The organism is Arthrobacter sp. NPDC055585 (genome assembly GCF_053619115.1).
Genome location: NZ_JBSHIT010000010.1, coordinates 113940 through 158538, shown reverse-complemented (window position 1 = coordinate 158538; position 44599 = coordinate 113940). Strand labels below are relative to the sequence as shown.

Here is a 44599-nt window from a genome sequence, read left to right as displayed (position 1 = left end):
TGGTTATGAACTGCCGGCCGGCACCCGTGGCGGGTGCCGGCCTCCTGTGTGGACCTGGTGCGAAACGGGTCCTTACTTGCCGAACCAGATTCCGATTTCGCGTTCTGCGGACTCGGGGGAATCCGAGCCGTGGACGAGGTTCTGCTGGACCTTGGTGCCCCAGTCACGGCCAAAGTCGCCGCGGATGGTTCCCGGAGCCGCGGTGGTGGGCTCGGTTGCTCCGGCCAGGGACCGGAAGCCCTCAATGACACGCTGGCCCTCGAAGACGGCGGCAACAATGGGGCCGCTGAGCATGAACTCAACAAGCGGCTCATAGAACGGCTTGCCGACGTGCTCTGCGTAGTGCTCCTCGAGCAGCTCGCGGGAGGCATCCATCTTCTTGAGTTCAGCCAGGGTGTAACCCTTGGCTTCAATGCGGGCCAGGATGGCGCCGGTCAGGTTCCGCTTGACGCCGTCGGGCTTGATCAGGACGAGTGTGCGCTCGGTGCTCACGCTTGGTTTCTCCTTGGAGGTTGGTGTGATGCGAAATCAGCTGCTCATAAGCCTAGCTGGTGGCTTCACCGGATTCGGTACCGGCCGGATGGGCAGCGTCCCACTCCGCCTGTTCCTTGTCCCGCTGGCGGTTTTCCTTATCCAGGCGCGCTCCGGCGCGCAGACCGTACCACCAGGTTCCGGCGAAGAGCGCTCCTACCAGGAACATCATCGGTTCCAGGAAACCGGTGGCGATGATGGCCAGCTGCAGCACCCAGCCGATCCACGGACCGGCCGGCTTGGACAGGAAGGCGCACGCGGCCACGAGGGCAGCAGCCAGGACAATACCGCCGGCCAGAATGGCGACGGGTGCCACGCGGTCCCGCTGCAGGCCAAAGACCGCCAGGGTTCCGAAGAGCACCACAAAGGCTTCCAGGCTCAGGACGGTGGATGCGAACATCACGCGGATGGACCGGCGCTTCTTGGGCATGCCCGGGCGCCACTCGCGCTGGGCCTTGGTCATTCGTGCCATGTGCTTACTTTCCTAGAAGGGTGCGCGCTTCCGCGACCACCGTGATGGAGCCAATCACCAGGACGCCGCCGGCGAGGTCATTGTTTTCCTCTGCCTTGGCCACGGCCCACTCGATGGCGTCATCGAGGGCCGGTTCAACCTGGATGTCCTCGTCTGCGAATCCGGCGTCCACCGCGTCCTGGACCAGTTCGTCCGCCGGAATGGCGCGCGGTGAGCTGGATTGGGTGAGGCAGATGCCGGAGACAGTATCGCCAAGCACTTCGCGCAGTTCGGTCAGGATGCCCACGGCGTCCTTCTCGCCGAGGATGCCCACCACCAGCACCAGGGAGGAGAGGTTGAAGGATTCAAGCACGGCCTGGGCGCTTGCCTTCGCGCCGGCCGGGTTGTGCGCGGCATCCACGATGATTGTCGGGGCCGTGCGGACCACTTCCAGCCGTCCCGGCGAGGTGACGGTCTGGAAACCGGTGCGCAGCAGTTCCACGTCCAGTTCCTTGGCGCCGCCGCCGATGAAGGCTTCCAGGGCCGCGACGGCGACGGCTGCGTTCTGTGCCTGGTGCTCGCCGTGCAGCGGAACCAGCAGGTCCTCGTAGCGGCCGGCGAGTCCGTTCACCGTCACCATTTGGCCGCCGACGGCCATGGTGCGGGACTCCACGCCGAATTCGATGCCTTCGAAGCGGAACGGCACCCCGGCCTCGTTGGCTTTCTCCAGCAGTACCTGCGCGGCTTCCACCGGCTGTGCGGCGCTGACCAGGAACCCGTTTTCCTTGATGATTCCGGCTTTCTCCAGGGCGATGTCTGCGACGTCGTCCCCCAGCAGCTCGGTGTGGTCCAGGGAAATCGGGGTCACCACGGAGACGGTTCCGTCCCCAACGTTGGTGGCGTCGGTAATCCCGCCCAGCCCCACTTCGATCACGGCAACGTCCACCGGCTCGTCGGCGAAGACCGCAAAGGCGAGGATCGTCACGCACTCGAAGTAGGTCAGGCGCGGCTCGCCCGCGGCGTCCAGTTCGGCGTCGACCATTGCCAGGTAGGGGCGGATTTCGTCCCAGATCCGTACAAAGGTCTCATCCGCGACCGGTTCGCCGTCGATGCTGATCCGCTCGGTCACCTTGCTCAGGTGCGGGCTGGTGTAACGGCCGGTGCGCAGCCCGTAGGCGCGCAGGCCGCCCTCGATCAGCCGCGCCGTCGAGGTTTTGCCGTTGGTGCCGGTGATGTGGATGATCGGGAACGCCTTGTTGGGCTCGCCCAGGATCTCCATGGCCCGGAACAGCGGAGCCATGCGTGGTTCCATCTTGTTTTCCGGGGCGCGGCTGAGCAGTTCGGCGTACACGCTCTCGACTGAGAAGCCGTCGATGGAGCCTGAGGGGCTGTCTTGGGTGGACATCAGATCTTCTCCACGGTCACGGTGAATGAGTCGTTCTTGTCTCCGGAGCCCTCGACCACCAGCTCCCCGGTCAGGGTTTCGGCCTTGACCAGGTCTGCGTTGGCTTCCAGCGCTGCTGCGCTCTCCGACGCGGTAACCACCGTGGTGCGGATGCGGTCACTGATGTGCAGGTCGGCGTCGCGGCGGGCCTGCTGGATGGCGCGGATGGCATCGCGTGCGGTACCTTCTGCCGCCAGTTCCGGAGTGACCTCGGTGTTCAGGACCAGGAAGCCGCCGCCGGGCAGGACTGCCACGGCCTTGGAGGACTCTCCTTCACCGGACTCAACCACGGTCTCCAGGGTGTATTCGTGCGGCTCCAGGGCCAGGCCGCCGGCAGTAACCGTTCCGTCTTCAGCCACGGACCAGTCCCCCGACTTTGAGGCCTTGATGGCAGTCTGCACGTTCTTGCCAAGGCGCGGACCGGCTGCCCGGGCGTTGACGACGAGCTTCTGCGTGATCCCGAACTCGGCGGGATCGGCGGAACCGGCGTCCACGAGGCGGACGGACTTCAGGTTCAGCTCATCGGCAATGATCGCCGCGAAGTGGCCTTCGAGCGCCTCGGCGTCCGGTGCCACCACCGTCATCTCGGACAGCGGCAGGCGCACGCGGAGATTGGCGGCCTTGCGCAGCGAGGAACCCACGGACGCAATCTTCCGGGTCAGGTCCATGCGGGCCACCAGGTCCGGGTCCCGCGGGAACGCACCGGCTTCGGGCCAGTCGGTCAGGTGCACGGACCGTCCGCCGGTGAGGCCGCGCCAGATTTCTTCGCTGACCAGGGGCAGCAGCGGGGCTGCGACCCGGCAGAGCGCCTCGAGGCAGGTGTAAAGCACGTCGAAGGCCTGGGTGTCTTCGTCAAAGAACCGGGTGCGGCTGCGGCGGACGTACCAGTTGGTCAGCGTGTCCATGTAGGCGCGCAGCATCTCGCAGGCGACAGAGACGTCGTAGGTGTCCAGCGCCGTCGTCATGTTCCTGATGAGGTCGCCGGTGGCGGCCAGCATGTAGGTGTCCAGCGGCTCGGTGGACTCGTGGCGCAGGGTTGCCTCGTAGCCGGCGCCGTTGTTGGCGGCGTTGGTGTAGAGGGTAAAGAAGTGCCACACGTTCCACAGCGGCAGGATGACCTGCCGGACGCCGTCGCGGATGCCCTGTTCGGTGACGATCAGGTTGCCGCCGCGCAGGATCGGCGAGGCCATCAGGAACCAGCGCATGGCGTCGGAGCCGTCGCGGTCCAGGACCTCGGAGACGTCCGGGTAGTTCTGCAGCGACTTGGACATCTTCTGCCCGTCGGAACCGAGCACGATTCCGTGGCTGATCACGTTGCGGAACGCCGGCCGGTCAAAGAGTGCCGTGGCCAGGATGTGCAGCGTGTAGAACCAGCCGCGGGTCTGGCCGATGTACTCCACGATGAAGTCGCCCGGGTTGTGGTGCTCGAACCAGTCGGCGTTCTCATGCGGGTAGTGCACCTGGGCGTAGGGCATCGAGCCGGAATCGAACCAGACATCCAGCACGTCCTCCACGCGGCGCATGGTGGACTTGCCGGTGGGATCATCCGGGTTGGGGCGGGTCAGCTCATCGATGAACGGACGGTGCAGGTCCGGCTGGCCTTCCTTGTTCAGCGGCAGGCGGCCGAAGTCCGCTTCCAGTTCCGCCAGGGAACCGTAGACGTCGGTGCGCGGGTAGTTGGGATCGTCCGAAACCCAAACCGGGATGGGGCTGCCCCAGTACCGGTTGCGGCTGATCGACCAGTCGCGGGCGTTTTCGAGCCACTTGCCGAACTGCCCGTCCTTGACGTTCTCCGGGATCCAGTTGATCTCCTGGTTCAGTTCGATCATGCGGTCCTTGATCTTGGTGACCTCCACGAACCAGGAGGAGACCGCCTTGTAGATCAGCGGGTTCCGGCAGCGCCAGCAGTGCGGGTAGGAGTGCTCGTAGCTGGCCTGGCGCAGCAGTCGGCCCTCTGCCTTCAGCTCGCGGGTGATCGGCTTGTTCGCGTCGAAGACCTGCAGTCCGGCGATTTCGGACAGCGGTCCCTCACCGAACATGGGCAGGAACTTGCCGCCCTCGTCCACGGAGAGGATCACCGGGATGCCGTTGGCTTCGCAGACCTTCTGGTCATCTTCGCCGTAGGCCGGTGCCTGGTGCACAATGCCGGTGCCGTCGGTGGTGGTGACGTAGTCGGCCACAACGAAGCGCCAGGCGTTTTCGGTGCCCCACTTCTCGGCGTCGGCGTAGTAGTCCCAGAGCGGAACGTAGCGCAGGCCCTCGAGTTCCTTGCCGGAATGCACGGAGGTGATAGCAGCGCGCGCGGCGTCGGCGTCGTCGTAGCCCAGGTCCTTGGCGTAGGAGGCAACCAGGTCCTCGGCCAGCAGGAAGCGGTCTCCCCCGGCAGTTCCCTGATCCAGCGCAGTGCCGTTCGGGCCGGCAGGCACGACGGCGTAGCGGACCTCAGGCCCGACGGCGAGGGCCATGTTGGTGGGCAGGGTCCACGGCGTGGTGGTCCAGGCGATGGCCTGAACGCCTTCGAGTTCGGCGGAGAGTACGTTGTCTCCGGCGATGATCGGGAAGGTCACGGTGACCGTCTGGTCCTGGCGCATCTTGTAGACGTCGTCGTCCATGCGCAGCTCGTGGTTGGAGAGCGGGGTTTCGTCCTTCCAGCAGTACGGGAGCACCCGGAAGCCGCTGTAGGTCAGGCCCTTTTCGTGCAGGGTCTTGAAGGCCCAGATGACCGACTCCATGTACTCGACGTTCAGAGTCTTGTAGTCGTTTTCGAAGTCCACCCAGCGGGCCTGGCGGGTGACGTAGTCCTGCCACTCGCCGGCGTACTTCATGACCGAGGCACGGCAGGCATCGTTGAACTTGTCGATGCCCATCTTCTCGATCTGGACCTTGTCGCTCATGCCCAGCTGCTTCATGGCCTCAAGTTCGGCGGGCAGACCGTGGGTGTCCCAGCCGAAGCGGCGCTCGACGCGGTGTCCGCGCTGGGTCTGGTAGCGCGCAACCAGGTCCTTGACGTAGCCGGTGAGGAGGTGGCCGTAGTGCGGCAGGCCGTTGGCGAAGGGCGGGCCGTCGTAGAAGACGAACTCGTTGGAGCCGTCCTGCCCAGCGGGCCGAGCGTCGATGGAGGCCTGGAAGGTGCCGTCCTGGTCCCAGTACTTCAGGACCCGTTCTTCGATTTCGGGGAACCTGGGTGAGGACGCTGCAGCTTCGGCGGCATCGCCGGTGGAGGCCTTGGGGTAGATCTGTGGCATATTCGTCATCCTGATAGCGGCAAGTGAATCTGGCTGTAAAAACAGGATGCAAGGGCGAACTTACCCGCCCGGCGCGAACGCCGGGGGTGAAGCCGCGGTACCACCTCGCTTGCCGCCGTCGTGCGCCCAATCCTGCTGGATGCGCGCCGGCTGCCGCTCATTGACTGCTGTGACGGGCTTACCCGTCCGGTTCTACTGGGCGCCTGTGTCCTGGCGGTGCAGGGGCGCTGTTCTTCCGGAAGCTCACCGGTGATGGCCGGGTCAAAGCTGCTTGGGCCAGTTTAGGCCACGGCCGGGGCGGATGTCGAAGCCCCGGCCGGCGGGTGCCCGGCTGTTGCTGCTGTTCAGGGTAAATCAACCTGATCTGCCACAGATTTCGCGCACTCCGGCCACCGCGGCCGCTATTGGGCCTACTTGCTGCCATTGAGCCTACTTTTGATACAGCGGGCCAGAGCTGATCCAGTCCCGCAGTTCCGGGTTCATCCGGGGGCCTCGAGGATGTGCCGGCCCTAGAGCGGTTCGATTGTTTGCGGACGTGATCGCTACCGTCGTGCAGCGCTACAAGGCTGCGGGCATGGTGGTGGTGGGTATGACCAACGCGCCGGAGTTCGGCAAAACCACCACCACCGAGCCGCTCCTGTACGGCCCGTGCCACAACCCCTGGAACACCGAGTACTCCACGGGCGGATCCAGCGGCGGTTCAGCGGCGTCCGTGGCCTCGGGCATGGTTCCGGCGGCGCACGGCACGGACGGCGGCGGGTCCATCCGGATTCCTTCCGCCATGTGCGGGCTGGTAGGCCTCAAGCCGAGCCGGGGCCGGGTACCGGCGTGGCCGAATCCCATCGCGCTGGCCTCACCCGTGACGTACCACCACGCGCTGACGACGACTGTTCGTGACAGCGCCGCCCTGCTCGACGCCGTCGCCGTCGCCGTCCACCATCCGGGCGATTCCTTCGGCGCGCCCACTCCGCCGCGCCCGTTCCTGGAGGAGGTGGGCGCTGACGCCGGCCTGTGGATCGGGCTGATCCGGATCGCACCGGGCCCGTTCCCCACCGACGCCGCCTGCACGGCCGCCGCCGACCATGCCGCCGCACGGCTTGGGGACCTGGGGCACGATGTGCGCGAGGTCGAGCTGGGCCTGGCGCAGATCAACGACCGCCTCGCCGCGCTGGGGCCCTGGCCGAGGACGACATCGAGCCGTGGACCCGGGCGATCTTGGACAGCGCAGGGATCAACAAAGCCTCCGACCTCGCCAAGGCTCTGCACACGGCACAGCGCACCGGCTGGCGGGTCGCCGAGCAGTTCGGGCCCGGCGGCAGCTGATGGCCGACCTTGCGCGTGAGGATCTCCTGCTGCGGCTGGCCGGCCAGCTCGAGGCGGCGGCGCCGTGGCAGCGGGTAGCCACCGGTTACCAGGGCTGGTGACACAGCCCTGGTAACCGGCCTCTTCCGGGCGGCTTTCTAGCGGCGGATCACTTTGTGCTGCGCGGCCTGCGCCACGGGGCGGATGACGACCTGGTCCAGGTTGACGTGGTGCGGGGCGTTCAGGGCGTAGGCCATAACGTCCGCCACGTCGTCGGCGGTGAGCGGCTTTTCGACGCCGGCGTAGATCTTCTCCGCAGCCGCCGCGTCCCCGAGCCGGTTCAGGGAGAACTCCTCCGTCTTGACCATGCCCGGCAGGATCTCGATGACCCGCACGTTGTGTTCAGCTTCTTCGAGGCGCAGCGCCTGGGTCATGGCTTCCTCGCCGGCCTTCGCGGCGCAGTAGCCGGCTCCGCCTTCGTACGCTGCGAGCGCCGCAGTGGAGGTCAGCATCAGGATGGACCCCTCACCGTTTTCCCGCAGTGCCGGCAAAAAGGCCTGCGTGACGTTGAGCGCTCCGAGCACGTTGACGTTGTACATCCGTACCCAGTCTTCGGGGTTTCCGGTTGCCACCGGGTCCATGCCGAACGCGCCGCCGGCGTTGTTCACGATGGCGTCCACTCCTCCGTCGGCCAGCACCTCGCGGGCCATGGCCTCCACGGACCGGCGGTCGGTGACGTCGCAGGCAATGATCCGGGCCCCGGTTTCCTCCGCGAGCGCGCGGAGCCGGTCTTCCCGGCGGGCTACGGCGACTACGTCCCAGCCTGTCTTCCGCAGGGCGCGGACTGCTGCCGCACCGATTCCCGAGCTTGCTCCGGTCACAACTACGCGCTTGTTCGTCATGACCGCTACCCTAGCGAACTGCTCCCCGGTTGGCCCGGCTGCGCGTCGTGCTGTGTCGCTGCTTGTCGTGCAGTGTCGCTGCTTGAGGTTGTCGGGAGGGTTGCGGACTGCCGGCTGGACGTGTGGTGTGCACAGTTTCCCAGCCCCCGTGTCTCATGTGGTGGTTGGGGTCCCATCTGTTGCCATCCGCAACAGCGGCTGGGAATCCGCGCGTCGCTCGAGGCAGTTTCAGCCTTCAGCGAGTGCAACACGAACAAGACGGATGAATTCTTGCGGGTTGCGCAGGACAAGTTCGGCGGTGATGCGCAGGGTTATGAAGCCCAGGGCAATGGCCCGGTTCCATCGGCCTCTGTCGTTTCGGTACTGTGCCCTGCTGCTGTGGAACTCATATCCGTCGATTTCCACGATGAGTCTGTCTGCGACCAGAAAGTCAACGCGCCCCACCCCCTCCACCAACACCTCCCTCTGAGCTGGAAGCCCCGCAGACCACAGATGGTAACGGGCACACACTTCGAGCGGGGACGCTGTCTTCCGGCTCATTCCTTCCAGTAGTGCGCGGACTCGCCAATCCTGCGGCCGGGTGAAGGTTCGGATAGGGGCCTGCTTGGAGACGGCGTTGCGGACAAGTGCCGACTCGGCAATCACCAGAGCCTCCAGCTGCGGCAGACATCGGAATGCATCCAGGACTATGGCCGACGGCGAACTCACCAGTTTCGCCGCTGATCGTTTACCCCGGTGCAGGCGTACTCCAGGAACGCAAAGCGGTTTATCTGCCCGCACATGGAGGATGTCGGATGGAGTCAAGACCCACCAACCCTGCAGCGCTGCAGCGGATACGCACGTAAGGGAGGCTCCCACTGCAGCAGCAGACACGAGTTCGGCCGGTGCATCTTCAAGCCGGTAATACCCCCGCCCGCTGCGCTGCAGAACTCCGCCCCGCTCAGCAGCTGCAACTTTCGTGCGGCCGAACCCATTGGCTGCGAGCGCCCCGGTGCTGATCACTCCGTAATGGGCCCGGCAGACCGCCTCAATTGCGTGCATCGTCCCAGTTTCGATGGCGGTGCTGGCGCATGTGTTGTCCGCAGCCGCATCAGTGGAAGCCTGAGCCGCTCGGGACCGCGGTGCCGAGCTGTGCAGGGACGGATGACGCAGGCACCCGGCGTCCTGCGCACGGATTCCCACCGCTCGTTATCCATGTGCACCAGTGGGACCACATGCGTCCCACCAGTAACGACGGGAGGGAAACTGTGCACGCCAGCGCTTATCCCGCGCAGTTTGCCCCACGGACCAGCCCACAGGTGTCCTCCCGGCCGGACGTTATGCAAAGCTTGAGGCATGCCGCGCGCCGACCGAATCCCAGCATGGGTCCGCCGTACCGGCATTGAGGTGGCAGGCTGGACCCTCATCGTGCTTGGAGCTGCCGCCCTGGTGCTGCCCGGCCCCGGTCTGCTGATGCTCGTTGCCGGACTGGCGATCCTCTCCCTGCGCTACGCGTGGGCCGACCGCTGGCTTCATCCGGTAAAGGTCCAGGCCTACCGCGCCGCCGAGCAGGGTGTGCAGTCATGGATCCGGATCGCCATCGCGCTCACCAGCGCCCTGACCCTGATTGCCGCCGGCATCACCTGGGGCCTGTGGCGCACGGTTCCGGCGTGGTGGCCGTTCGAAAAGGACTGGTGGCTTCCGGGCGGATGGACCACCGGCAGCGCGCTTATCCTCTCCGGCTGCATAGCCATCGCCCTGATCTGCTACAGCTACGTGAGGTTCCGGCCCAGCAGGTAATCCCGCAGCACTACTGCCTCGTTCTCCTGCTCGTTGCGGGCGCCGAAAAGAAGCACAGTGTCCGGCCGGGCAGCGCACTGGGCAGCGAAATCAGTCACGGCCCCGTTGTCTTCCAGCTCGTGGACGTAGCGCTCGGTGAAGCCTTCCCAGCGCTCCGGCCGGTGCCCGAACCACTCGCGCAGCTCGGTACTGGGTGCTGCTTCCTTGAACCATTCGTCCAGCTCAGCACGCGCTTTGGACACCCCGCGGGGCCAGAGCCTGTCCACCAGCACCCGGAAGCCGCCGTCGGGCGCTTCGTAGATTCGCCGAACACGGATCTGGGACGCATCGATTCCAGCCATGTACCGGATGGTAGGCGCCGGCGGACGCGCCTGGAAGGGACCGGCTTCAAGTGGCGTTCCCCGGCCGCGACACAGATGACGGCGGCACCGGCACCCGTGGGAGAATGGCATCATGGCTGACAATATCCCGGGCACAGACACGCCCGCTGCGACCGTTTCCGTTCCTGACAAACCTGCCCTCGAAGGGCTGGAAGAGACCCTAAGCCGCCGCTGGCGCGAAGAAGGCACGTACGCCTTCAATCCCGACACGGTCCGGGACGAGGTCTACTCGATCGACACTCCCCCGCCGACCGCTTCGGGCTCCCTGCACGTTGGACACATGTTCTCCTACACGCAGACCGACGTCCTGGCCCGCTACCAGCGCATGAAGGGCAAGAACGTCTTCTACCCCATGGGCTGGGATGACAACGGTCTGCCCACCGAACGCCGCGTGCAGAACTACTACGGTGTCCGCTGCGACCCCACCAAGCCGTATGACCCGGACTACCGCCCGCCGGCAACGGCCCCGAAGAACCAGCGCGACTTTGACGTCATTTCCCGCCGCAACTTCATTGAGCTCTGCGAAGAGCTGGCAGTTGAAGATGAGAAGGTCTTCGAGAACCTCTTCAGCACCCTTGGCCTGTCCGTCGACTGGACCCGCACTTACCGGACCATTGATGACCATTCCCGCGCCGTCAGCCAGCGCGCATTCCTGGAGAACCTGAAGGCCGGCGACGCTTACATGGCCGAAGCTCCCACCCTGTGGGACGTCACCTTCCGCACCGCCGTGGCCCAGGCCGAACTTGAAGACCGCGAGCAGCCCGGTGCCTACCACCGGATCAGCTTCCACGCTCCCGACGGCGAGAAGATCTTCATCGAGACCACCCGCCCGGAACTCCTTCCGGCCTGCGTGGCGCTGGTGGCGCACCCCGACGACGAGCGCTACCAGCGCCTGTTCGGCACCACGGTGAAGTCCCCGCTCTTCGACGTCGAGGTTGAGGTCAAGGCGCATCCGCTGGCCAAGCCGGACAAGGGCTCGGGCATCGCGATGATCTGTACCTTCGGCGACCTCACCGACGTCACCTGGTGGCGCGAGCTGAACCTGCCCACCCGCGCCGTGATCGGCCGCGACGGCCGCATCCTCACGGACACCCCGGAATGGATCACGACGCCGGGCGCGCAGGAAAACTACGCCGCCGTTGCCGGGAAGACCGTCTTCAGCGCCAAGGAAGCCGTCGTCGAACTGCTCCGCGCAAGCGGCGACCTGGACGGCGATCCGAAGAAGATCACCCACCCGGTGAACTTCTTCGAAAAGGGCGACAAGCCGCTTGAGGTTGTCACCAGCCGCCAGTGGTACATCCGCAACGGCGGCCGTGACGCCGAACGCCGCGAACGCCTGATCGCCCGCGGCAAGGAAATCGACTTCCACCCGGCGTTTATGCGCTCCCGCTACGAGAACTGGATCGAAGGCCTCAACGGTGACTGGCTGGTCTCCCGCCAGCGCTTCTTCGGCGTTCCGGTTCCGGTCTGGTACCCGCTGGACGCTTCCGGCAACCCGGACTACGACAACCCGATCCTGCCGTCGTTCGAATCACTGCCGGCAGATCCAGCCGCCGACCCGGCTCCGGGCTACGACGAGTCCCAGCGCAACGCGCCCGGCGGCTTCATTGGCGACGCCGATGTGCTGGACACCTGGGCCACCTCCTCCCTGACCCCGCAGATCGTCGGCGGCTGGGGCGTGGATGAAGACATGTTCTCCAAGGTCTTCCCGTTTGATCTGCGCCCGCAGGGCCATGACATCATCCGGACCTGGCTGTTCTCCTCAGTTGTCCGCGCCGACGCACTGCAGCACGCAGCCCCGTGGAAGCACGCAGCCATCTCCGGCTGGATCCTGGACCCGGACCGGAAGAAGATGTCCAAGTCCAAGGGCAACGTAGTGGTCCCCACCGATGTGCTGAACGAGTACGGTTCCGACGCCGTCCGCTACTGGGCTGCCTCGGCACGCCTGGGCGCGGACACGGCTTACGAGATCGCGCAGATGAAGATTGGCCGCCGCCTGGCGATCAAGCTGCTCAACGCGTCGAAGTTCGTCCTGAACCTGGGCGCCACCGAAGCCAACGTTGTCAGCACGGACACCTCGGCGATCACCAATCCGCTGGACCAGTCGCTCCTGGTACAGCTGGTGGACGTGGTTAACAACGCCACGAAGGCGTTCGAGAGCTACGACTACGCCCGGGCACTGCAGATCACCGAGTCCTTCTTCTGGTCCTTCACGGATGACTACGTGGAGCTGATCAAGGACCGCGCCTACGGTGCTGCCGGCGACGCCGAGCAGGCTTCGGTGCTGGCCACCCTGGCCACCACCCTGGATTCACTGCTTCGCCTGTTCGCCCCGTTCCTGCCCTTCGCCACCGAAGAGGTCTGGAGCTGGTGGCGTGCCGGATCCGTCCACCGCGCTTCCTGGCCCACCGCCGACGGCCTGGCCGCCGGCGTCTCCGGTGCTGACGCGGCGATCCTTGGAACCGTTGCCCAGGCACTGGGCGGCATCCGCAAGGCCAAGTCCGAGGCGAAGGTCAAGCAGCGCACCGAGGTGCTCAATGCTGCCGTCACCGCCCCTGCGGCCCAGGTGGAGCGCCTGCGTGCCGGCCTGCCGGATCTGCTGGCAGCGGGCAACGTGCGGAACCTTGAGCTGGTGGCCGGCGACGGCGAGCTGACCGTCAGCGGCGTCGAACTGGCTCCCGCGGAGTAACCAGCACAAGACAAAAGTGCCCGGCCGGATTTATCCGGCCGGGCACTTTTTTGTTGCCTGTTCTTAGTCGAACTGAGGGTTTTCGGTACGGCTGCGCTTAATCTCGAAGAAGTACGGGTTCGAAGCCAGCGCGAGGGCGCCGTCGAACATCTTGCCGGCTTCCTCGCCGCGCGGAATCCGCGTGAGCACCGGACCGAAGAAAGCGGTGCCGTTGAAAGCAACTACGGGAGTTCCGACGTCGTCTCCCACCTTGTCGATCGCTTCCTGGTGCGAGGCCCGCAGCTGAGCATCAAACTTGTCGGTACCGGCGACGTCGGCCAGTTCCGCCGGCAGGCCAACCTCGGCGAGGGACTCGGCGATGACGGCGTCGTAATCCTTGATGCCCTGGACATGGATCCGGGTGCCCATGGCGTCGTAGAGCTTCTTGATGTTCTCCGGGCCGTGCAGTTCAGCTGCGGCGATGATCACGCGGACCGGGCCCCAGGCCTTATCGATCCGGGCGCGGTAGTCCTCGGGGAGGTCGCGGCCTTCGTTCAGGACGGCAAGGCTCATGACGTGCCATTCGGTGCGGACGTCCCGGACCTGCTCCACCTCACCCATCCAGCGCGAGGTGACCCAGGCGAACGGGCAGGTGGGATCGAACCAGAAATCGGCAACAGCAGTATTTTCGGGCACAGGCTTACTCCTCGTTAAGAATTCGTGCGGACGGGATCACATCCCACTTGCGCCAGCGCGCAATCAGGCGGACTTATTCCGCCGCTTCGCAATCACGTCGTGGGAAATGAGGGTCGGTTCGGCCTTCTCGGTGACGGCCTCACGGGTGATCACCACGCGGGCAATGTCCTCGCGGCTGGGCAGGTCGAACATCACCGGCAGCAGCACTTCCTCGAGGATCGCGCGCAGGCCGCGGGCACCGGTGCCGCGTCCCAATGCCTGGTCGGCGATCGCTTCCAGCGCCTCCGGTTCAAAGACCAGTTCGACGCCGTCAAGCTGGAACATCTTCTGGAACTGCTTGACCAGTGCGTTCTTCGGCTCGGTGAGGATCTGAATAAGTGCCTTGCGGTCCAGGTTGGACACCGTGGTAATGACGGGCAGGCGGCCGATGAACTCGGGGATCAGACCGAACTTCAGCAGGTCCTCGGGCATAACGTCCGCGTAGGAATCGGTGTCCTTGCTGGTCTCGTTCAGCGGGGCGCCGAAGCCGATGCCCTTGCGGCCCGAACGTGAGCCGATGATTTCCTCGAGCCCGGCGAACGCGCCGGCCACTATGAACAGCACGTTTGTGGTGTCGATCTGGATGAATTCCTGGTGCGGATGTTTCCGCCCGCCCTGCGGGGGCACGGAGGCAACGGTGCCTTCCAGGATCTTCAGCAGGGCCTGCTGCACGCCCTCGCCCGAGACGTCCCGGGTGATCGAGGGGTTTTCGCTCTTGCGGGAGATCTTGTCGATCTCGTCAATGTAGATGATGCCCTGTTCGGCCTTCTTGACGTCATAGTCAGCGGCCTGGATCAGCTTGAGGAGGATGTTCTCCACGTCCTCGCCCACGTAGCCGGCTTCGGTCAGGGCGGTTGCGTCCGCTACGGCGAACGGAACGTTCAGGCGCCGGGCCAGGGTCTGCGCGAGGTAGGTCTTGCCGCAGCCGGTGGGGCCAATCAGCAGGATGTTGGACTTGCCGATCTCCACGTCCTCGGTGCCGACGGCGTCGCTCAGGTTGGCGGTTCCGCGGGAGGCATGGCCGGACTGGATGCGCTTGTAATGGTTGTAGACGGCGACGGCGAGGGAACGCTTGGCGGGTTCCTGGCCAATGACATATTCCTGCAGCGAATCGAAGATCTCGCGCGGCTTGGGCAGGACGAAGGAATCACCTTCGGTGGTCTCCGAGAGCTCTTCCTCGATGATCTCGTTGCAGAGCTCGATGCACTCGTCGCAGATGTAGACGCCGGGACCGGCGATCAGCTTGCGCACCTGCTTCTGGCTCTTTCCACAGAAAGAGCACTTAAGCAGATCTGTGCTCTCACCAATGCGAGCCATAATTCAGTCCCCTTTAGATGGTCCTCGCCAGGCGGGTGCCGTGCCGAAGAAAAAACGTGCCGTAAGGAAAACCATGCCAGTCAACCATGTTCCACTCTAGGACACTTGGCAGAGGTAATCAGCAATTCCGGGCCCGTGGTGCGCCTTTTTACGTGCCTGCGGGGACCGGACCGGACCAGACAGCAGCGGCCGCCCCTGCCCGTGGAGGGGCAGGGACGGCCGCAGTAGCTGGTGCTAGCTCTTGTTGATGGCCGGAGTCTTGATCTTGCGGGAATCAAGGACCTGGTCAATCAGGCCATATTCCAGTGCCGAAGCAGCAGTCAGGATCTTGTCCCGCTCGATGTCCCGGTTCACTTCCTCGGACGTCTTGTTCGAGTGCAGGGCCAGGGTGTCTTCGAGCCAGGTGCGCATGCGCATAACCTCGGCGGCCTGGATTTCCAGGTCGGAAGCCTGTCCGCGTTCCCCGCCGCCAAGCGCGGGCTGGTGGATCAGCACGCGGGCGTTGGGCAGTGCCAGCCGCTTGCCGGGGGTACCGGCAGCCAGCAGGACAGCGGCAGCGCTGGCTGCCTGGCCCAGGCAGACAGTCTGGATCTCGGGGCGGATGTACTGCATGGTGTCGTAAATGGCCGTCATAGCCGTGAACGAGCCGCCCGGGGAGTTGATGTACAGCGTGATGTCGCGGTCCGGGTCAGTGGATTCAAGGACCAGGAGCTGGGCCATGATGTCATCTGCGGAGGCATCGTCAACCTGCACACCGAGGAAGATGATGCGGTCCTCGAAGAGCTTGGTGTAGGGGTCCTGGCGCTTGAAGCCGTACGGCGTGCGCTCTTCGAACTGCGGCAGTACGTAGCGGCTGGACGGCATCTGGGATGCCGTGCTGCCCGGGGTTCCAAAATTGTGGTTCATTGCTTTACTCCTGAAGTCTGTGGTGCGCTGGCCGGCCGGAGGCAGGACTATTCCTGCTCGCCGTCCTGGTCCTGGTTGGTTCCGCCGCCGCCGGTGACGCCGCCGGCGTGAGCGGAGATCTTGTCGAAGAAGCCGTAGGCGAGCCCTTCTTCTGCGGTGAACCACTTGTCGCGGTCGTTGTCCTTCAGGATCTGCTCCACGGTCTGTCCGGTCTGCTCAGCAGTGAGCTCGGCCATGACCTGCTTCATGTGCAGGATCAGTTCAGCCTGGATCCGGATGTCCGACGCGGTGCCGCCGATTCCGCCGGAAGGCTGGTGCATCAGGATGCGTGCGTGCGGGGTTGCGTAGCGCTTGCCCTTGGTGCCGGAGGACAGCAGGAACTGGCCCATGGAAGCGGCCAGGCCGGTGGCTACCGTGACGACGTCGTTCGGGATGAACTGCATGGTGTCATAGATCGCCATGCCGGCGGTCACGGAGCCGCCGGGAGAGTTGATGTACAGGAAGATGTCCTTCTCCGGGTCTTCGGCGGAGAGGAGCAGGAGCTGGGAGCAGATTGCGTTGGCGTTGTCGTCCCGGACTTCCGAGCCGAGCCAGATGATCCGTTCCTTCAGCAGCCGGTTGTAGATGTAGTCATCCCGGCTGGCCGGGTCCACAGTAGCCATAGTGGGTGTGCTGGGTGCATTTGCCATACTGAGTGACCTCTCGCTCTGGCGGAAAACCTGGCTGGATGCGTCTGTGTGCTCCCAAAGCCGGCTGCCGCCGTTTATCTCTTCTTGGACACTAACCGTTCCTGCAGTCCTTTTGCTCCCGTTACGCGCGCTGTTCGCTGACGGCGCACGTTGGGCGCGTGCCGGACGCCGCCGCGGGAATCCGGCCCCGACCGGGGCTTAAACAAGAGGAAGCACCGCAGCGGACTGCAGTGCTTCCTCTTGCCGCCGCACCGGAAGGATCCGGGGCGGCTAAGGACTAAGCCTTTTCTTCGCCGGCTTCTTCAGCGGCCTCGGCGGCTGCTTCTTCGCCTTCCGGGCGAACGAAAGCGGACAGGTCAACCTCGGCACCGGTGGTGTCGGTGACCTTGGCCAGCTCCAGGACCTTGGCAAGTGCCTTGCGGCGGCGGACTTCGCCAACCATCATCGGGACCTGGCCGCCCTGGTCGATCAGCTGGGCGAACTGGTTCGGGTCCATGCCGTACTGGCCGGCCATGGAAACGATGTAATCGATGAGCTCGTTCTGGTTGACGCCGACTTCTTCCTTGTCAGCGACAGCGTCCAGGATGATCTCATTCTTGAACGCCTGTTCGGTGTTCTCACGGATTTCTGCGCGGTGCTCTTCGGTGTCGTGGTCCTCGCCGGCGGTGTGTGCCGACTCGGAGTTGAAGTGCTGGTCCAGCTGCTCTTCGATGACGGATTCCGGAACCGGAACCTCGATCATTTCGAGGAGCTTCTCAAGGACCTTGTCGCGGGCTTCGACGCCCTGCTCCATGACCTTGGCTTCAGCAGCGCGCTTGGTGAGGTCTTGGCGCAGTTCAGCGATGGTGTCGAATTCGCTGGCCAGCTGTGCGAAGTCATCGTTGGCCTCGGGAAGCTCGCGCTCCTTGACGGCCTTCACGGTGACGGTGACCTCGGCGTCGGCGCCTGCGTGCTCGCCGCCGGCCAGCTTCGTGGTGAAGGTGGCGGACTCGTCAGCGGACAGGCCGGTAACGGCTTCATCCATGCCTTCGAGCATGGTTCCTGCGCCCACCTGGTAGGACAGGTCGGAGGCGGAATCGACTTCTTCGCCGTCAACCTTGGCAACCAGGTCCATGGTCAGGAAGTCGTTGTCGGCAGCGGGACGGTCAACGCTCTTCAGCGTGCCGAAACGGCCGCGCAGTTCGTCCAGGGCCTTCTCGATGTCTGCGTCGCCGGCTTCGGCGGGCTCAACGGTGACCTCGATGCCGGCGTAGTCCGGCAGCTCGATCTCGGGGCGGATGTCCAGCTCAACGTTGAAAACCAGCTGGCCTTCGTCAGAGGTCGGGTCCGGAACTTCGCTGATCTCAACCTCGGGACGGCTCAGCGGACGGATGCCCGTTTCCTGGACTGCTGCCTGGTAGAAGCCGTTCAGGCCTTCGTTGATGGCAGTTTCGAGGACGTAGCCGCGGCCAACGCGCTGATCGATGAGCTTGTTGGGGACCTTGCCCTTGCGGAAGCCCGGGACCTGCACCTGAGTGGCGATGGTCTTGTAGGCCTCGTCGATGCTCGGCTTCAATTCCTCAAGCGGAACTTCTACGTTGAGCTTTACCCGCGTGGGTGTGAGGTTTTCTACAGCGCTCTTCACAGCGTTAGTTCTCCTGAGGGTTCTGGGGTTGGTCTGCACCGTCGTTTATACAGAGTCGGGGTGACAGGATTTGAACCTGCGACTTCCTGCTCCCAAAGCAGGCGCTCTTCCAAGCTGAGCTACACCCCGTCAGTGCACCTGACAGCCTACCGGCATTGACTTCCACATGCACAATTCCGGAGCGCCGAGTTCCTTCCAAGCTCCTTGTGAGGGAAGTGAAGCCGCCGATTATTCATCCGCCGAATTAGCGTGCTAAGGTAAAACCTGCCTTACGGCGCCGGGGATGTAGCTCAATGGTAGAGCCTCAGTCTTCCAAACTGATTACGCGGGTTCGATTCCCGTCATCCCCTCCAAGGAATTATTCCAAAGAAGACCCCTGGTCCACCAGCATGAAACTTCGGTTTCGGCGATGGACCGGGGGCTTTTTTGTGCTCCGCTATCCGTCCTGGCAGGACGGGCACCAGTACAGTTTCCGGGCGGCCATCTCGGTGAGTGCGATTTCGGTGCCGCAGATCCGGCATGGAAGACCCTGCCGTTTGTAGACATAGTGCGCTTCGGAAGCGGGTACCGGTTCGGTGTGCACAGAACGGTGTTCCGGCCGCGTCGTTACGATGCGGCCCTCGGCAACGCCGTCTGCCATCACGCAGACAACGTCGTTCCAGAGCGCCCTTGCCTGTTCCGGCCGCAGCGTCCTGCCCGTCTGCCACGGCGAAATCCGTTCGCGGAAGAGCACCTCGGCCCGATAGACGTTGCCTACCCCTGCGAGTACTTCCTGGTTCATCAACAGCGCCGCAACCGGAGAGCCGCGGCTGCGCAGCCGCCTGACGAAATCCTCCACACCGTCCTGGTGCCGCTGCAGGGGATCCGGTCCCAGCCGTGCCAGCACCTGGCTGCGTTCGGCATCAGTAATGACTTCACACGCCGTTGGCCCGCGCAGGTCAGCCCAGCCGTGCGGCGAGACAAGGCGGACCCGGACCGCACCCGTGGGCGGCGGCGGACCGGCGTAGGTGCCCGCACCGCCGTCGTCCGGTGCTTCCTGCTCCCCCACCCGGCGCGGGGCGCCAATGCTGGAGGAACCCCGGAAAGTTTCGTCACCGCCGAAGTCGAATGCTCCATACAGGCCCAGATGGATCCGCAGGAACAACTCGTTGTCGAACTCCAGGAAGAGCTGCTTGCCGTGTGCCTGCGCTCCGGTGAGGACGTGGCCGTCGAGCTGAGCGGCACCAGCGGCAAAGCGGCCCTGCGGACTGGAGACGGCCAGCTGCTGCCCGGCGAACACCGAAGTGAACTGCCGGGCCAGCCGGTGGATTGAGTGCCCCTCAGGCATTAATGGGCAGCGATGGTGCCGGTGGCTTCATATTCTGCAATCTGAGCGATCCGGCGCACGTGGCGTTCAGCATTGCTGAAGGGCTCGGCCAGGAATGCCTCAATGATCCCGGTGGCTTCCGCCAGGGAGTGCTGCCGGCCGCCGACGGCGACGACGTTGGCGTTGTTGTGCTGGCGAGCCAGCTTGGCGGTATCCAGGTTCCAGGCAAGCGCGGCGCGGATACCGCGGACCTTGTTGGCAGCGATCTGCTCGCCGTTTCCGGAGCCGCCCAGGACAATGCCCAGGGCATCGGTGCCGGCTTCCTGATCAGCAACCACAGCCTTGGCTGCATCGATGCAGAACCCGGGGTAGTCGTCTTCGGCGTCGTACGCCTTCGGTCCGTGGTCCACGACGTCGTACCCGGCTGCTGCGAGGTGTTTCTGCAGGTGGGCGCTGAGTTCAAGTCCGGCGTGGTCTGTTGCAATATGGACGCGCATGGAGTTCCGTTCATTGTGGGGATGGCAATACCAGCGTAGCTTTTCTGCACGTTCAGCTTCCAAACCGGTAACGGTAACGGCAATGGTGCCGATAGCTGATGTGGCAGGCCGTTTCGCCGGGGAACGCTCACACCCCGCCGGAGCGCCGGCAGTGCAGCATCCTTGACCGCCTGCTGCCGCGCCCGTTGCCGCTAAGGTCTCGAAACGTTATGCAAGGATCCGTCATTGAAAACTGCACGACTCGCGCTCATCACTGCCCTGACTGCAGCCCTGGCCTTCGGCGGTGTGTCAATGCCGGCAGCAGCCACGGACCTGCCCGCCGCACCCGCTGCCACTGAACCTGCCACAGACGGCGGAACCCTCCCGGACACGCTCCCCGAACCCGGCAGCGACCCCAGCCTCGAGCAGCCGGCGCCGCTGCCCTCCCCCGAAGTGACGCTCCCGCCTGAGCCTTCCCCGGAGCCCTCCGGTCCGGCCGTCCCGCAGAAGGTATCTGAGGAACCCGCTGTCGATGAGGATGACGGCTACGAGTACGTTCCGGTCGGCGAGGGGCATGTTGTGCCCGGCCCGGACACCCCGCTCATCACCGAGGCCGACGGCAGCGTGCGTTCCGCGGTGGAAACCGAACACGACCACTCCGGACAGGTCCTGGCTGAGGGCGTCGCCGCAACGATGCTCGCCGCGCGCGCCGGTGACATCAAGGTCACACTGGTTCGTTCCACCGTCAACGGCAACGGCGGACTCGTCAATCTGCAATCCGCCCGCAACTCTGTGGCGACGGCCAGCTCCTACTGGCGGTCAGCGTCAAACGGGCGTCTGTCCATGAGTGTGGCTTCGGAGAAGGTGCACTACAGCTCGACCGCCAACGCCTCCGATGACTACGCGACGATGATGAACAAGATCGCCCGCGAACTGAAGTGGGTGGACAAGCCCTATACCGCCCTGGTGGTTTTTGTCCCTACGGCTGACCTGCGTTCCGGCGGTTACGGCGGCATCCTCGGCGGCGGCTGGACGGTCGGCGGAACCGCCGGGCGCATCCTGATGCCCGCGCCGTCGAACTTCACCAACAATGTGGTGACCCACGAATTCGGGCACCTGCTTGGTCTGCTGCACGCCAACAGCCTCCAGTGCACCAACGGGCGCTCCGACGTCGCTCCCGGAAACGGCCGCTGGGCCGACGGCGCCTGCAGCAGCCGCGAGTACGGTGACACCACTGACCTGATGGGCTTCGCCCAGTACAGCATTCCCACGATCAACTCCCTATTTTGGGACAGGGGAAACTTCGGCCGGGGCAATGAGATCCTCAACGCCGGGGACGCCAACCGCACCCGGTCCTTCACGCTTAGCCCCTGGAGCGGCACCGCCGCCAACCGGGCCGTGAAATTCCGTGACCCGAAGAGCGGAGAGGTCTATTACCTCGAACTCCGCCTGCCGGTGGGACGCGACGCCGGGACAGCGGTGGGCGGGAACCGCGGCGTCAAAATCCTGAAGATCGACTCCGCCAATTCATGGGCCCTCAACTCGCTGCTGATCGCCCCGTCTACCCGTCCGGTCTACAGCTACACCCACCCGAACAGCGCCTGGCAGGCAGGTCAGACCTTCACCACCCATACCGGCGTCAAGGTCCGGATTGACTGGATATCGGGTTCGGGAGCGGGCGTCACCATCAGCGGCGTCTACGCAGGGGACCACACGCTGCGTGCCGTTTCCCCGGGCGACTTCAACGGCGACGGCGCTGCTGACCTGATTAGCCGCCGTGCAGACGGAACACTGTGGCTTTCCGCCGGCAACGGCAAGGGATCCTTCGGCACTCCCCGCCGGATCGGCACCGGGTGGGAAATCTTCAACCTGATCCTCGGGCCGGGAGATTACGACGGCGACGGGCGCAATGATCTGCTGGCCCGGCATGTGGACGGCAGTCTTTGGCTCTATTCCGGCACCGGGGCAGTCAACAACAGCAGCGAAGGCTACCGCCCGGGCCGGAAAATCGGTGACTGGGGCTGGGACGAATTCCAGCGGATCGTGGCTGTGTCCAACGTCAACGGCGGCGGGCCGGACCTGCTCGCCGTCCGTCCCAACGGCCAGGCCTTCCTCTATTCAGGCACGGGCAAGGGCGGGCACGGGCCTGCGTCCTCCGCCGGCAGCGGATGGAACCAGTACAACCTGCTGGTAGGTACCGGGGACTTCAACGGCGACGGGCGTCCGGACGTCATTGGCCGCACCTCTGACGGGAGCATTGTCCTGCGTCCCGGGCGCGGGAACGGCAGCTTTGCAGCCGGCACAGTGATAGGGACCGGTTGGAACATCTTTGCGGAGATACTCGGCGGCTCTGATTTCGACCGCAACGGCCGTCCCGACCTGGTGGGCCGCTCGTCCAATGGATCCCTGCTCTTCTATTCGGGCACCCAGAAGATCACCCGGGGTTATGCGCCCGCCGTGAACACCACATCCCCGGGCCTGGCACAGGCTGCGAAGACGCTCAGCGTCCCGGACTTCAACGGCGATGCCAGGGCTGATCTGCTCAGCATCCGCCGGGACGGCACACTGTGGCTGCATCCGGGCAAGGGAAAGGGAGCCCACGGCTCGCCCAGGCAAATCGGCACGGGATGGAACATCTACTCCGAAGTCACCAGCCCGGGAGACTTCAACGGCGACGGGCGGGCAGACCTGATCGCGGTCAAGCCTGACGGGACCCTGTGGTTCTACGCCGGCACAGGCAAGGTGGACAGCAAAAACGAAGGCTACCGGCCGGCAGTCCGGATCGGTTCGGGCTGGCAGATCTTCAGCCAGGTACTGGGCACTGCCGACCTCAGCGGTGACGGACGTCCGGATCTTCTTGCCCGCCACCGCGACGGATCACTCTGGCTCTACCGCGGCACCGGCCGTGTCGGCAACGGGGCCGAAGGCTACCTCGCGGGACTGCGGATCGGTGACTACGGCTGGGAAAACCTGGTCCTCACAGCAGCCGGCACCTATGACCAGGACACCCGGAATGACGTACTGGCACGGACCTCCACCGGTACGCTGCTGCTCTACCGAGGCCAGGGCAACGGCCGGCTCGCCGCCGGTGAGAGCGTGGGAACGGGCTGGAGCATCTTCAGGGACGTCCTCGGGACGGGAGACACCACAGGCGACGGGATTCCCGACCTGCTCGGCATCACCCCTGCCGGAGCCACCAGGCACTACGCCGGTGACGGCATGAGAAATGAGGGCTATCAGCCCGGCCGGGCCGCGGGCCGGCTCAGCTGAGTCCCTCCTGCCTGATTTGCCTTTCCACTTGGCAGAACGGCACCAAGTGAGAGATTGTTGCAATTGTTACTTTGCCGCCGGGACGCGTCGACTGACCGTCCCGGCGATCACTCTCCACTCCGAAAGGCTCTTCCTTGCCAGGTATGAATCTCACCCGCGCTGAAGCGCGTGAACGGGCCGAACTGATTAATGTCGAGTCCTACGACATCAATCTGGACCTGACCCGCGGCGACGAAGTCTTTGGCAGCACCACGGTGGTGCGCTTCGGTGCACAGCCGGGAGCCTCCACGTTCATCGATGCCGTCACGTCCAAGGTCCACCGCATTACGCTCAACGGCGTCAGCCTGGATCCGGAAGAAGCTTCCGACGGCGTCCGCATCCAGCTGCCCAACCTGGCAGCAAGCAACGAGCTGGTGGTCGAAGCCGACGCCCTGTACATGAACACCGGCGAAGGCCTGCACCGGTTCGTGGACCCAGTGGACAACGAGGTTTACCTCTACTCCCAGTTCGAGGTTCCGGATTCAAGGCGGATGTTCGCAGTCTTCGAACAGCCCGACCTGAAGGCAACCTTCCGCTTCACCGTGACGGCGCCGTCCCACTGGGACGTCATCTCCAACTCCCCCACCCCGGAGCCGGTACGCGCCAGCGCGGAGGATTCAGCGAATCCCAGCGCCACCTGGTCCTTCGAGCCGACACCGCGGATTTCCTCCTACATCACTGCGCTGATCGCCGGACCGTACCAGTCGGTACGCTCCGAGCTCACCAGCTCCGACGGCCGAACCATTCCGCTGGGCGTCTTTGCACGCAAGTCGCTGATGGAATACCTGGACGCGGAGAACATCTTCGAGCTCACCCGCCAGGGCTTCGAGTTCTACGAGTCCCAGTTCGGTACCCCGTACCCGTTCGAGAAGTACGACCAGCTCTTTGTACCCGAGTTCAACGCCGGGGCCATGGAGAATGCCGGGGCCGTGACGTTCCTGGAAAGCTATGTCTTCCGCGGACGGGTGCCCGACGCAACGGTTGAACGCCGCGCCATCACGGTCCTCCACGAACTCGCCCACATGTGGTTCGGCGACCTGGTCACCATGCGCTGGTGGAACGACCTGTGGCTGAACGAGTCCTTCGCGGAATTTATGTCCGCCCTGGCAGCTGCCGAGGCCACCGAGTTCAAGCAGTCCTGGACCACGTTCGCATCCATGGAGAAGGCCTGGGCCTACCGCCAGGACCAGCTGCCCACCACGCACCCGATTGTCGCCGAAATCCGGGACCTGGAAGACGTCCAGGTCAACTTCGACGGCATCACCTACGCCAAGGGCGCCTCCGTCCTTAAGCAGCTGGTGGCCTGGGTTGGACAGGACAAGTTCATGCAGGGTGTCCGCGAGTACTTCGGCAAGCACTCCTGGGGCAACACTGAACTCTCCGACCTGCTCTCCGAGCTGGAAACCGCCAGCGGCCGCGACCTCAGCCAGTGGTCCGCCCAGTGGCTGGAGACTGCAGGCGTCAATACGCTGCGCCCGGTCATTGAAACGGGCGACGACGGCGTCATCACGTCCTTCGCCGTCGCGCAGTCCGCGGTGGCCGAGTACCCGACGCTGCGCCCCCACCGCCTGGCGATTGGTTTCTACAACACTGCCGAAGACGGCAAGCTGCGCCGTACCCATCGGGTGGAGCTGGACGTTGACGGTGAGCTGACACCGGTTCCCGAACTGGCAGGCCAGCAGCGCCCGGACCTGATCCTGCTCAACGATGACGACCTGGCCTACGCCAAAATCCGCCTCGACGACGCGTCCTGGCACCTGGCCACCCGGCGCCTGCGGGACATCGCCGAGTCGCTGCCCCGCACTCTTGTGTGGGCTTCGGCCTGGGACGCCACGCGCGACGGCGAAATCCCGGCACGCAACTACGTGGAACTGGTGCTGCAGAACATCGCCTCCGAGTCTGACTCCTCGGTGGTGCAGGTCCTGCTGCGCCAGCTCGCGACGACGCTGACGTTCTATGTAGCGCCGCAGGACCGCGAGCCCATGAGCGCGGCGGCGGCAGACAGCCTCTGGGACCTTGCCCGCGCCGCGGCTCCGGGCTCTGACTCCCAGCTGCAGTTCGTCAAGGCGTTCGCAGCCCATGCCCAGACCCCCGCACAGCTCGATTCCGTTGGTGCGCTGCTTTCCGGCGATCTGGTCCTGGAAGACCTGGAGGTCGGTTCCGACCTGCGCTGGGAACTGCTCACTGCGCTGGTCGCCGGTGGCCGAATGGGCGAGGCGGATATTGCCGCCGAGCTGGAACGCGACGCCACGGCCACCGGCCAGCTCGCTGCCGCCGGCGCCCGTGCGGCGCTGCCTTCGGATGAAGCCAAGGCCGCAGCGTGGGACGCGATTGTTGTGCGCTCCGACCTGCCCAACGCTGCCCAGCGTGCGGCGATCGGCGGGTTCAGCCGGGTCCATGACACGGCCCTGCTGGAGCCGTACGCCCAGCGGTACTTCGATTCACTGCGCGAAGTCTGGGCAACCCGCACCCACGAGATCGCCCAGCAGATCGTCGTCGGCCTGTACCCGGCGCGGCTGACCACTCAGGAGACCGTCGACCGCACCGACGCGTTCCTGGGATCGCTCGGCGATGAAGCCCCGGCACTGCGCCGGCTGCTGCTGGAAAACCGCGACGGCGTCGTGCGCGCACTGAAGGCCCAGGCGGCCGACCGTTAAACCGCCTTGCCGCATTCGTGCCGGATCCCGGTCCCAGCTCCTGGGGCAGGGGTCCGGCACGGTAGCTTAAAGCTGTGAACCTCTCAGAACACCGTTACGGCGTAACCCTGGAGTGGACCGGCAACCGCGGTTCCGGCACACAGACCTACCGCGGTTACGGCCGGGACCATGTGCTCCGGTCGCCGGGGCTCCCGGACCTGCCCGGTACCGCCGACCCGACCTTCCACGGCGACCGGGACCGCTGGAATCCGGAACAACTCCTGCTCTCGGCGCTGGCCCAGTGCCATATGCTCTCCTACCTCCATGTGGCGGTGAAGAACGGGATCAGCGTTGTGTCCTACGAGGACGACGCCGAGGGAACCCTGCGCCTAAACCGGGACGGAAGCGGCGAATTCACTTCGGTGCTGCTCCGTCCCGTTGTCCGTATCTCTGCCGGCTCACCGGAGACGGCAACAGCCCTGCATGAGGTGGCACACCGGCTGTGCTTCATTGCCCGCAGCGTGAACTTTCCGGTTGAGCACACTGCCCGCACCCTGGCCTGACGGATCCGCCGAAACGTCCGCGGAGCGGGTCGGGCAGTAGTCTTGGTAAGACCCCTCCCCCATATTCAAAGGATGACCAGCACCTGTGCAGCTACCGGCAATGACTGACACTCCAGGCATCGAGATGAAAGAGTTCGACTTCAGCGGACTGCTCGAGGGCGGGATTATCATCCTCACCGCCCTGATCGTCTGGCTGATCGCCCGCTTCCTGATCTCCAAAGTGGTGGCCCGGGCCCAAAAGGGTTCCTCGCTGCTGCGCACGCAGAGGCTCCGCTGGGCCCACCCGGTGATGCGCAACCTGGACCACAAACGCCGCGCGCAGCGCGCTGACACCATCGGCGCCCTGCTGCGCAGCTCCGTGAGCGTTGCCATCTGGACCGTGGCGATCATCATGGTCCTGGATGCCGTGGGCATTAACATCGCCCCTCTGCTCGCCAGCGTGGGTATTGTGGGCATCGCACTCGGCTTTGGCGCCCGCGAGCTGATCAGGGATGCCCTGGCCGGCCTTTTCATCACCATCGAAGACCAGTACGGCATCGGTGACGTAATCGAGGTCGGTGACACAACCGGAACCGTCCAGTCCGTTGGCATCCGCATCACGCGTCTGGTCGATGAACGGGGGGTCATCTGGTACATCCGCAACGGCGAATTCGCCAAGGTCGGCAACCGGTCTCAGGGTAAATACGTTCCCCCCGCCGAGCCCGCTGCGGGCAGCGGCCCGGCAGCACAGGAAGAAGACAGCAAATGACTGAACAGCCCCGCCAAGGGTCCTCGCTGCCGCTGACGGCATCCGTTCCCGGCACCGGGTTCACCGCTCCCGGGTACAACTTCTACGAGGCCGTCGGAGGTCACGAGACGTTCGTGAAGCTGGTTGACGTGTTCTACGACGGGGTCGCGGAGGACCCCCTGATGCGGCCCATGTACCCGGAAGAGGATCTGGGTCCGGCCAAGGAGCGCCTGCTGATGTTCCTTGAGCAGTACTGGGGCGGACCAAAGACCTACGGCGAACTGCGCGGCCACCCCCGCCTGCGGATGCGCCATATGCCCTTTGAAGTTACTCCAGCGGCCAGGGACGCCTGGCTGCGCCACATGCGCGTCGCCGTCGATTCGCTCTCCCTGGCCCCGCTGCACGAGGCAACGCTCTGGGACTACCTGGAACGAGCAGCACACTCAATGGTCAATTCGGCCTAGAACAGGACCGACGGCGGACGCACCAGCACGTGACCGGTGCTGGTGCTCAGCCGCAGCCAGCGGCCGTTGCTGAACAGCGATGCCGTCCCCGGCCGCGGCAGGAAGCCCAGCGTCAGCGCTGCGAATGCGGCTCCGGCCGGCAGCTGCGTTTCCAGGCCGCCAACCGGTTCGCTCCAGATGGGTACCCGGACGTTGCTGATCATTGCTGCGCCCGGGTTTTCCGGAATCCGTGCCGCTACCTCTTTAATACCGCGGTGCGCCGTCTGCTCCAGCAGTGCGGCATCCACCTCCTCCTCGAGCTGCCAGCCGGTGCGCGGCGCGCTGATCCCGGCCCAGCTCTCGGACACCGTCATGGGCGGAACCGGAAGTTCCGTGGCGCCGTCGTCCAGCCGCGCCAGCCTGTCCGCGACGGCTGAAAGCTGCACTGTTGTATCCAGCTCGGCGGGAACTGCCAGCGGCATGGCACGCATGCCGATCACCGTGGGCATGGCTTCCCCAAGTACTCTCGGGCGCAGGATGCATACGTAGGCGGCCAGCACTCCCCCGACAGCCTGCAGCCGCACCGCGCCGTCATCCGCGCTGCGGGCCCGGGATACGAAGTTGCGCAGGTCCGCTGTGACCTGCGGATCAGCCAGCACCAGGGCCTGTGCCTGCGTCATTTTGCTGCCCCTGCGGCTGCACGGCGGAAGGGCACTTCCCCGCCAGCCCACCCTTCCAGGATCTGCCGCTGCCGTTCTGAGAGCGGCACGGTACGTCCGCTCTCCCGCCCGACCATCACCATGGCTGCTTCTGCCACGGCATAGACGGTTCCACCGTCCTCGTCGGTAAGCCTGAAACCATAGGAGAAGCTTGACCGCCCTACCCCGCTGACCCAGATTTCGATCCATACCGGATCGGGACGGTACACCAGCGGAGTGAGGTACTCAATCTCCTGGCGTCCCACCAGCGTGCTTCCCGTTTCCCGCGTCACTGAACGGAAGGTCTCCGGTTCCGCAGCGCTGTCCGTTCTTCCCCGGGTCCTCGCGCTGCCCCGGGCACCTGCCAGCGGAAGCAGCGACAGGCGTACCCTCGCTTCTTCGAGGAACTGCACGTAGCGGACGTTGTTGACGTGGCCGTTGGAGTCCTCGTCGCCAAAGCGCAGCTGGATGGGAAAACGGTTGATAGGCATGCTTCCCATCTTTGCAGGAGAAGCGCTGCGGAGGCGAAAGCACCCGGGGCCCGGCGGCCCGGGGCGAATGTGACCTTCGTCCGGCGCGGCCCATGCCACGGTCCAAATGTTGGGGCTAACCTGCGCGTACGTCTAATCTCGGAATTGGCCCGCGGTTCGCTGCGGGTCAGGTTTTATGGATACCGCCCGCTAGGAGACAGACCCACATGGCACCAGCCGAAGACTTTGACCCAACCGCAGCCCTGATTGATCTGCTTGATCTCAGTGATGCAGGAGGGGCGAAAACCGACGAAGACATCTTCGTTGGCGGGTCACAGCACGAACCGCGGAAGAGGGTTTTTGGCGGTCAGGTGCTCGGCCAGTCCCTGGTGGCAGCAGCCCGGACGGTTTCCCCGGACCGGCTGATGCATTCGATGCACGGCTATTTCCTGCGGCCGGGCGACTCAGACCTGCCGATCACTTTCAGTGTGGAGCGTCTCCGCGACGGCCGTTCGTTTTCTGCACGGCGGACGCATGCCTACCAGAACGGCGTGCCGATCCTGTCCCTGATTGCCTCCTTCCAGGTGCCTGATGAAGGACTCGATCACCAGACGCCCATGCCCGAAGGCATTCCGGATCCTGAGTCGCTTCCGACCACTGCCGAACTGCTCTCCGGGTTCGACCATCCGGTGGCGAAGGCCTGGTCCTACTACCGGCCCATGGATATCCGCCATGTGGCCAAGCCCGTCTATTTTGAGGCAGATCCGGAACGCAGCGCCCGCAACGCGGTATGGATGAAGACCTTCGGCCCCATGCCCGAAGATCAGAACCTGCACCGCGCCGCCCTGGCCTACGCCACTGACTACACCATCCTGGAGCCTGTGCTGCGCCGGCACGGCATCTCCTGGGCCACGCCGGGCATGTCCGTGGCCAGCCTGGACCACGCCATGTGGTGGCACCGGCCGCTGCGCGTGGATGAGTGGCTGCTGTATGTGCAGGAATCCCCCAGTGCCTCAGGTGCCCGGGGGCTGTCCTCGGGACGGATCTTCAACCGCGGCGGCGAGCTGGTCGCTACCATCGCGCAGGAAGGCATGCTCCGCCTGCCGGACTATTCCACTGCCGGGTAGCCGGGCTGCGGCCGCCCACGTTGTGCCCGCACTGCTGCGGCCTGCCGCGGAGGCACGAATCGATCCGATAGAACACGAAAGCGCCCTGCCTGATGGCAGGGCGCTTTCGTTGTGCCCGGGAGCCGGGCAGGCTATGCCGGGCCCGCTTTGCCGGGCCCGGCAGCATGGCTGCGGGGCCCCGGCAAAGTCACGGCCGGCAGCTTAGTCGCGGCCGGCAGCTTAGTCGCGGGTCAGGCGGCGGTGCGTGACGCGGTGCGGCTTGGCGGCGTCGGCGCCCAGGCGCTCAACCTTGTTCTGCTCGTAGGCTTCAAAGTTGCCTTCGAACCAGTACCAGTTTGCCGGGTCCTCGTCGGTGCCTTCCCACGCAAGGATGTGCGTGGCCACACGGTCCAGGAACCACCGGTCGTGCGACACCACGACGGCGCAGCCGGGGAATTCCAGCAGCGCGTTTTCCAGGCTGGAAAGGGTTTCGACGTCGAGGTCGTTAGTGGGCTCATCGAGCAGCAGCAGGTTTCCGCCCTGCTTCAGGGTCATGGCCAGGTTCAGGCGGTTACGCTCACCACCGGAGAGCACACCTGCCTTCTTCTGCTGGTCCGGGCCCTTGAAACCAAACGCTGAGACGTAGGCACGGGACGGCATCTCAACCTGTCCAACCTGGATGAAATCGTGACCGTCGGAAACGACTTCCCAGAGCGTCTTGTTGGGGTCAATGCCGCCGCGGGACTGGTCGACGTAGGAGATCTTGACGGACTCGCCGATCTTCAGGTCACCGCCGTCCAGCGGCTCCAGGCCCACGATGGTCTTGAACAGCGTGGACTTGCCGACGCCGTTCGGGCCGATGACGCCTACGATTCCGTTGCGGGGAAGCGAGAAGGACAGGCCGTCGATCAGCTTGCGGTCGCCGAAGCCCTTCTCCAGTCCCTTGGCTTCCAGCACCAGGGAGCCGAGCCGCGGTCCCGGCGGGATCTGGATTTCTTCGAAGTCCAGCTTCCGGGTGCGCTCCGCTTCTGCCGCCATTTCCTCATAGCGGGCCAGACGGGCCTTGGACTTTGTCTGGCGGCCCTTCGCGTTTGAACGAACCCAGTCGAGTTCGTCCGCAAGGCGCTTGGCCAGCTTCTGGTCCTTCTTGCCCTGGACTTCCAGGCGGGCCCGCTTCTTCTCGAGGTACGTCGAGTAGTTGCCCTCATACGGATAGAGGTGTCCGCGGTCCACTTCGGCAATCCATTCGGCCACGTGGTCGAGGAAGTACCGGTCGTGGGTCACGGCGAGGACTGCACCGTGGTACGAGGAGAGGTGCTGTTCCAGCCACAGGACGCTCTCGGCGTCGAGGTGGTTGGTGGGCTCATCGAGCAGCAGCAGGTCCGGCTTCTGCAGCAGCAGCTTGCAGAGGGCCACCCGGCGGCGCTCACCGCCGGAGAGAACGGTGACATCGGCGTCCGGCGGCGGGCAGCGCAGCGCGTCCATCGCCTGCTCGAGCTGGGAATCGATATCCCAGGCGTCAGCGGCGTCGATGGCTTCCTGCAGCTTGCCCATCTCTTCAAGAAGCGAATCGAAGTCAGCGTCCGGCTGGGCCATTTCTTCGGAGATCTCGTTGAAACGCTGGATCTTCGCGTAGATCTCACCCACGCCTTCCTGGACGTTGCCCAGGACGGTTTTCTCTTCGTTCAGGGGCGGCTCCTGCAGGAGGATGCCGACCGTGTAGCCGGGGCTGAGCCGGGCCTCGCCGTTGGACGGGGTATCCAGACCAGCCATGATCTTCAGGATGGTGGACTTACCCGCACCGTTAGGCCCCACCACGCCGATCTTGGCGCCGGGGTAGAAGGACATACTTACGTCGTCGAGGATAACCTTGTCGCCAACGGCCTTACGGGCCTTGGTCATTGTGTAGATAAATTCCGCCATGATCTCAGGCTAGTGCGTCGAGACCACTAAGTGCCATTTTGCGCACTCTGCATCGACAGGCTGTTTTGTGCAGCCCGGCACTTCGGCACAGATCCGGGCCAACCCGCCGCTTCGGCATGAACCGGGCCGGGTCCTACCGGTCGTCCCCGAGCAGGCACTGTCCGTTCGCGAGCGCCGGCGCAGTGGTCAGTGCCAGTTTCCCGTCCCTGATCTCCCCGATTAGGCAGTCCGTTCCCTCCGGAGCAGCGGAGATGATCGAGTCCACGGCGAGACCGGTCGGTGTGCCGTCCTGGGACACTTCAACCGCCTCCGGACTGAAGCCAGCACTGGCCCAGGCTCCGCGGATGTCTTCCCGGGAAGGTGCTGGATTAGCGGCCAGCAGGTCTGACAACGCCGTCTGAACGGCCCGGCGGGAGTCGGACAGCGCTGGTTCCGAGCTTCCCGAGGGGGCCGCGGCGCTCGTATCCGGGGAGCCGGGCGCCGCCGGTGCTGGTTCAGCCTCAGTGCCGGTACACGCTGACAACGCCAGCATCAGGACAGCCGGTACGGCGAGCGCTGCCAACCGCCGTCGGCGGGAGGTGCTCAAGTGCTCTGCTGCCATCACCCTGACATTCTGCCATGCCCCCTTGCCGTTGCTGCGCTGGCCGTTCCCTAAGAACGGCTCGTCGTCCCCGATCAGCAGTACGGCTCGTCGTCCCCGATCAGCTCAGGGCTGCCCGGCCGGGTGCCCTTAGCCCGGTTGCGTCACCGTCTTGCACCGGCCGGGCTCAGTAGGCTGCAGGCTCGGGTTCCGTCTGCGGGCTGTCGGCGAATCCGCCTTCCAGGTCCGCCATCCCGCCGTCCGCCATCCCGCCGCTGCTGGTGAAATCTCCCGTTGAGCCCAGCAGCTCACCGGTTTCAGGGTCGACATCCGATCCGATCATCCCGACTCCGTCCTCCAAACCGTGCCCCTGAGCGGACCCCGGCACACTGCCGGCCTCCTGGACACCCTGCAGGGAAGCCTTTTCCGCAATGCTGCGGCGGAAGTTTGCGGTACCCCACATGAGGTCGTGCCCAACGGCATCGGCGTCGATGTCCACAGAAGTGCCGCTGCGCCCGCTGTCCGTGGCCCACTGGCGGACCCTGAGCCGGCCGGTAACGATCACCCTGTCTCCTTTGTGGATGCTTGCGCCGGCATTCGTAGCGAGCTGGCGGAACATTGAAATGGAATACCAGTTGGTGTGTCCGTCGAGCCACAGGCCTGTTTCCCTGTCGAACCGCCTTTCCGTGGTGCACATCCGGAACCCGGCGACTGCCAGCCCGCTGTCCGCTGTGTTGGTCCGGACTTCCGTTGCAACAAATCCCCGGAGGGTGATGGTGTCATTCATTGCTCTGCCCCTTCTCCTTGACGTTCCCACCCGGCGGTTGGCCGGTCCTGCCAGTCTGTTCGGAAGCGGCCGGATGTGGTTCAACGTCTCTGAGGGGCGTGGACAGAATTCTCCAAAGCTGCCGGACTGGGCGGGTTGTGGAGGAGAAGAGGATGAGGAGGCAGGAGCTCGGGTCCGGACAGCGATGAAGCCTCCAAGGCGCAGAACCGCTTTGGAGGCTTCATGAGTTGTGCCCCCGGCGCGACTCGAACGCGCAACCTACGGATTAGAAGGCCGTTGCTCTATCCATTGAGCTACGGGGGCAGACCAATCGATGATACTACGCAGGCGGCACGGTCCCGGGCAGCGAAACGGCCTCCCCGGGGCTGCAAAGGCTGCCCGGGAACGGACCCGAAAAACTTTTCAGAAATTTCTCATACTTCTGCATCCAAACCTGCAGCCCCGTGAGTAAAGGAGGTGTAGGCCACAAAGAGCCAGGGGCAGAGCACCCGGCACAGAAACCATAAGGAGAAGCCATGCGCAGGACCACCACCCTTTTTGCAGCAGCAGGACTGGCAGCAGCCGCATCACTGGCAGCAGCACCCGCAGCTATGGCAGCGGATGAGGCCCAGCTCTCCGTTTTCCACGGCGTCCCCGACACGACTGTGGATGTGTACGTCAACGGTGAACTGACCCTTGATGACTTCACCCCCGGCAGCATGGCCGGACCGCTCTCACTCCCTGCGGGCAGCTATGAGCTTGCCATCACGGCGCCGGATGCCGCAGATGCCTCGGCACCGATTATCGGCCCGGTTACCGCGGAACTGACCGCAGGCGGGAACTTTACGGCAGTAGCCAATCTCTCTGCCGACGGAACTCCGACTGCTAACCTCTACACCAATGACATGTCCACGATCGAGGCCGGCAAGGCAGACCTGACCGTCCGCCACGTGGCCGCTGCTCCGGCAGTCGACGTGCTCGCCAACGGCGCCCCGGTGATTTCCAACCTCGTCAACCCTGAGGAGAAGACCCTCACGGTAGACGCAGGCACCATCTCCGCCTCCGTCGCAGCGGCGGGAACGACTGACCCGGTAATTGGCCCGGCAGATCTGACCCTGCCCGAAGGCGTGCACACCATCGTCTACGCGTGGGGTTCCCTCGAGGCCGGAAACCTGGCTCTTGCTACCCAGACCGTCGAGGGCATGGAAAGCGCTCCGAATGCAGTTCCCGGTGCGCTGCCCGCAGCCCAGGACAACAACGCCGGCATCATGCTTGCTGCTGCCGGCGGCCTGACGCTGATGGCGCTGGCCGGCACCGCAGTGGTGGCCCGCCGCCGCAGCACCGTGGAAGCCACCTCCGCAGAGTAATCCGCGGGCGTGCAGCGCCCTTGCAACACTGAAGGTGCGGTGCAGCCGGCGAAACGGCTGCGCTGCACCTTCTTCCTTCCCCACCATCATCTAAGAACGACGAGAACGACTGAAAGGTCTCCTGACATGCACCAGACCGGACGCTCACGCAGACACCTGGCGGCTGCCCTGCTGGCGGCCGGCGCACTTGCCCTGGGTTCCTGTGCCTCCGTCCCGGCCGCCTCGGAACCGGCAGCCAGCGAGTCGACGGCCATGGCCGGGCAGACACAGCAGCAGTCCCCCGGCACCGCACCTGTGTTGCCTCCGGAAAGCACGGCAAACATCCCCATCCGGCAGGCAACGCCTGAAGCGTCTGCGGCAGTCCCCGCTCCCGTCCGGGTCCAGGTGGAAGGCACAGGCATCGATCTGGAAGTTGTTCCCGTCGGCGTCGAGGACAACGGTGCCATGGCCATTCCCAACAACCACGTCCAGGCGGGCTGGTACGAGTACGGCCCGGCCCCGGGTGCGGACTCCGGGTCTTCCGTGCTGGCCGCGCACGTGGACTCGCAGACAGAAGTTCTGCCTATTGCCGGACTCAAGAACGTCGCCCCCGGCACCCGTGTCACGGTCACACGCGAGGACGGATCACAGGTCGCGTATGAGACCCGGCAGGTGGAGAACATCGCCAAGCGGTCCCTGGACGGACACCGCCTCTTTGACCGGACGGGAGACCACGTGCTCAAGCTGGTCACCTGCGGTGGAAAGTGGCTCGACACGGAGAACGACTATGAAGATAACGTTGTGCTCACGGCAACACCGGTATCATAGGGAAAATCCGCACGCGCATGTACTCCCGAGCGGCTCCTACACAGGTCAACGGCAGGAGATTTTCCCCGATGTCATCCGGTGCCCCCGAGCGGGACGACGGGCTGGACCAGGCTTTTGCCGCAGGTGAGGAAGCAGCACTCGCCGAAGCCTACCGCCGCTTCGCCCCGCTGGTCCGCACCATGTCCCTGCGCCGCCTTGTTGACGCCGGCGCGGCGGACGACGCCGTGCAGGAAGTGTTCATTCGGGCCTGGAGGTACCGGGAGACCTACTCCCCCGAACGGTCAACGCTCGCCGCGTGGCTGGTGGGGATTGCCCGCAACGTTGCCTCCACGATGACCTCCTCGAGGCTCCGTGAAGACGACGTCATGGAAGGCGCCGCCGCTGCCAGTGAGCGAACTGCCGCCGGCGGACCTGACCCGGAAGGGGTCGCCGACAAGGTGGTCTTGGATGCCGAGCTCACCCGGCTGGGTGAACCGCAGCACTCCATACTGCGGCTGGCTTTCCACGAAGACCTGACCCACCAGCAGATATCCGAACGGCTCAGCCTGCCGCTCGGAACCGTCAAAAGCCACATTCGCCGGGGACTTAGTCAACTGCGGCAACGATTGGAGGTAAGCGATGCAGCACCTGCACGATGATGCATTGGCCCTCCTGGCCCTGGGCGAGGAGCCCACCGCCGAAGAGTCCGCCCACCTTGAGAACTGCGACCAGTGCCGGATCGAAGTCAGCGCTTACGGAAGGGTGGTCAGAGCCGGCCGCAGCACCGCTCCTTCCGGCTCCGTGCCTCCCCCAGCTGTCTGGGCCAATATCCACGACGCGCTGGGCCTTGACCCGTCCCTCAGCCGGGACCCGCTGGAAGACCAGCAGGCGCCTTCCGGCGACGAGGCACAGGCCGGTACGGCGCCTGCCGGAGCGGCACGCCCAGTCTCGCTGGCAGAGGAACGACGACGCCGCCGCGGGACTAAGTGGCTCGCCGCCGCAGCAGCGGCGGCAGTAGTTGCCGGAGCCGCGACCTGGGGCGTGGTTCAGAGCCTCACCCCCAAGTCTGAAGTGCTTGCCTCCATCCCACTGGATCCTCTTCCTTCCTACAGCGACGAGGGCACGGCGACCGTTGATCTGCTGCCCGACGGCGAACGCGAACTCGTGATCACCTCCAGCAGCAGTGATGCTGAGGGTTACCGGGAAGTCTGGCTGATCTCCCCCGACATCACCTCCATGGTGAGCCTGGGCGAGATGGACGGCACCGAGGCACGGCTCAAGATTCCGGATGGTCTCGACCTGAGCGCCTACCCGATTGTGGACATCTCCGATGAACCTCTGGACGGCAACCCGGAGCATTCCGGCAAGTCGATCCTGCGCGGCCAGCTCGAGCTTTGACCTGGGCTGCAGACTTCTGGGACAGGGTCACTGCGGGATTCTTCCGGGCTGAAGGGCTCCAGGCGCAGCCTTGGCTGCTGGCCGCCGTCGTCGTCGTTGCCGTGCTGCTTTCGGTCCCCGCACGGACCTGGCGCTGGTTCGGGCTTTATGTCACTTTTGTCCACGAACTCGGCCACGCGTTTGCCGCACTGACCGCCGGCCACCGGATTGCGGGCATAGAGCTGCGGTTCGATCATTCCGGCCAGATGCGAAGCCTTGGCCGGAGCGGGTTTGGGGCCGTGTGGTCCGGGTTCTGGGGCTATCCCGTTCCCGCGCTGACAGGCTTGGTCTTGATCTGGGCTGCTCAGGCGGGCTGGGCGCCTGCCGCTCTTTCTGTCGGAGTGCTGGTCCTGCTGGCGGCGCTGGTCTTTATCCGCAATCTTCAGGGCGCTGCGATAGCGCTGGGATGTGCCGGTGCGGCGGTGCTTCTGCTCTGGTTCGTTCCGGCTGCCTTCGCCTCGTTCGCCATTGCGTCTTTGGGAATCGCGCTTATCGTTGGTGCGGTGCGCGACTGGCTGAATGTACTCAGTGTTCATACCCGGAGGCGCAGCGCCCTGCAGTCATCAGACGCCTGGATCCTGGCCCAGCGCACGAAGGTACCCTCCGGCGTCTGGCTGGTGCTGTTCGCCTTGGTCATTTACAGCAGTGCTGCCGCCGCGGCATGGCTGTTGTATTCGGTCTCGGGTTTGCCCGCGGTGGCGGGGCTGGGTTCCTAGTCCTGGGCGGTGCTGTGCATGTAGTCCTGCAGCCCTCACCCCGGGTGCGCGTCCCGGTCCGATGGTTCCCGTAACCGTCGGCTCCGTATCCGCAAAAAGCGGGTAAATCACCCGTAATTCGTGGTTCTGAAAAGGGCTGGTTATGGCCTCGAAATGTCAGAGGCGGCTGAAAGAGTTGGGGTATGAACCGCTCCTCGGGCACACCTTTTTCCCGGTCAGCTGAGTTTTCCCGGTCAGCTGACCGGGAACGGAGCGCCGTGTTCTGTGCCGATCCGGCGCATGTGGATGACACCGCGGTGACGTCGCTGCCGGAGGGGTTAGCTGGCAGGTTGTCGTTCGGTGGTGCCGAGTCTCTGGGCTACGGGGAGACTGTTTCTGCTTTACAGCGCCTTGGCATGCTGATCTCCTGGGCGCAGGCACAGCAGGCACATGTTGCAGCACGGTTGGAGGTGCTTTTTGCCCGGGACATTGCCGATGCATCGGGCCGTGAAGAACCTGCCCTTGCCCTGAGTCTCGCGGCTGCTGAAGCGTCAACTGTCCTGAACATTCCGCACATGACGGCGATGCAGCTGATCAGTGAATCCTCCCGGCTGTGTGCTGATGCTCCGGAGACCCTTGCCCGCTTGGCTGAGGGAAAGATCGGTCTCCAGCATGCCCGGATCATCCTCGAAGAGACCCACAACCTCCCCACGGAGGTCCTTGAGGTTCCGGATACGGAAGTGCGCGACGATGGCCGGGCTGAGGCAGGCACCGCCGCAAAGCACTCTGCCGGGGATCCGGGTCAGCTGGATCTCGGGCTCGATGGAGAACGGTGATGGCGCCGAGGACGGAGCTGGTGACGGAGGTGAGGCCGGATGTGAGGGTGGAGGACCGGGACCGGCTGACAACGGGGCAGCGTCGGCAGGCGGAGCCGGAACCGATGATGTCCTGGCCGGTGCCGAGGTGCTCAGTGTTCGTGGCGCGTTCGAGCGTGATCTGCTCACGGAGGCGGAGGGCAGGACTGCTGCGGGGTTTGGCCGCCGTGCCCGCAGACTTCGGGAGTCCCGGTTTCCGGATCTGATTCCGGTCCGTCACCGGCAGGCGAAGGACAAACGCAGAGTGTACCTCCAGCCGCTGCCTGACGGTATGTCCTGCCTCAGTGCGATCATCGCTGCTGAGAAGGGCCAGGCCATGTTCGCTGCCCTCACCGGTGCAGCCAAAGCCGGCAAACATGCCGGAGACCCCCGCACTATCGACCAGCTCCGCGCCGACACTCTTACCGCCCTCCTCCTCGAAGGCGAACCCACCACGGACACCGCAAACGATACTGGTACAGCCGGACAAAAAACCACCGACCGCAAAGCCGCTGCGAACAGGGAATCGAAGCGTCCGCGGCGGGCGGAACGGCACCGCAACCAGAACCGGTCACAGGTCCGCACCGAGGTCATGGTCCTGATCAACGCTGACACCCTCGCCGGCATCGACGAGAACCCCGCTGAACTCAACGGCTACGGACCCATCAGCCCAGATGCAGCACGGGCCATGATCCTCGAGGCACTGCACTGGACACCCCTGCTCCAAGACCCCAGCACCGGTGAAATCCTGAACGTCGGACGAACACGCCGGATCCCCGCCGGACTCAAACGCTGGCTCCAAGCACGGGACGGAACCTGCAGATTCCCCGGCTGCTCAGTAACCGTCACCCACGCGGAGATCGACCACACCAAACCCTTCTTCCACGGCGGACCAACCGACCACACGAACCTGGAACACCTCTGCCCCAAACACCACCGCTTCAAAACCCTCGGCCACTGGAAAGCACGCCAACCACAGCCCGGAACCATCGAATGGGACTCACCCACCGGGCGCACTTATAGAACAAAATCGGCCTTGGAATACCTCCCAGGCCGAATAGGGTCGCGGCCTTCAACCCGCTCCGGGAAGGACGCCCAGGCGGAGGATGACCCACCGCCATTCTAGTAAGCAGGTGGGCCTGAAAGCCGGAGAGGTGTGCAGGACTGTACGCGGACCTCCCCGCAGGCACCGATAGAAAAAGCCAGCCCACCCGATCAGTGGAACCGCAGCACCGCCAAGCTGCTAGCGCGCGTCCGCGGAGTGACCGTCCACGGAGTGTCCGTCCACGGACTCATGAGCCAGGTTCGCGTGCGCATCCGGCTCAGCCGGAGGAAGCGGGAAAGACACACGCAGCTCCAGACGGTGCTGACCGTCTTCAGTCTGCGAAAAGATGGCTTTGCCGGAGATACCGGCAAGACCGCCGGTACCGGAACCGGGAATGATATGGCCGGATGAGGCCGTGGCCTCCCCTTCGGCAAGACCCCAGTGCTGGATAATCATGGTGCCTTCACGACCCTCGACACTGCCGGCAAAAACATCGCTGCCCACATACCCGGCGCCAGTCGCGTTCCCCGCCAAAAGCAGGTCGGAGACGCTGGTACCTGTAATGGGCCCTTCGAAGATCTTCACCGCCCGCACCGTGGACAGTTCGCTGTTGGTTCCCTCTACTACATAAGGAGTTGGTTCCCAGGAGGAAACTTCAAAATCCGCAGTGATCGAGTGCTCTGTTCCGTCGCCCATGCCTACAGTATTCCGTGTTCGGCGACCGATTGCATGCCGGACTTGCGCCGCAGGTACCCTTGTCGCTGGGGTGCGGCGGCCTGCGCACCCGAAAACCCGCTGCTAAGGAGTGCCACCCCGCATGTCGTCCACACCGGTTGCCGCCGAACCCAGCTACATGCGACCCAGGGTCCTGTGGCTGACATTTGCAGGGGTACATCTTCTCTTTTTCGGACTGCTGTCCCCCCTGATCTTCACCGGTGAGGTACTCAGCGACATCCAGTTCTACCGCCAGTGGGCATTCGAAGGCCTGCAGGACGGACAGTGGCAGGGCATCACCACGGACTGGGTCTATCCCATCGGTGCACTGGCACCCATGCTGCTGGCCGCGGTCTTTGGGTATGGGCCCTACCAGTTCGCCTGGTTCCTGATCTTCACGGGACTCAACGCCGCAGCCCTGGCTGTCCTCACGCGCGAAAAGACCCGCCAGCGCTGCATTGCGGCCTACTGGTGGATGGGCATTACGGCACTGCTCGGTCCGGTTGCCGTCGGACGCATTGACGGACTCACCGTACCGCTGGTGATCATCGGGCTGCTGTGGCTGGCCAACCGCCCCGTAATCGCTTCGCTGCTGCTGTCCGCAGCCACCTGGATCAAGGTCTGGCCCGCAGCGGTCATCCTCGCGGTCCTGGCCGTTTCCAAACGCCGCCTCACGCTCCTGGTCACAGGCGCTGCCTTCTCGGCCGCCGTCGCCCTCCTGGTTACAGCCGCAGGAGGGGTGCGGCACCTGCTGAGCTTCGTGGGCGCTCAGGGCGACCGCGGAATGCAGCTCGAAGCACCGTTCACTACACCCGGACTCTGGCAGGCCATCCTGGGCCGGTCCGATGCACACATCTTCGAAGACACGGTGATCAATACGCGCGAGGTGCGCGGAGCCCTGGGTGAACCGGTGGCCGCGCTGATGACACCGCTGCTGGCGGTAGCCGCAGTCGCCGTCGTCGTGCTGCTGCTCTGGGCACTGCGCCGCGGTGCCGACGCCGGCGCGCTCCTGGCCGCCGGATCGCTGGCCCTTGTCTCTGCCTTCATCGTGTTCAACAAGGTCGGCTCGCCGCAATTTATGCTGTGGCTCGGCGCAGTGGTTGCCGTCGGAGTGGCCTGGGAAGGACGTGCCTGGCGCGTACCTGCGGCCATGATGGTCGCCGTCGCCGCCCTGACCACTCTGGTCTACCCGATGTTCTACGAAGCCCTGTACAACGACCTGAACATCGGCGTTGCCCTGCTGCTGACCGTGCGAAACCTGCTCCTTATGGCGCTGCTGGCCTGGTCCCTTGGCAAGATCACGGCCCTGGCCCGGGCCGGACGCCTCAGCGAATCCGAAGTTCGCCCGGAGCCGGCTCCGTAAGCTTCTTGCGGAAGAGCACCTTGGTCTTCGGATCAAGGAAGATCAGGTAGAGAGCGAAGGCGACGGCGGTGACCGCGGCGATCTGCCGGGCGGCGCTGAGGCTGAACTCGAAGTACGGCCAAATATCCAGCTGGTCGCTGATTGCGTAAACCATAAAGAAGGACACGAACAGGTAGAGCGTCTTTACCTGCCAGTCGTTGCGGATGCCGGTGACGGCGAACAGCGGAATCAGCCACACCACGTACCAGGACTGGATCATGGGCGCCAGCATGACGATCGCTGCGAAAGCCAGTGCCAGGCGCCGTACCAGGCGTGAGTAGTCCCCCACGAACATCAGCCACGCCACAACCGCGAGGGAAGCCAGCCGGCCTAGCGTGTGGACGATGTCGGCGAAGGACCAGCCGGGCAGTCCGAGCGAATTGCCCAGCGTAGCCACGACCAGCCCCAGGAAGCCCACCGGGGCGTACCAGATCCAGACACTGCCGGGAGTGCTCAGCGCGCCTACCCAGCCGAAGCCGAGGCCATTGACGACGCCAAGGATGGCCAGCAGGCCAAGCGAAATGGCAGCGGTCATAAACCAGTACAGGAACTTCCGCGGCCAGGACGCTCCCTTGCCCGCCCACATCAGGGCGATAAAGGGCAGGAAAATCAGTGTGATGGGCTTGATGCCCACGGACAGGGTAACCAGCACGATGCCCAGGACACCGCGTTTGGTGGCTGCGTAGTACAGGCCTGCCAGAGCCAGTCCGATCATCAGCGCATCATTGTGGATACTGGCAATGAAGTTGGTGAGGAACAGCGGATTCGCGGCGGTGAGCCAGAGCGCCCGGTTGGGGTTGATCCCGTGCAATTCGGCGAGCTTGGGCACGTAGTAGATGCACATCGCCACACCGATGAGGGCGATCAGGCGGAAGAGCAGGATCGAGAACTCGGTCTGGCCGCCGGTAATCCGCACCACGATTTCCTCCAGCCAGAGGAAGATGGGTCCGTACGGAGTGGGACTCTGCGCCCAGAGGTCGTCCGCTCCCAGCTGGAGGTAGTTGGAAATCTGGGAATAACCGTCCTTGTACGGATTAAGTCCGCTGACCATCACCAGGCCCTGCGCAATATAGGCGAAGACATCGCGGCTGAACAGCGGCAGCGTAAGGCACATCGGCCCGCCCCAGGCAAGGATCGCCTTGAGCACATATGGACGGGACTGCGGTCCCCAGTCCCCGATCCGCTGTCCGAAGCGGAGCCAGGAACGGACCAGCAGCATGCCGCCGACGGCAAGGAGGAAGACTGAGATCACCGCGCCGACGGGCTCGAACCTCAGCCACATAATGAACTCGATACGCCGCAGTTCGGTGGAGGACAACGAGAGCCAGCCGACCCCAAGGGATCCGGCAAGCATCATCATGGAGCCGACGAAACCATGGATGATCGCAACGTTCGGGTTGTCGGTTTTCGTGCTCTCCTGGTCGGGAGACGAAGGCTCGGTCGCAGGGACCTGGGCGGTCATCGTTGGTCGTTCCAATCTCTGGTTCGTGCGGCGGTCCCAGCGAACGGGCACCAGGTTCGAAAGCAAGTGCCTCCATGGGCATGCGCAGTGCACACCCTCAGCGAATCCGCCCAGTGCAACTGCCCGTCATCGGGTCCGGCTTGGGCGGGTTCGTCAGGCCAAATATTAGCATCGAGACATGGGCGCACCTCGGGACCCGGCGGCGCGCTGCACCGGCTCTGCGGTGCGGCTCACATAGACTGGAGCGGTTGGGTCGGACGAGGCAAGGCGGTATGGGCTGTGGGGCGCCACCGGGCAGAACCAAAAGGCAGGCGGCGCGGCCAGCGCGCCGAAAAGCGGACGGCAGGTTCGCCGCGCAGCTCGGAGCTGCTGGGCTGGGGCATTTTCATCTCAGGCACCACCGCGGCTTGCCTGCTGTGGGCCGAGGTAACCGTTTCCATGGCGGCCGGCTTCTCTGGGCTGCTCCTGGCGGCTTTCACTGCCGCCTGGTATGCGTCGAGGGGCACTGCACCGCAGCCGCACACTACGCCCGCCGCCAATGAGCTGAAATTCCCCAAAACACCGGAAGCCTTCAAAGCAGCCGAGCCCGCCAAGACCCCGGTCGACGCAAAAAAGGTCCCGGACAGCCCGCTGCCGGCCGTTCCGCTGGCACCCGGCGCGGCCAGGGATTTCCTCAGCACTCCGGTTCCCGGCCCCTCCGGACAGGCGAGCCGCTGGACCCGCACCTTCGGACCTCCGGATACCGGGTCGCTGCCGCTGCAGCCGTATGTGCCTGGTTCACACCAGCCGGTAAAGACCGCAGATTCCGAACAGCATGACCGGCGGCAGCGGAGTCACTCCAGCCTGTAGAGCCGACGGTGCTGCGCGTGTGCGGGGTACATTTGTCTCGTGCCAATAACTAACGAACGCATTGTCTGGATCGATTGCGAAATGACCGGGCTGGATATCAGCGCCGATGCCCTGATTGAGGTCGCGGTCCTGGTCACGGACTCAGAACTGAACATCCTCGGTGACGGCGTCGACGTCGTCATCAAGCCCGACGACGCCGCCCTGGAGCAGATGGGCGACTTCGTCCGTCAGATGCACACCACGTCCAAGCTTCTCGATGAGCTTCCCGGCGGCATGACCCTGGCCGAAGCCGAGGCCGAAGTGATCGAGTACATCACCAAGTGGGTGCCCGAGCCGAAGAAGGCCCAGCTGGCCGGCAATTCAGTGGGTACGGACAGAATGTTCCTGGCCCGGGACATGCCGGAAGTCATCGACTACCTGCACTACCGGATCATCGACGTCTCCACCATCAAGGAACTCGCCCGCCGCTGGTACCCGCGCGCATACTTCCAGGCGCCGGCGAAGAACGGCGGCCACCGCGCCCTGGGCGACATCCAGGACTCCATCAACGAGCTGCGCTATTACCGTGCCGCCGTCTTCGTTCCGGAGCCCGGACCCGATTCGGCGCAGGCAAAAAAGATTGCTGCGCAGATCAGCGGCACATCCGCCGGCAGTTAGCTGCATCACATTTTGGGCCCTGAGGCGCTCTTGTGTCAGAAGCAGTCCAAAAACCGTGTAAGCTTGTATCCGCTGCCTCAGATAAATGAGTTTGCAAAGACCACTCGCCTGGACTTTGGAAATGAATAAATCTGAGTGCACATGGTGGGTATAGCTCAGTTGGCAGAGCGCCTGGTTGTGGTCCAGGAGGTCGCGGGTTCAACCCCCGTTACTCACCCGGAAGAGGCTGGTTCCCAGCTTCACAAAGGCCGCCTCGGATATTTCCGGGGCGGCCTTTTACGTATCCGCTTTGACTGCCCCCTCATGGGCAGCTGCACCGCAAACGCCGGCAGGCTAGAACTAAGGAGGCGCCGCG

40 protein-coding genes and 4 tRNA genes are annotated in these 44599 nt (G+C 64.7%); 21 read left to right on the top strand and 23 right to left on the bottom strand.

The features are described 5' to 3' along the window. Positions 1-72: 72 nt before the first annotated feature. The 4 genes from ndk to ileS are packed head-to-tail and all read right to left on the bottom strand — an operon-like array spanning position 73 to position 5680. Positions 73-492: a nucleoside-diphosphate kinase gene (gene ndk, locus ACWGQ2_RS16285; protein WP_452019108.1), complete on the bottom strand. Its 420-nt coding sequence runs from the start codon at positions 490-492 to the stop codon at positions 73-75. Between the two features lie 52 nt (positions 493-544). Further along, positions 545-1003 (bottom strand): DUF4233 domain-containing protein, encoded by a 459-nt coding sequence (locus tag ACWGQ2_RS16280; RefSeq protein WP_452019106.1) that lies wholly within the window; start codon positions 1001-1003, stop codon positions 545-547. 4 nt (positions 1004-1007) lie between these two features. Further along, positions 1008-2387: a bifunctional folylpolyglutamate synthase/dihydrofolate synthase gene (locus ACWGQ2_RS16275; protein ID WP_452019104.1), complete on the bottom strand. Its 1380-nt coding sequence runs from the start codon at positions 2385-2387 to the stop codon at positions 1008-1010. Continuing rightward, entirely contained in the window at positions 2387-5680 is a 3294-nt protein-coding gene (ileS, locus tag ACWGQ2_RS16270) for an isoleucine--tRNA ligase (protein ID WP_452019102.1), read from the bottom strand. The genes ACWGQ2_RS16275 and ileS overlap by 1 nt, the downstream gene beginning before the upstream one ends. Positions 5681-6206: 526 nt before the next feature. Between ileS and ACWGQ2_RS16265 the strand changes: the two genes are divergently transcribed. Continuing rightward, complete coding sequence (locus ACWGQ2_RS16265) at positions 6207-7013, top strand: amidase family protein (protein WP_452019100.1); 807 nt, start codon at positions 6207-6209, stop codon at positions 7011-7013. Between the two features lie 118 nt (positions 7014-7131). Here ACWGQ2_RS16265 and ACWGQ2_RS16260 read toward each other — a convergent pair whose 3' ends face one another. After that, positions 7132-7875 carry an SDR family oxidoreductase gene (locus tag ACWGQ2_RS16260; protein WP_452019098.1) on the bottom strand — a complete coding sequence of 248 codons (744 nt, stop codon included), beginning with the start codon at positions 7873-7875 and terminating at the stop codon, positions 7132-7134. Between the two features lie 228 nt (positions 7876-8103). Further along, positions 8104-8916, bottom strand: coding sequence for an endonuclease domain-containing protein (locus tag ACWGQ2_RS16255; RefSeq protein WP_452019096.1), 813 nt, complete (start codon positions 8914-8916; stop codon positions 8104-8106). A 294-nt stretch (positions 8917-9210) separates the two neighbouring features. On the opposite strand from ACWGQ2_RS16255, the gene ACWGQ2_RS16250 reads away from it, so the two are divergent. Further along, on the top strand, positions 9211-9654 hold the full coding sequence (locus ACWGQ2_RS16250; protein WP_452019094.1) for a PGPGW domain-containing protein: 444 nt from the start codon (positions 9211-9213) through the stop codon (positions 9652-9654). Here ACWGQ2_RS16250 and ACWGQ2_RS16245 read toward each other — a convergent pair. Continuing rightward, on the bottom strand, positions 9627-9995 hold the full coding sequence (locus ACWGQ2_RS16245) for a DUF488 domain-containing protein (protein ID WP_452019092.1): 369 nt from the start codon (positions 9993-9995) through the stop codon (positions 9627-9629). The two genes, ACWGQ2_RS16250 and ACWGQ2_RS16245, sit on opposite strands and share 28 nt — an antisense overlap. Positions 9996-10107: 112 nt before the next feature. On the opposite strand from ACWGQ2_RS16245, the gene valS reads away from it, so the two are divergent. Further along, the gene (valS, locus tag ACWGQ2_RS16240; protein ID WP_452019090.1) at positions 10108-12723 is read left to right on the top strand and encodes a valine--tRNA ligase; all 2616 of its coding nucleotides are present in this window, start codon (positions 10108-10110) and stop codon (positions 12721-12723) included. A gap of 63 nt (positions 12724-12786) precedes the next feature. On the opposite strand, the gene ACWGQ2_RS16235 is transcribed toward valS, so the two are convergent. The 6 genes from ACWGQ2_RS16235 to ACWGQ2_RS16210 form a co-directional block, all read right to left on the bottom strand. Further along, complete coding sequence (locus tag ACWGQ2_RS16235; RefSeq protein ID WP_452019088.1) at positions 12787-13398, bottom strand: mycothiol-dependent nitroreductase Rv2466c family protein; 612 nt, start codon at positions 13396-13398, stop codon at positions 12787-12789. A gap of 63 nt (positions 13399-13461) precedes the next feature. Further along, positions 13462-14754 (bottom strand): ATP-dependent Clp protease ATP-binding subunit ClpX, encoded by a 1293-nt coding sequence (gene clpX, locus ACWGQ2_RS16230; RefSeq protein ID WP_452019086.1) that lies wholly within the window; start codon positions 14752-14754, stop codon positions 13462-13464. A 234-nt stretch (positions 14755-14988) separates the two neighbouring features. Then, positions 14989-15660 carry an ATP-dependent Clp protease proteolytic subunit gene (locus ACWGQ2_RS16225; RefSeq protein ID WP_325788699.1) on the bottom strand — a complete coding sequence of 224 codons (672 nt, stop codon included), beginning with the start codon at positions 15658-15660 and terminating at the stop codon, positions 14989-14991. A 47-nt stretch (positions 15661-15707) separates the two neighbouring features. After that, positions 15708-16322 (bottom strand): ATP-dependent Clp protease proteolytic subunit, encoded by a 615-nt coding sequence (locus ACWGQ2_RS16220; RefSeq protein ID WP_422401181.1) that lies wholly within the window; start codon positions 16320-16322, stop codon positions 15708-15710. Between the two features lie 304 nt (positions 16323-16626). Beyond that, complete coding sequence (gene tig / locus ACWGQ2_RS16215; RefSeq protein ID WP_452019084.1) at positions 16627-17973, bottom strand: trigger factor; 1347 nt, start codon at positions 17971-17973, stop codon at positions 16627-16629. Positions 17974-18028: 55 nt separating this feature from the next. Then, positions 18029-18102: transfer RNA gene (locus ACWGQ2_RS16210), tRNA-Pro, on the bottom strand. 150 nt (positions 18103-18252) lie between these two features. Here ACWGQ2_RS16210 and ACWGQ2_RS16205 point away from each other — a divergent pair. Further along, a tRNA-Gly gene (locus ACWGQ2_RS16205) sits at positions 18253-18326 on the top strand. An 83-nt stretch (positions 18327-18409) separates the two neighbouring features. On the opposite strand, the gene ACWGQ2_RS16200 is transcribed toward ACWGQ2_RS16205, so the two are convergent. Together ACWGQ2_RS16200 and ACWGQ2_RS16195 are read right to left on the bottom strand one after the other, a co-directional pair. Beyond that, the gene (locus ACWGQ2_RS16200; protein ID WP_452019082.1) at positions 18410-19300 is read right to left on the bottom strand and encodes an Fpg/Nei family DNA glycosylase; all 891 of its coding nucleotides are present in this window, start codon (positions 19298-19300) and stop codon (positions 18410-18412) included. Beyond that, positions 19300-19776 carry a ribose-5-phosphate isomerase gene (locus ACWGQ2_RS16195; protein WP_452019080.1) on the bottom strand — a complete coding sequence of 159 codons (477 nt, stop codon included), beginning with the start codon at positions 19774-19776 and terminating at the stop codon, positions 19300-19302. The genes ACWGQ2_RS16200 and ACWGQ2_RS16195 overlap by 1 nt, the downstream gene beginning before the upstream one ends. 225 nt (positions 19777-20001) lie before the next feature. Between ACWGQ2_RS16195 and ACWGQ2_RS16190 the strand changes: the two genes are divergently transcribed. The 5 genes from ACWGQ2_RS16190 (at position 20002) to ACWGQ2_RS16170 (ending at position 27454) form a co-directional block, all read left to right on the top strand. Further along, positions 20002-23025, top strand: a complete 3024-nt coding sequence (locus ACWGQ2_RS16190; protein ID WP_452019078.1) for an FG-GAP repeat domain-containing protein — start codon at positions 20002-20004, stop codon at positions 23023-23025. Positions 23026-23168: 143 nt separating this feature from the next. After that, a complete protein-coding gene (gene pepN, locus ACWGQ2_RS16185) occupies positions 23169-25721 on the top strand; it encodes an aminopeptidase N (protein ID WP_452019116.1) in 2553 nt (850 codons plus the stop codon). Between the two features lie 74 nt (positions 25722-25795). Continuing rightward, positions 25796-26263, top strand: a complete 468-nt coding sequence (locus ACWGQ2_RS16180) for an OsmC family protein (protein ID WP_452019076.1) — start codon at positions 25796-25798, stop codon at positions 26261-26263. A 100-nt stretch (positions 26264-26363) separates the two neighbouring features. After that, positions 26364-27011, top strand: coding sequence for a mechanosensitive ion channel family protein (locus tag ACWGQ2_RS16175; protein ID WP_452019074.1), 648 nt, complete (start codon positions 26364-26366; stop codon positions 27009-27011). Next, entirely contained in the window at positions 27008-27454 is a 447-nt protein-coding gene (locus ACWGQ2_RS16170) for a globin (protein ID WP_452019072.1), read from the top strand. The genes ACWGQ2_RS16175 and ACWGQ2_RS16170 overlap by 4 nt, the downstream gene beginning before the upstream one ends. On the opposite strand, the gene ACWGQ2_RS16165 is transcribed toward ACWGQ2_RS16170, so the two are convergent. After that, positions 27451-28113 (bottom strand): hypothetical protein, encoded by a 663-nt coding sequence (locus ACWGQ2_RS16165; protein WP_452019070.1) that lies wholly within the window; start codon positions 28111-28113, stop codon positions 27451-27453. The genes ACWGQ2_RS16170 and ACWGQ2_RS16165 overlap by 4 nt on opposite strands. Continuing rightward, complete coding sequence (locus ACWGQ2_RS16160; protein WP_452019068.1) at positions 28110-28622, bottom strand: acyl-CoA thioesterase; 513 nt, start codon at positions 28620-28622, stop codon at positions 28110-28112. The genes ACWGQ2_RS16165 and ACWGQ2_RS16160 overlap by 4 nt, the downstream gene beginning before the upstream one ends. Before the next feature lie 206 nt (positions 28623-28828). Between ACWGQ2_RS16160 and ACWGQ2_RS16155 the strand changes: the two genes are divergently transcribed. Next, positions 28829-29728, top strand: coding sequence for an acyl-CoA thioesterase (locus ACWGQ2_RS16155; RefSeq protein ID WP_452019066.1), 900 nt, complete (start codon positions 28829-28831; stop codon positions 29726-29728). A 219-nt stretch (positions 29729-29947) separates the two neighbouring features. Here the strand turns inward: ACWGQ2_RS16155 and ettA are convergent, their stop codons facing one another. The 4 genes from ettA to ACWGQ2_RS16135 form a co-directional block, all read right to left on the bottom strand. Then, positions 29948-31630, bottom strand: coding sequence for an energy-dependent translational throttle protein EttA (gene ettA, locus ACWGQ2_RS16150; protein ID WP_452019064.1), 1683 nt, complete (start codon positions 31628-31630; stop codon positions 29948-29950). Positions 31631-31763: 133 nt separating this feature from the next. Then, complete coding sequence (locus tag ACWGQ2_RS16145) at positions 31764-32231, bottom strand: DUF6993 domain-containing protein (RefSeq protein ID WP_452019062.1); 468 nt, start codon at positions 32229-32231, stop codon at positions 31764-31766. Between the two features lie 166 nt (positions 32232-32397). Further along, positions 32398-32997 (bottom strand): single-stranded DNA-binding protein, encoded by a 600-nt coding sequence (gene ssb, locus ACWGQ2_RS16140; protein WP_452019060.1) that lies wholly within the window; start codon positions 32995-32997, stop codon positions 32398-32400. Between the two features lie 230 nt (positions 32998-33227). Further along, a tRNA-Arg gene (locus tag ACWGQ2_RS16135) sits at positions 33228-33300 on the bottom strand. Positions 33301-33512: 212 nt separating this feature from the next. Between ACWGQ2_RS16135 and ACWGQ2_RS16130 the strand changes: the two genes are divergently transcribed. The 7 genes from ACWGQ2_RS16130 (at position 33513) to ACWGQ2_RS16100 (ending at position 39241) form a co-directional block, all read left to right on the top strand. Further along, the gene (locus ACWGQ2_RS16130; protein ID WP_452019058.1) at positions 33513-34343 is read left to right on the top strand and encodes a DUF4397 domain-containing protein; all 831 of its coding nucleotides are present in this window, start codon (positions 33513-33515) and stop codon (positions 34341-34343) included. Between the two features lie 126 nt (positions 34344-34469). Further along, complete coding sequence (locus ACWGQ2_RS16125; protein WP_452019056.1) at positions 34470-35150, top strand: class F sortase; 681 nt, start codon at positions 34470-34472, stop codon at positions 35148-35150. A 68-nt stretch (positions 35151-35218) separates the two neighbouring features. Further along, a complete protein-coding gene (locus ACWGQ2_RS16120) occupies positions 35219-35788 on the top strand; it encodes an RNA polymerase sigma factor (RefSeq protein WP_452019054.1) in 570 nt (189 codons plus the stop codon). Continuing rightward, positions 35769-36527 (top strand): anti-sigma factor domain-containing protein, encoded by a 759-nt coding sequence (locus ACWGQ2_RS16115; protein WP_452019052.1) that lies wholly within the window; start codon positions 35769-35771, stop codon positions 36525-36527. The genes ACWGQ2_RS16120 and ACWGQ2_RS16115 overlap by 20 nt, the downstream gene beginning before the upstream one ends. Continuing rightward, positions 36524-37282: a M50 family metallopeptidase gene (locus ACWGQ2_RS16110; RefSeq protein WP_452019050.1), complete on the top strand. Its 759-nt coding sequence runs from the start codon at positions 36524-36526 to the stop codon at positions 37280-37282. Before ACWGQ2_RS16115 ends, ACWGQ2_RS16110 begins: the two co-directional genes overlap by 4 nt. Positions 37283-37464: 182 nt before the next feature. Beyond that, a complete protein-coding gene (locus ACWGQ2_RS16105) occupies positions 37465-38097 on the top strand; it encodes a hypothetical protein (protein WP_452019048.1) in 633 nt (210 codons plus the stop codon). Then, positions 38084-39241 carry a DUF222 domain-containing protein gene (locus ACWGQ2_RS16100; protein WP_452019046.1) on the top strand — a complete coding sequence of 386 codons (1158 nt, stop codon included), beginning with the start codon at positions 38084-38086 and terminating at the stop codon, positions 39239-39241. Before ACWGQ2_RS16105 ends, ACWGQ2_RS16100 begins: the two co-directional genes overlap by 14 nt. A gap of 117 nt (positions 39242-39358) precedes the next feature. Here the strand turns inward: ACWGQ2_RS16100 and ACWGQ2_RS16095 are convergent, their stop codons facing one another. Next, the gene (locus ACWGQ2_RS16095; RefSeq protein WP_452019044.1) at positions 39359-39856 is read right to left on the bottom strand and encodes a DUF3224 domain-containing protein; all 498 of its coding nucleotides are present in this window, start codon (positions 39854-39856) and stop codon (positions 39359-39361) included. A 121-nt stretch (positions 39857-39977) separates the two neighbouring features. Here ACWGQ2_RS16095 and ACWGQ2_RS16090 point away from each other — a divergent pair, with 121 nt between their 5' ends. Next, positions 39978-41237, top strand: a complete 1260-nt coding sequence (locus ACWGQ2_RS16090; RefSeq protein WP_452019042.1) for a glycosyltransferase family 87 protein — start codon at positions 39978-39980, stop codon at positions 41235-41237. Here ACWGQ2_RS16090 and mptB read toward each other — a convergent pair. Then, positions 41200-42738, bottom strand: a complete 1539-nt coding sequence (gene mptB, locus ACWGQ2_RS16085) for a polyprenol phosphomannose-dependent alpha 1,6 mannosyltransferase MptB (protein WP_452019040.1) — start codon at positions 42736-42738, stop codon at positions 41200-41202. The genes ACWGQ2_RS16090 and mptB overlap by 38 nt on opposite strands. Positions 42739-43017: 279 nt before the next feature. Between mptB and ACWGQ2_RS16080 the strand changes: the two genes are divergently transcribed. The 3 genes from ACWGQ2_RS16080 (at position 43018) to ACWGQ2_RS16070 (ending at position 44461) form a co-directional block, all read left to right on the top strand. Then, complete coding sequence (locus tag ACWGQ2_RS16080) at positions 43018-43587, top strand: hypothetical protein (RefSeq protein WP_452019038.1); 570 nt, start codon at positions 43018-43020, stop codon at positions 43585-43587. Between the two features lie 39 nt (positions 43588-43626). Then, positions 43627-44244, top strand: a complete 618-nt coding sequence (gene orn / locus ACWGQ2_RS16075; protein WP_452019036.1) for an oligoribonuclease — start codon at positions 43627-43629, stop codon at positions 44242-44244. 144 nt (positions 44245-44388) lie between these two features. Continuing rightward, positions 44389-44461: transfer RNA gene (locus ACWGQ2_RS16070), tRNA-His, on the top strand. Positions 44462-44599: the final 138 nt, after the last annotated feature.

What these genes read in the sequence shown, in the direction of transcription:
- valS (WP_452019090.1), top strand. Translation starts at nt 10,108, where the DNA reads ATGGCTGACAATATCCCGGGCACAGACACGCCCGCTGCGACCGTTTCC.
- mptB (WP_452019040.1), bottom strand. Translation starts at nt 42,738, where the DNA reads ATGACCGCCCAGGTCCCTGCGACCGAGCCTTCGTCTCCCGACCAGGAG.
- ACWGQ2_RS16280 (WP_452019106.1), bottom strand. Translation starts at nt 1,003, where the DNA reads ATGGCACGAATGACCAAGGCCCAGCGCGAGTGGCGCCCGGGCATGCCC.
- ACWGQ2_RS16170 (WP_452019072.1), top strand. Translation starts at nt 27,008, where the DNA reads ATGACTGAACAGCCCCGCCAAGGGTCCTCGCTGCCGCTGACGGCATCC.
- ACWGQ2_RS16255 (WP_452019096.1), bottom strand. Translation starts at nt 8,916, where the DNA reads ATGCACGCAATTGAGGCGGTCTGCCGGGCCCATTACGGAGTGATCAGC.
- ileS (WP_452019102.1), bottom strand. Translation starts at nt 5,680, where the DNA reads ATGACGAATATGCCACAGATCTACCCCAAGGCCTCCACCGGCGATGCC.
- ACWGQ2_RS16125 (WP_452019056.1), top strand. Translation starts at nt 34,470, where the DNA reads ATGCACCAGACCGGACGCTCACGCAGACACCTGGCGGCTGCCCTGCTG.
- ACWGQ2_RS16160 (WP_452019068.1), bottom strand. Translation starts at nt 28,622, where the DNA reads ATGCCTATCAACCGTTTTCCCATCCAGCTGCGCTTTGGCGACGAGGAC.
- ssb (WP_452019060.1), bottom strand. Translation starts at nt 32,997, where the DNA reads ATGAATGACACCATCACCCTCCGGGGATTTGTTGCAACGGAAGTCCGG.
- ACWGQ2_RS16245 (WP_452019092.1), bottom strand. Translation starts at nt 9,995, where the DNA reads ATGGCTGGAATCGATGCGTCCCAGATCCGTGTTCGGCGAATCTACGAA.
- ACWGQ2_RS16175 (WP_452019074.1), top strand. Translation starts at nt 26,364, where the DNA reads ATGACTGACACTCCAGGCATCGAGATGAAAGAGTTCGACTTCAGCGGA.
- ACWGQ2_RS16155 (WP_452019066.1), top strand. Translation starts at nt 28,829, where the DNA reads ATGGCACCAGCCGAAGACTTTGACCCAACCGCAGCCCTGATTGATCTG.
- ACWGQ2_RS16095 (WP_452019044.1), bottom strand. Translation starts at nt 39,856, where the DNA reads ATGGGCGACGGAACAGAGCACTCGATCACTGCGGATTTTGAAGTTTCC.
- pepN (WP_452019116.1), top strand. Translation starts at nt 23,169, where the DNA reads ATGAATCTCACCCGCGCTGAAGCGCGTGAACGGGCCGAACTGATTAAT.
- clpX (WP_452019086.1), bottom strand. Translation starts at nt 14,754, where the DNA reads ATGGCTCGCATTGGTGAGAGCACAGATCTGCTTAAGTGCTCTTTCTGT.
- ettA (WP_452019064.1), bottom strand. Translation starts at nt 31,630, where the DNA reads ATGGCGGAATTTATCTACACAATGACCAAGGCCCGTAAGGCCGTTGGC.
- ACWGQ2_RS16115 (WP_452019052.1), top strand. Translation starts at nt 35,769, where the DNA reads ATGCAGCACCTGCACGATGATGCATTGGCCCTCCTGGCCCTGGGCGAG.
- ACWGQ2_RS16130 (WP_452019058.1), top strand. Translation starts at nt 33,513, where the DNA reads ATGCGCAGGACCACCACCCTTTTTGCAGCAGCAGGACTGGCAGCAGCC.
- ACWGQ2_RS16250 (WP_452019094.1), top strand. Translation starts at nt 9,211, where the DNA reads ATGCCGCGCGCCGACCGAATCCCAGCATGGGTCCGCCGTACCGGCATT.
- ACWGQ2_RS16260 (WP_452019098.1), bottom strand. Translation starts at nt 7,875, where the DNA reads ATGACGAACAAGCGCGTAGTTGTGACCGGAGCAAGCTCGGGAATCGGT.
- ACWGQ2_RS16275 (WP_452019104.1), bottom strand. Translation starts at nt 2,387, where the DNA reads ATGTCCACCCAAGACAGCCCCTCAGGCTCCATCGACGGCTTCTCAGTC.
- ACWGQ2_RS16120 (WP_452019054.1), top strand. Translation starts at nt 35,219, where the DNA reads ATGTCATCCGGTGCCCCCGAGCGGGACGACGGGCTGGACCAGGCTTTT.
- ACWGQ2_RS16195 (WP_452019080.1), bottom strand. Translation starts at nt 19,776, where the DNA reads ATGCGCGTCCATATTGCAACAGACCACGCCGGACTTGAACTCAGCGCC.
- ACWGQ2_RS16145 (WP_452019062.1), bottom strand. Translation starts at nt 32,231, where the DNA reads ATGGCAGCAGAGCACTTGAGCACCTCCCGCCGACGGCGGTTGGCAGCG.
- ACWGQ2_RS16225 (WP_325788699.1), bottom strand. Translation starts at nt 15,660, where the DNA reads ATGAACCACAATTTTGGAACCCCGGGCAGCACGGCATCCCAGATGCCG.
- ACWGQ2_RS16105 (WP_452019048.1), top strand. Translation starts at nt 37,465, where the DNA reads ATGAACCGCTCCTCGGGCACACCTTTTTCCCGGTCAGCTGAGTTTTCC.
- ACWGQ2_RS16100 (WP_452019046.1), top strand. Translation starts at nt 38,084, where the DNA reads ATGGAGAACGGTGATGGCGCCGAGGACGGAGCTGGTGACGGAGGTGAG.
- ACWGQ2_RS16090 (WP_452019042.1), top strand. Translation starts at nt 39,978, where the DNA reads ATGTCGTCCACACCGGTTGCCGCCGAACCCAGCTACATGCGACCCAGG.
- ACWGQ2_RS16200 (WP_452019082.1), bottom strand. Translation starts at nt 19,300, where the DNA reads ATGCCTGAGGGGCACTCAATCCACCGGCTGGCCCGGCAGTTCACTTCG.
- ACWGQ2_RS16165 (WP_452019070.1), bottom strand. Translation starts at nt 28,113, where the DNA reads ATGACGCAGGCACAGGCCCTGGTGCTGGCTGATCCGCAGGTCACAGCG.
- ACWGQ2_RS16220 (WP_422401181.1), bottom strand. Translation starts at nt 16,322, where the DNA reads ATGGCTACTGTGGACCCGGCCAGCCGGGATGACTACATCTACAACCGG.